Source organism: Mesorhizobium sp. WSM4814, from assembly GCF_055811595.1.
This window is the reverse complement of record NZ_JBVVQT010000012.1, coordinates 56816-112508: the sequence shown is the minus strand read 5'-3', so window position 1 is coordinate 112508 and position 55693 is coordinate 56816. Positions and strand designations below refer to the sequence as shown.

The 55693-nt window shown below is 63.3% G+C and carries 55 protein-coding genes and 1 pseudogene (2 of these 56 cut by a window edge); 30 read left to right on the top strand and 26 right to left on the bottom strand.

Annotated elements, in window-relative coordinates; translation table 11 throughout:
- The 3 genes in view from AC0L2V_RS19105 to AC0L2V_RS19095 are tightly spaced (at most 24 nt apart) and all read left to right on the top strand, a layout consistent with a single transcriptional unit that may run on beyond the window.
- Positions 1-156, top strand: partial view of a LysE family translocator gene (locus tag AC0L2V_RS19105; protein ID WP_473520909.1) — the 3' end only. The gene continues 477 nt to the left of window position 1, outside the view; 156 of the gene's 633 nt are visible here — the last part of the coding sequence; its start codon lies off the left edge, out of view; the stop codon is at positions 154-156.
- A 12-nt stretch (positions 157-168) separates the two neighbouring features.
- Positions 169-1086 carry a dihydrodipicolinate synthase family protein gene (locus AC0L2V_RS19100; RefSeq protein WP_473520908.1) on the top strand — a complete coding sequence of 306 codons (918 nt, stop codon included), beginning with the start codon at positions 169-171 and terminating at the stop codon, positions 1084-1086.
- 24 nt (positions 1087-1110) lie between these two features.
- Complete coding sequence (locus AC0L2V_RS19095) at positions 1111-1752, top strand: LysE family translocator (protein ID WP_473520907.1); 642 nt, start codon at positions 1111-1113, stop codon at positions 1750-1752.
- Positions 1753-2118: 366 nt separating this feature from the next.
- Here AC0L2V_RS19095 and AC0L2V_RS19090 read toward each other — a convergent pair whose 3' ends face one another.
- From AC0L2V_RS19090 to AC0L2V_RS19075, 4 genes are all read right to left on the bottom strand, one after another.
- Positions 2119-3168: a methyltransferase gene (locus AC0L2V_RS19090; RefSeq protein WP_473520906.1), complete on the bottom strand. Its 1050-nt coding sequence runs from the start codon at positions 3166-3168 to the stop codon at positions 2119-2121.
- 215 nt (positions 3169-3383) lie between these two features.
- A complete protein-coding gene (locus AC0L2V_RS19085) occupies positions 3384-4061 on the bottom strand; it encodes a DUF6064 family protein (RefSeq protein ID WP_473490726.1) in 678 nt (225 codons plus the stop codon).
- A gap of 87 nt (positions 4062-4148) precedes the next feature.
- Positions 4149-4964, bottom strand: a complete 816-nt coding sequence (locus AC0L2V_RS19080) for an aldo/keto reductase (RefSeq protein ID WP_473520933.1) — start codon at positions 4962-4964, stop codon at positions 4149-4151.
- A gap of 325 nt (positions 4965-5289) precedes the next feature.
- Positions 5290-5790, bottom strand: a complete 501-nt coding sequence (locus AC0L2V_RS19075; RefSeq protein ID WP_473520905.1) for a hypothetical protein — start codon at positions 5788-5790, stop codon at positions 5290-5292.
- A 238-nt stretch (positions 5791-6028) separates the two neighbouring features.
- Between AC0L2V_RS19075 and AC0L2V_RS19070 the strand changes: the two genes are divergently transcribed.
- From AC0L2V_RS19070 to AC0L2V_RS19050, 5 genes are all read left to right on the top strand, one after another.
- Positions 6029-6874, top strand: coding sequence for an alpha/beta hydrolase family protein (locus AC0L2V_RS19070; protein WP_473520904.1), 846 nt, complete (start codon positions 6029-6031; stop codon positions 6872-6874).
- Between the two features lie 28 nt (positions 6875-6902).
- On the top strand, positions 6903-8489 hold the full coding sequence (locus tag AC0L2V_RS19065) for an ABC transporter substrate-binding protein (protein ID WP_473520903.1): 1587 nt from the start codon (positions 6903-6905) through the stop codon (positions 8487-8489).
- A 473-nt stretch (positions 8490-8962) separates the two neighbouring features.
- Positions 8963-9304, top strand: a complete 342-nt coding sequence (locus tag AC0L2V_RS19060) for a hypothetical protein (protein WP_473520902.1) — start codon at positions 8963-8965, stop codon at positions 9302-9304.
- Between the two features lie 168 nt (positions 9305-9472).
- Entirely contained in the window at positions 9473-11404 is a 1932-nt protein-coding gene (locus AC0L2V_RS19055) for an adenylate/guanylate cyclase domain-containing protein (protein WP_473520901.1), read from the top strand.
- Positions 11405-11432: 28 nt separating this feature from the next.
- On the top strand, positions 11433-11669 hold the full coding sequence (locus tag AC0L2V_RS19050) for a hypothetical protein (RefSeq protein WP_128166583.1): 237 nt from the start codon (positions 11433-11435) through the stop codon (positions 11667-11669).
- Between the two features lie 224 nt (positions 11670-11893).
- Here the strand turns inward: AC0L2V_RS19050 and AC0L2V_RS19045 are convergent, their stop codons facing one another.
- The 6 genes from AC0L2V_RS19045 to AC0L2V_RS19020 all read right to left on the bottom strand — a co-directional run bounded on the left by AC0L2V_RS19045 (position 11894) and on the right by AC0L2V_RS19020 (position 19602).
- Entirely contained in the window at positions 11894-13780 is a 1887-nt protein-coding gene (locus tag AC0L2V_RS19045) for an adenylate/guanylate cyclase domain-containing protein (protein ID WP_473520900.1), read from the bottom strand.
- 452 nt (positions 13781-14232) lie between these two features.
- Positions 14233-15000 (bottom strand): MOSC domain-containing protein, encoded by a 768-nt coding sequence (locus tag AC0L2V_RS19040; RefSeq protein WP_473520899.1) that lies wholly within the window; start codon positions 14998-15000, stop codon positions 14233-14235.
- Positions 14984-16645, bottom strand: coding sequence for an ABC transporter ATP-binding protein (locus tag AC0L2V_RS19035; RefSeq protein ID WP_473520898.1), 1662 nt, complete (start codon positions 16643-16645; stop codon positions 14984-14986). The genes AC0L2V_RS19040 and AC0L2V_RS19035 overlap by 17 nt, the downstream gene beginning before the upstream one ends.
- Positions 16646-16655: 10 nt before the next feature.
- Complete coding sequence (locus tag AC0L2V_RS19030) at positions 16656-17483, bottom strand: ABC transporter permease (RefSeq protein ID WP_473520897.1); 828 nt, start codon at positions 17481-17483, stop codon at positions 16656-16658.
- Positions 17480-18421, bottom strand: a complete 942-nt coding sequence (locus AC0L2V_RS19025; protein WP_473520896.1) for an ABC transporter permease — start codon at positions 18419-18421, stop codon at positions 17480-17482. The genes AC0L2V_RS19030 and AC0L2V_RS19025 overlap by 4 nt, the downstream gene beginning before the upstream one ends.
- A complete protein-coding gene (locus AC0L2V_RS19020) occupies positions 18403-19602 on the bottom strand; it encodes a C45 family autoproteolytic acyltransferase/hydolase (protein WP_473520895.1) in 1200 nt (399 codons plus the stop codon). Before AC0L2V_RS19020 ends, AC0L2V_RS19025 begins: the two co-directional genes overlap by 19 nt.
- 140 nt (positions 19603-19742) lie before the next feature.
- Between AC0L2V_RS19020 and AC0L2V_RS19015 the strand changes: the two genes are divergently transcribed.
- Positions 19743-20675 (top strand): GntR family transcriptional regulator, encoded by a 933-nt coding sequence (locus tag AC0L2V_RS19015; RefSeq protein WP_473520894.1) that lies wholly within the window; start codon positions 19743-19745, stop codon positions 20673-20675.
- A 183-nt stretch (positions 20676-20858) separates the two neighbouring features.
- On the opposite strand, the gene AC0L2V_RS19010 is transcribed toward AC0L2V_RS19015, so the two are convergent.
- On the bottom strand, positions 20859-21038 hold the full coding sequence (locus tag AC0L2V_RS19010; protein ID WP_077374092.1) for a hypothetical protein: 180 nt from the start codon (positions 21036-21038) through the stop codon (positions 20859-20861).
- A 297-nt stretch (positions 21039-21335) separates the two neighbouring features.
- On the opposite strand from AC0L2V_RS19010, the gene AC0L2V_RS19005 reads away from it, so the two are divergent.
- Positions 21336-21770, top strand: coding sequence for a hypothetical protein (locus AC0L2V_RS19005; RefSeq protein ID WP_292428312.1), 435 nt, complete (start codon positions 21336-21338; stop codon positions 21768-21770).
- 369 nt (positions 21771-22139) lie between these two features.
- On the opposite strand, the gene AC0L2V_RS19000 is transcribed toward AC0L2V_RS19005, so the two are convergent.
- On the bottom strand, positions 22140-22424 hold the full coding sequence (locus tag AC0L2V_RS19000) for an acylphosphatase (protein ID WP_292481421.1): 285 nt from the start codon (positions 22422-22424) through the stop codon (positions 22140-22142).
- A gap of 163 nt (positions 22425-22587) precedes the next feature.
- Here AC0L2V_RS19000 and AC0L2V_RS18995 point away from each other — a divergent pair, with 163 nt between their 5' ends.
- A complete protein-coding gene (locus AC0L2V_RS18995; protein WP_473520893.1) occupies positions 22588-23400 on the top strand; it encodes a nucleotidyltransferase family protein in 813 nt (270 codons plus the stop codon).
- Complete coding sequence (locus AC0L2V_RS18990; RefSeq protein WP_023797831.1) at positions 23393-24145, top strand: metallophosphoesterase family protein; 753 nt, start codon at positions 23393-23395, stop codon at positions 24143-24145. The genes AC0L2V_RS18995 and AC0L2V_RS18990 overlap by 8 nt, the downstream gene beginning before the upstream one ends.
- Before the next feature lie 16 nt (positions 24146-24161).
- Here the strand turns inward: AC0L2V_RS18990 and AC0L2V_RS18985 are convergent, their stop codons facing one another.
- Together AC0L2V_RS18985 and AC0L2V_RS18980 are read right to left on the bottom strand one after the other, a co-directional pair.
- Positions 24162-25352, bottom strand: a complete 1191-nt coding sequence (locus tag AC0L2V_RS18985) for an NADH-quinone oxidoreductase subunit D (protein WP_473520892.1) — start codon at positions 25350-25352, stop codon at positions 24162-24164.
- A 116-nt stretch (positions 25353-25468) separates the two neighbouring features.
- Positions 25469-25906 (bottom strand): hypothetical protein, encoded by a 438-nt coding sequence (locus tag AC0L2V_RS18980; protein WP_027151427.1) that lies wholly within the window; start codon positions 25904-25906, stop codon positions 25469-25471.
- A 205-nt stretch (positions 25907-26111) separates the two neighbouring features.
- Between AC0L2V_RS18980 and AC0L2V_RS18975 the strand changes: the two genes are divergently transcribed.
- Positions 26112-26549: a CBS domain-containing protein gene (locus tag AC0L2V_RS18975; RefSeq protein ID WP_473520891.1), complete on the top strand. Its 438-nt coding sequence runs from the start codon at positions 26112-26114 to the stop codon at positions 26547-26549.
- A gap of 167 nt (positions 26550-26716) precedes the next feature.
- On the opposite strand, the gene AC0L2V_RS18970 is transcribed toward AC0L2V_RS18975, so the two are convergent.
- The 4 genes from AC0L2V_RS18970 to AC0L2V_RS18955 all read right to left on the bottom strand — a co-directional run bounded on the left by AC0L2V_RS18970 (position 26717) and on the right by AC0L2V_RS18955 (position 28789).
- Positions 26717-27091, bottom strand: coding sequence for a YybH family protein (locus AC0L2V_RS18970; RefSeq protein ID WP_473520890.1), 375 nt, complete (start codon positions 27089-27091; stop codon positions 26717-26719).
- A 114-nt stretch (positions 27092-27205) separates the two neighbouring features.
- The gene (locus AC0L2V_RS18965; protein WP_473510416.1) at positions 27206-27424 is read right to left on the bottom strand and encodes a hypothetical protein; all 219 of its coding nucleotides are present in this window, start codon (positions 27422-27424) and stop codon (positions 27206-27208) included.
- Between the two features lie 115 nt (positions 27425-27539).
- Entirely contained in the window at positions 27540-28661 is a 1122-nt protein-coding gene (locus tag AC0L2V_RS18960; protein WP_473520889.1) for an NAD(P)/FAD-dependent oxidoreductase, read from the bottom strand.
- A gap of 2 nt (positions 28662-28663) precedes the next feature.
- Complete coding sequence (locus AC0L2V_RS18955) at positions 28664-28789, bottom strand: hypothetical protein (protein ID WP_023797838.1); 126 nt, start codon at positions 28787-28789, stop codon at positions 28664-28666.
- A 144-nt stretch (positions 28790-28933) separates the two neighbouring features.
- Here AC0L2V_RS18955 and AC0L2V_RS18950 point away from each other — a divergent pair, with 144 nt between their 5' ends.
- Positions 28934-30304, top strand: a complete 1371-nt coding sequence (locus AC0L2V_RS18950) for an aspartate aminotransferase family protein (RefSeq protein ID WP_473520888.1) — start codon at positions 28934-28936, stop codon at positions 30302-30304.
- A gap of 304 nt (positions 30305-30608) precedes the next feature.
- Here the strand turns inward: AC0L2V_RS18950 and AC0L2V_RS18945 are convergent, their stop codons facing one another.
- The 4 genes from AC0L2V_RS18945 to AC0L2V_RS18930 all read right to left on the bottom strand — a co-directional run bounded on the left by AC0L2V_RS18945 (position 30609) and on the right by AC0L2V_RS18930 (position 35598).
- Complete coding sequence (locus tag AC0L2V_RS18945; RefSeq protein WP_473520887.1) at positions 30609-31712, bottom strand: alcohol dehydrogenase family protein; 1104 nt, start codon at positions 31710-31712, stop codon at positions 30609-30611.
- Between the two features lie 166 nt (positions 31713-31878).
- A complete protein-coding gene (locus AC0L2V_RS18940) occupies positions 31879-33258 on the bottom strand; it encodes an aminotransferase (protein WP_473520886.1) in 1380 nt (459 codons plus the stop codon).
- Between the two features lie 34 nt (positions 33259-33292).
- Positions 33293-34786, bottom strand: coding sequence for an NAD-dependent succinate-semialdehyde dehydrogenase (locus AC0L2V_RS18935; protein ID WP_473520885.1), 1494 nt, complete (start codon positions 34784-34786; stop codon positions 33293-33295).
- Positions 34787-35115: 329 nt separating this feature from the next.
- Entirely contained in the window at positions 35116-35598 is a 483-nt protein-coding gene (locus AC0L2V_RS18930) for an Lrp/AsnC family transcriptional regulator (RefSeq protein WP_027155677.1), read from the bottom strand.
- A gap of 90 nt (positions 35599-35688) precedes the next feature.
- Here AC0L2V_RS18930 and ehuR point away from each other — a divergent pair, with 90 nt between their 5' ends.
- The 10 genes from ehuR to doeB all read left to right on the top strand — a co-directional run bounded on the left by ehuR (position 35689) and on the right by doeB (position 45472).
- Entirely contained in the window at positions 35689-37074 is a 1386-nt protein-coding gene (gene ehuR, locus AC0L2V_RS18925) for a MocR-like ectoine utilization transcription factor EhuR (RefSeq protein WP_023797845.1), read from the top strand.
- Positions 37075-37197: 123 nt separating this feature from the next.
- Complete coding sequence (gene ehuA, locus AC0L2V_RS18920) at positions 37198-37983, top strand: ectoine/hydroxyectoine ABC transporter ATP-binding protein EhuA (RefSeq protein ID WP_023797847.1); 786 nt, start codon at positions 37198-37200, stop codon at positions 37981-37983.
- Between the two features lie 94 nt (positions 37984-38077).
- A complete protein-coding gene (gene ehuB / locus AC0L2V_RS18915) occupies positions 38078-38929 on the top strand; it encodes an ectoine/hydroxyectoine ABC transporter substrate-binding protein EhuB (RefSeq protein ID WP_023797848.1) in 852 nt (283 codons plus the stop codon).
- A 172-nt stretch (positions 38930-39101) separates the two neighbouring features.
- Positions 39102-39761 (top strand): ectoine/hydroxyectoine ABC transporter permease subunit EhuC, encoded by a 660-nt coding sequence (ehuC, locus tag AC0L2V_RS18910; RefSeq protein ID WP_287174034.1) that lies wholly within the window; start codon positions 39102-39104, stop codon positions 39759-39761.
- 16 nt (positions 39762-39777) lie between these two features.
- Positions 39778-40437 (top strand): ectoine/hydroxyectoine ABC transporter permease subunit EhuD, encoded by a 660-nt coding sequence (ehuD, locus tag AC0L2V_RS18905; RefSeq protein WP_091600368.1) that lies wholly within the window; start codon positions 39778-39780, stop codon positions 40435-40437.
- Between the two features lie 37 nt (positions 40438-40474).
- Entirely contained in the window at positions 40475-41251 is a 777-nt protein-coding gene (gene eutA, locus AC0L2V_RS18900; RefSeq protein ID WP_473520884.1) for an ectoine utilization protein EutA, read from the top strand.
- Between the two features lie 4 nt (positions 41252-41255).
- Positions 41256-42248, top strand: a complete 993-nt coding sequence (gene eutB, locus AC0L2V_RS18895) for a hydroxyectoine utilization dehydratase EutB (protein ID WP_473520883.1) — start codon at positions 41256-41258, stop codon at positions 42246-42248.
- Positions 42245-43237, top strand: a complete 993-nt coding sequence (eutC, locus tag AC0L2V_RS18890; protein WP_473520882.1) for an ectoine utilization protein EutC — start codon at positions 42245-42247, stop codon at positions 43235-43237. The genes eutB and eutC overlap by 4 nt, the downstream gene beginning before the upstream one ends.
- A 37-nt stretch (positions 43238-43274) precedes the next feature.
- Entirely contained in the window at positions 43275-44465 is a 1191-nt protein-coding gene (doeA, locus tag AC0L2V_RS18885) for an ectoine hydrolase DoeA (RefSeq protein WP_473490700.1), read from the top strand.
- Positions 44466-44470: 5 nt separating this feature from the next.
- A complete protein-coding gene (gene doeB / locus AC0L2V_RS18880) occupies positions 44471-45472 on the top strand; it encodes a N(2)-acetyl-L-2,4-diaminobutanoate deacetylase DoeB (RefSeq protein ID WP_473520881.1) in 1002 nt (333 codons plus the stop codon).
- Positions 45473-45507: 35 nt separating this feature from the next.
- On the opposite strand, the pseudogene AC0L2V_RS18875 reads toward doeB, so the two are convergent.
- Positions 45508-46173, bottom strand: a pseudogene (locus AC0L2V_RS18875) (phytochelatin synthase family protein); the annotation flags it as partial.
- 896 nt (positions 46174-47069) lie between these two features.
- Between AC0L2V_RS18875 and AC0L2V_RS18870 the strand changes: the two are divergent.
- From AC0L2V_RS18870 to AC0L2V_RS18860, 3 genes are read left to right on the top strand one after another with little or no spacing between them, the layout of a single operon-like run.
- Complete coding sequence (locus tag AC0L2V_RS18870) at positions 47070-48137, top strand: type III polyketide synthase (protein WP_473520880.1); 1068 nt, start codon at positions 47070-47072, stop codon at positions 48135-48137.
- Positions 48134-48847: a methyltransferase domain-containing protein gene (locus tag AC0L2V_RS18865; RefSeq protein ID WP_473520879.1), complete on the top strand. Its 714-nt coding sequence runs from the start codon at positions 48134-48136 to the stop codon at positions 48845-48847. The genes AC0L2V_RS18870 and AC0L2V_RS18865 overlap by 4 nt, the downstream gene beginning before the upstream one ends.
- On the top strand, positions 48844-50151 hold the full coding sequence (locus AC0L2V_RS18860; RefSeq protein ID WP_473520878.1) for an NAD(P)/FAD-dependent oxidoreductase: 1308 nt from the start codon (positions 48844-48846) through the stop codon (positions 50149-50151). Before AC0L2V_RS18865 ends, AC0L2V_RS18860 begins: the two co-directional genes overlap by 4 nt.
- A 59-nt stretch (positions 50152-50210) precedes the next feature.
- Here AC0L2V_RS18860 and AC0L2V_RS18855 read toward each other — a convergent pair whose 3' ends face one another.
- Both AC0L2V_RS18855 and AC0L2V_RS18850 read right to left on the bottom strand, forming a co-directional pair.
- The gene (locus tag AC0L2V_RS18855) at positions 50211-50507 is read right to left on the bottom strand and encodes a hypothetical protein (RefSeq protein WP_473520877.1); all 297 of its coding nucleotides are present in this window, start codon (positions 50505-50507) and stop codon (positions 50211-50213) included.
- Between the two features lie 279 nt (positions 50508-50786).
- Positions 50787-51050 carry a hypothetical protein gene (locus AC0L2V_RS18850; RefSeq protein ID WP_236377249.1) on the bottom strand — a complete coding sequence of 88 codons (264 nt, stop codon included), beginning with the start codon at positions 51048-51050 and terminating at the stop codon, positions 50787-50789.
- Between the two features lie 272 nt (positions 51051-51322).
- Here AC0L2V_RS18850 and AC0L2V_RS18845 point away from each other — a divergent pair, with 272 nt between their 5' ends.
- Complete coding sequence (locus AC0L2V_RS18845) at positions 51323-52762, top strand: FAD-binding oxidoreductase (protein WP_473520876.1); 1440 nt, start codon at positions 51323-51325, stop codon at positions 52760-52762.
- Positions 52763-52915: 153 nt separating this feature from the next.
- Here the strand turns inward: AC0L2V_RS18845 and AC0L2V_RS18840 are convergent, their stop codons facing one another.
- A complete protein-coding gene (locus tag AC0L2V_RS18840) occupies positions 52916-53338 on the bottom strand; it encodes a cupin domain-containing protein (RefSeq protein ID WP_287054532.1) in 423 nt (140 codons plus the stop codon).
- A gap of 501 nt (positions 53339-53839) precedes the next feature.
- On the opposite strand from AC0L2V_RS18840, the gene AC0L2V_RS18835 reads away from it, so the two are divergent.
- Positions 53840-55369, top strand: coding sequence for a DUF2778 domain-containing protein (locus AC0L2V_RS18835; protein WP_473520875.1), 1530 nt, complete (start codon positions 53840-53842; stop codon positions 55367-55369).
- Positions 55370-55565: 196 nt separating this feature from the next.
- On the top strand, positions 55566-55693 hold the 5' end (the start) of the coding sequence (locus tag AC0L2V_RS18830) for a ThuA domain-containing protein (protein ID WP_473520874.1). It continues 658 nt past the right edge of the window; 128 of the gene's 786 nt are visible here — the first part of the coding sequence; its start codon is at positions 55566-55568; the stop codon falls past the right edge of the window.

Below are 55693 nucleotides of genomic sequence, written 5' to 3'. Positions count from 1 at the left end.
GCGGTGCTGAGCGTCACCATCTTCTGCGGCTACGCGATCGTCTTTTCGACCGCTCCCATGATCGTCCTGTATCGGCGGGCGCGGCGCTGGATCGAAGGCACGCTGGCGGTATTCTTCGGATTTGCCGGGCTAAAGCTTCTCCTGACCCGCATCTGAAAAGGTTCCTTCATGTCACTCTTCCAAGGCCTTTCAGCATTCCCGATCACCCCGGCGGACGCTTCCGGCAGGCTCGACACCGCCGCCCTCGCGCGCCTTCTGAGGAACATCGAGGAGGCGAGAGCGGACTCCATCGGACTGCTCGGCAGTACCGGCGCCTATGCTTTCCTCACGCGACAAGAGCGTCGACGGGCGGTAGAAACGGCAATGGACACGGTCGGCGGCAAAATCCCGGTTATTGTCGGCGTCGGAGCGATCCGGACCAGCGATGCCGTGGACCTTGCCCGTGACGCGAAGGCTGCGGGCGTCGACGGCCTGCTTCTCGCTCCGGTTTCCTATACGCCGCTTGTCGACGACGAGGTCTTCGAACACTTCACCGCAGTCGCCGACGCGGGGCAACTCCCGCTTTGCATCTACAACAATCCCGGCACGACCAGGTTCACCTTCAGCCTGGACCTCATTTCCCGCTTGTCGAAGGTGGTCAACATCGAAGCCGTGAAGATGCCTTTGCCGTCCGGTGGTGACTTCGCGTCCGAACTTGCCTCCCTCCGGTCTGCGACCGGGTCGGCATTCAGGATCGGCTACAGCGGCGACTGGGGCGGCGCGCCTGCGCTGCTCGCCGGGAGCGACGCCTGGTATTCCGTCGTCGCAGGACTTCTGCCGTCACCGGCCCTGGCCCTGACGCGAGCGGCGCAAGCCGGGGACGCTGCGGCCGTCGAGCGACTTGACGCCGCCTTCGGACCGCTTTGGGCGCTGTTCAAGGAATTCGGCAGTTTCAGGGTGATGTATGTCGTCGCCAGTCTTCTGAACCTCTGCGACGTCGATCCGCCACGCCCCGTCCTCCCTCTGAAGGACCAGGCACGGCAGCGCGTCGCCGCCGCTCTCGACCATCTCGATGCGGTTTTCTCCGCTTATGTGCAAGCTCGATAGACAGTCTTTCATCAGGATATTGCCATGCTGGAATCCAACGCCTTCACCATCTACCTGTTCACGGCATTCCTGCTGGCGATTACTCCGGGTCCGGGGATTTTTTATGTCGCCGCCCGAACCCTTTCCGGCGGTCGCTCGGAAGGAATCGCTTCGAGCCTTGGCAATGGTCTCGGCGGGCTGTTTCATGTCGTGGCCGGCAGCCTTGGCGTCTCGGCGATCGTGCTGGCAAGCGCCGAATTGTTCACGGCACTCAAGGTGGTCGGCGCGCTCTATCTGGTCTGGATGGGATACCAAACCGTTCGCCATGCCAGGCTCGACTACAAGTCGCTGGGTCATTCGGAGCCGCCCGTCGGCACGATGCGGGCCTTCAGGGATGGCGTTCTTGTCGAAGTGATGAACCCGAAGACGGCCGCATTCTTCCTCGCCTTCATTCCCCAGTTTGTCGATACATCGTCGGATCACGTCGTTCTGCAGTTCCTGATCCTCGGCGCCATCTCGGTTGCCCTCAACACGCTCGCCGATATTGTCGTGGCGTTTGCAGCCGGAAGGCTTCGCGACGGCGCGGCGTCGCGTGCGAATCTCGTTCGCCGTCTTCGTGAAGGCTCGGGCGGTGCCATGATCATGCTTGGATGTGGGCTGCTGCTGGCAAAGCGCCCGGTTGCCTGAGCTTGTGAGAAGGAGCAAAAATGCATGACGGCCGCTGGCCTTGTACCTGCTATGACGGCCGAATTCGCTTACCTCATCGATATCAAGTTCGTGACCAGACCTGCCTTGACCTCAAGCACCGGCGCGGGCGCCTCGGCATGACCGATGTCCCGCAACCGATCGGGCGTCAAACCAGCGATTGCCCGACGTCTTGAGACGGTCCGTTGCCAGGTCTTGAGAGCCGCGATTGCGGTTGCTGTGGTTTTCAGCACAAGTCCAAGCAGACGGTGAAGATCGACGCGAGTTTGCGTGTGAGCCATTTCGGCCTCCATCATCATTGTCGGCAGGATTGAACTGCGGGGCGCCTGTTACACTGCGCTTTGCGCCTTACGGCTTGCGGCCGATCACGGCGCCGTTCGCGCCGGGTGCCTCGAACCAGACCGTCTCGATGTGCCGGAATCCGGCTTCCTCGAGCCACGCCGAATATTCGGCCTGCGTGTAGTTTCGTCCTTCCGTCTCGATCAGCATGTTGAGGCTCATCAGCGCCGCCGGCGCCGGTCCGGTCTTTTCGTCATTGACGAGAAGCTCGCTGATGACGACTGCGCCGCCGCTCGGCAAAGCCCCGAACGACCGGCGCAGCAGGGCGCGGTTCTTCGCCTCGTCCCAATCGTGCAGGATCATCGACAGGAGATGCAAATCGTGATCCCCGGGAAGCTGCTCGAAGAAGTTGCCGCCTGCGGTCTCGATGCGGTCGGTCAAGCCGGCCTCGGCAATCTTTCCCGCGGCGATCGCGGCGACATGCGGCAAGTCGAACACGGTCGAACGCAGCGCCCCATACTGTTTGCAAAGCTCGATGTCGTACGCCCCCGATCCGCCGCCGATGTCGAGGAGGCGGCGGAAATGTCCGAAATCCAGGGCTTCGCCGAGCTTGCGCGCGGTCATCGTGGAGACCGAATGCATCGCCTCCCAGAACAGCGCCAGCATCATCGGATCTTCGCCGTCGAACGCCGAGGATCGCACCGCCGGATCCCACGTGGTCGGCCGGTTCGTGCGCAGCGCCTCAGTCAATCTGCCCCAACCGGGATAGAGCCGCTTGTCGAGCATCTGCACAAAGCCGCCGAAGTAATACGGTTTTCCGCGCACGAGATAGGTTTCGCTTAACGGCGTGTTGCGATAGCGGCCGCCGGTTTTCTCCAGCAGCCCGAGTGCAGCGCAGCCGGTCAACAGCATCTCGGCCGGGCGTTGATGCAGGCTGAGCGCTTCCGCCAGCTCGGCAACCGTGGTGCCGGCGCCGCCGGCAAGGCGGCTGAACAGGTCCAGCTCATGCGCAGCCGCCAAGGTCTTGAAGGCCCAGAAACCGGTCGACAGCGCCATCAGCGGGACGGCGGAAGGAAGTTCCGGCGTGGCGGCTATTGGTTGGACGGTTGGATTGACCATGATTACCTCTCTTTCAGAGCAAGTCACATCCGCAACCGGCTGGCGCAACCGGCTGGCTTGTGACAATCCACGCGGCGAGCGTGTGGCTGCGGTCTGCTGAAGTGCGAACCTGGCGGTACGGCGTTACGCGACGATTTCAGAAGGAGAAAATTCGGTTACATCTGAAACTTGTATTATCTGGCCGGAGCCGGCTGATTTTCTCGATCGTGCCGGCATCACGGGGCGATGCGGCGCAGGGTCAAGGCAGCTAAAATGGTGGCCGCTGCCAGAAGCGGCAGCCAGGCTTGCGGATCGCCCATGGCATGCAGCGTCAGGCCGCTGAGCAGCAGCCACAGCAGCGGGATCGCCAACAGCAGCGGCACAAGCCCGCCGCTCGCGGCAAGCAGGACGCCGAGCGCTGCGATCGCCGTCGGGTCCGGCGCGATGCCGAAGACCTCGGCGCTCGCCGATGGCCGCCCGAAGAGCGGCGGCAGCAGGGGATAGACGACGAGGCCAGCGACCGCGATCAGCAGCCCGAGCCGCTCTGCGAGGTCCCGCCGGTCAAAGGCGAGGCCGCCGCGCGCACCGCCGATCACCAGCAACAGCGCCTGCAGGCCGAAGGCCGGCGCGACATAGGCGATCGCCCAGTTGATCGCGGCATAGCGGCTCCACAGCAAGGACCAGCCGACGAAGGCAAAGAGCGCGGCGAGGACGAGCGTTATCCACAGACCATGGCGACGCGGCCGCTTAAGCACGAGCAGGACAATGGCGAGGCCGGCGGCGAGCGTCAGGAGATGCAGCGGCCAGAACGCGGCATTGGCCAATTCGAACATGCGCCAATAGACGCGCGGCGAGAAGAGCAGGAAATCCTCCAGCCGGTAGGTCCACCATTCCGACATCCAAGCAGGTTCCACAAAAGCCTCCCACGGTTTTGCGACAAGAACCTGCGACAAACAACAGAATCCAGGCAGGCTTTCGTGGGCCAGCCGACGAATGCCTGCCTAGAGGTCCCGGACGTAGGCCGCCATCCGCTCGCGCATGGCCGCGTCGGGGAGGGGTCCGGCCGCTGCCAACAGGTTCTCGCGCACGTGGTCGACGCGGGTGGTGGCGGGGATGGCGACGGTGACGGCGGGATGCGAAACGATGAATTTCAGTATGAACTGCGCCCAGGTCGCGGCACCGATCCCGGCCGCCCAGTCCGGCAGCGTCTCGCCCTGGAGCTGGCGCGTCAGCGTTCCTTGCCGAAACGGCCGGTTGACGATGACAGCCATGCCGCGCTCGGCCGCCAGCGGCAGCAGCCGTTGCTCCGCTTGTCGGTCGACGACGTTATAGGTGAGCTGCACGAAGTCGAGCGGATGCGCGCGCATGATCTCTTCGAACAAATCGTGCCGCCGTCCTTCGGACGTCGTGATGCCGACATAGCGGATCCGCCCGTCCGCCTTCATGGCGAACAGGGTTTCGAGATGCGTCTCCCAGGCGACGAGGTTGTGGACCTGCACGAGGTCGAAGCGCGGCACACCCCAGAAGCGGCGCGACTGCTCGATCTGCGCGGGTCCGTCGGCGGAGGAAGTCCAGACCTTTTCGGCGGAAAACAGCGCTTCGGGCCGACCGAGCTTTTCGAGGCCATAGCCGATCACGGGCTGCGAGGAGCCGTACATGGGCGAGGAATCGATCATGCGGCCGCCCGCCGCGAAGAAGGCCGCCATCACCTCGGCGCACTCGTCGCGCAGCACCGGATCGTCGCCGACATTGAAGGTGATCCAGGTGCCCAGGCCGACTGCGGGAAGCATCTCTCCCGAGGAGGGGACAGCGCGCATCGCCGGCGCAGGCGGCGCGCCGGGCGCGGCTGCCGGCAACACCAGAGCCGCTCCGGAAGCGGCGGCAGCCTTAACGAATGTCCTGCGGGTGATGATCATCGTCTGCCATCCCTGTCCTTTCGACCTCTTGTACTCCCGACCCCAAGAATGGTTCCGGCCGACCGGCTTTCCGCAAGGCGGATCGGCGGGGAGCCGGCGGTCGTCTCTGGCGACGGTTCGGATATGGAACGTCTGCCTGAAACAGGAACGAATGCTGCAGGGCCTGGGTTGCGCCAGCCAGCCCGATTACCTGGAACCCGATTAGCTGGCCGGGTTACCTGGCCAGCTACCTGGGGCTGGCTCCTGTCCTGACTTGATGGCGCTGGCGGGCATAGGCCACGCAGCCGTCTACCGTGCTGACGCAGAGCGCATCGCGGTGGTTCGGCGTGTTGTTGTCGCCGGCGTAGGCAACCTCGGCAACACGGCCATCGACCATTCGGATTTGCGTGTTGCAATAGCCGCCGGGATCGACATTGAGCGATCCTCCGACCGTCGGGATCGCGCCCACGGCCAAAGTTGGGATCACCACGTTGAGATTGCCGCGTTGAACGGTACGCTGATAGGTCCAGATCTGGCTTCCCCCCGCATCAGCGGTGGCAGTCGGAAAGCCGGCGCACATTCGAACGTCCGCCTCGCTGAGACCGACCATCTCTTTGCGGGCTGCCGACGTTGTGGCGTCTTCCTTCGGAAGGTTCGACGTGTCGTCAGGCGCGACGCAGGAGGACACGATCGAACTGCCGGCCAGGAGAACAAGAGGGACAAGCTTGCGGATGGGGGAAAATATCATGTGACCGCGAAGTTAGGCGAGCAGACAACCGAGTCAACCTGCACAACTTCACGATGTCGTTGGTCGTGCCGCTCGGCTGGACTTGACGCGCGACGGCCCGGATAGCTTCTCACGCTTGCCCGATGATGTCGGGCGTTACGCGATGTAAAATACGTACTTTCCTGACGATGTGAATAAACAAATGCTTTTCAGTCGCACAAAATGATGAAACAATGAAATTGAGATCGGGGAAAATTCGATGCGCAACGTCAGCGGACATGGCAAGCGCCTGTCCTATTACGATTTCGGGCACACGACGGTGTACGCTTCCCGCTTCGACCAGCGCTTCCCCTATTGCGCCTATGTCCCCGACGACTATGACGAGGACGGCGACAAGACCTATCCGCTGGCGGTGATCGTGCATGGCACCGAGCGAGGCATGCTCGCCTACCGGGACGCCTTCGCCGACTTCGCCGAACAGAACGGCGTGATCGTGCTCGCCCCGCTGTTCCCGGCGAATATCTGTTTTCCGGGCGATCTTTCCTCTTACAAGATGCTGCGCCAGGGCGACCTGCATTACGATTCCGTGCTGCTCGACATGGTCGAGGAGATGCGCGAGCGCTATCGCATCCGCGGCGACCGCGTGCTGATGTACGGCTTCTCCGGCGGCGGCCATTTCACCCATCGTTTCCTGTTCCTCCATCCCGAACGTCTTATGGCGGCATCGATCGGTGCGCCGGGCGTCGTGACCCTGCTCGATTTCGATCACGATTTCTGGGTCGGGGTGCGCGACTTCGAGAAAGTGTTCGGCAAGGCGATCGACCTCGACGCCATGCGCAAGGTTGCCGTGCAGATGGTGATCGGTGGTGACGATCTCCAAACCTGGGAGATCACCATCAAGCCGGAGGATGACTGGTGGATGCCCGGCGCCGATCTCGCCGGCGCGACCCGCAACGACCGGATCAGATCGTTGAAGGGCAGCCTGGAGAGACAGGGCGTCGAGGTGCAGTTGGATGTCGTGCCTGGCATCGCTCACAACGACGGCGCGCTCATCGTCAAGGTCAAGGAGTTCTTTGCGCGGACATTGAATGCGGCGCCCGCCTGAAAAACTGCAGTCAAACTGGAGATAAAAAATGGGAACAGGATTGATGATGGGAAGACGATTGCTCCAGCTGCTGGCGACAATCGCGGTGATGATTTGTGCACTGCCGGCGATGGCGCAGGAGCAGCCGAAAACCGGCGGCACGCTCAAGGTCCGCATCAACGCAGACATCCGCGCCACCGACGGTCTTAATCGCGACGCAAACACCGACACCGTGCTGCACCATATCTTTGAGACGCTGGTGGCTTATCGCGCCGATCTCACGGTGGGCCCGGCATTGGCCGAATCCTGGACGGTATCGGACGACGGCAAGATCTATGCCTTCACATTGCGCGACGGCGCGGTTTTCCACAATGGCGACGCCGTGACCTCATCCGACGTCAAATGGAACTGGGACCGCCGCATGGACCCGGCCAATCAGTGGTTCTGCATTCCGTTCTTCAACGGCAGCCAAGGCCTCAAGGTCGAGCAAGTGGCGACGCCTGATCCACGCACCGTGGTCTTCACGCTCAAGGCGCCGAATGCGCTCTTTCTGGCGCAACTCGCCAGTGTCCAATGCAATGGCTGGGTCGCCAGCCCGAAGAATGTCGGCGCCGACGGCAAGTGGCTCGCCGATTCCGCCATCGGCAGCGGCCCGTTCACGCTGAAGGAGTGGGTCAAGGGCCAGTATTTGGCGCTCGAGCGCTTTGCCGACTACAAGCCGGTGAAGGAGGCGCCGAGCGGCTTTGCCGGCAGCCGTGAGGCCTATGTTGACGAGGTGCGCTTCATGGTCGTCCCCGACACGGCGGCGGCGGAAACCGCGCTGTTTGCCGGCGAACTCGATGTCCTGCCCGATCTTGAATCATCGCGTGCCGAGGAAGCCAAGTCGCGCGGCATGACGGTGCTGTCGACGCAAGGCCTGTCGTGGACGGTGATCCTGCTGCAGACCAAGGACCCGTTGCTGTCGAACGTCAAAATACGCGAGGCGCTGGCGCATGCCGCCGACATCAACCAGATCGCTGCCGCCAGCACCAGCGGTGCCGCCACGGGAGGTCCCTCGGCCGTCGCCCAGGCGAGCTCGTTCTTCGACGACGACTTCCTCAAATGGCCGGAATACGACCCGGCCAAGGCCAAGGCCCTGCTGGACGAAGCCGGTTACAAGGGCGAGCCGATCAAGATCCAGACCAACACCCGCTACCAGGGCATGTACGAGAACGCCGTGCTGCTGCAGGCGATGCTGACGGCCGCAGGCTTCCACGCCCAGCTCGAAGTGCTGGATTGGGCGGCACAGCTCGACAACTACCTTGTCGGCAAATTCCAGATCCAGTCCTTTGGCTATTCGGCTCGTCTCGATCCGTCGTTGATGTATGGCGTCATCCTTGGCGACAAGGCGACCGACCCGACGGCGCAGTGGGACAGCAAGGAGGCCCTCGATCTCTACACGAAGTCGATGGCCACGACCGACGCCGGGCAACGCAAGGCACTGTTCAAGCAGCTCCATGCACTGATGGCAAAGGATGTGCCGATCCTTGGCCTCTATTACGAGCCGTCCCTCGATGCCGTGTCGCCGAAAGTAAAGGGCTATTCGGTATGGCCCGCGGCAAACCCCCATGTATGGGGTGTCTGGAAAAGCGAATAGGCCGGCGGTTCTCCTGTCGCCAAAAGATCGGAGGCGTGTTGCCCTCCGATCTTTCGCTTGAAGGTACCTGGTGGTGAAACCTGACGGTCGGTACCCGTCATGGAAGACCTCCCTGGGTAGGATTTTGCGTTCACGTTCGCAATTAGAACGAGCAACCAGCGCCAATTCCAGTCATTCGTAGCCCTCCTCCAAACCTGACGTTCGCGCTACGGCTGCCGGCGATCCTGAGCCGACTGTCGGACGGTATGGCTGCCCGGATCCGCCTGGTCAGATCATATGCATGAGGTAGGGTTTTTGCCATCTCTTCCTGCACATAGGTTATCCCTGTTCGGCCAGCGCCGCGTGAACGTTTGCGCCGTGGTTTTGAAGATGAGTTGGCCTTCGACGCAAACCTTGTGTTCGCGCGCCCTTCTCCGGAACCACAGTGCCTGCATATATGGCACGCTGCGCCTTAGGCCGACTTGCCGAGAGCTTTGCAGGATAAACCGAATCTGCTCACGCAGGGCCGCGTCGGTGTCTTCGCCGTGTTGGACGCAGTGCTCGATCAGAATCGGGTGGAAGAACGGCGTGAACGCGGTGTTGACCGCACAGGCCGCTTCTGCCGGTCCTCGACCTTGAGTTCGCCCGCCTCGGTCCCCTCGCGAATGATCGGCTCAAAGATCGTCACCATTTCGCTCGATATGCGACTTGATGATCGCCCGGTTCTCCTGCATGGCGGCGACGATCATGGCGTGCATGCGCCTTTCCGGGAGTTGACACTCTCGACACTGCGCGAGAAAGGGGCGCATCTTCCAGGCGCCCGCGTCCGCGACTGAGGCGGGCGCTCTTCCATGTTTACGAAAGGAACACCCCTATGAGGATCGGAATCATCGGCGCTGGAAACATCGGCGCCACATTGGTGCGAATGCTTCGGCGCGTCCTCTCCTTAAAGCCGTCACCGGGCTTGCAATGCGGTGGCGCATTATGACATTGGCTGCATGAGCATGTCCGCACAACCAGTGCGTCTGGTCCGCCCCGAAAAGAAGCGGCGTCGCATCCCCATTGCAGTCATCATGGCGATGAGTTTCGGCAGCCTCGTGCTCCTGTCGGTCGGCGGCGTGCTCGCATTGTCGGTCGGCGCCAACCTTCGCAACACTTTCGACCTGCTCGGCGCCCAGTCGACGCTCCTGATCGATGCGATGGAGGATTTGCTGCGCGCCGAGATGGGGCGCGCCGAGAGCGCCGTGGACGGCGTCGCGCAGCTCTACAAGCAGGGCGAGTTCCAGATCGACGACGAGGCGATGTCGGCGGCACTTGCCAGTGCGCTGGCGGCAGCGCCGGGGGTGAACGCAATGTTGATCTGCACACCCGACCTGATTTGCAGGGGGGCGGCGGTGACCGGGGACAACGACGCCAAATATCCTGCCGGAACGATCCGGAAACTCCCCGCCGAGACCGAGAAATCGCCGCAAGTGCGCGCCGTTCTTGAAGAGCGCCAGCAGGTCGACGGACGCCGGTGGGGCGCCTTCGTGGCCAACGAATATGGCTTGTTCGCCAACGTCTCGGCGCCGCTGTCACGCGATGGCGCCACGAAGGCCTGGGTGATCGCCGCGGTGGAACTGCAGAACTTGTCCAAAATCACGCAGGAACTGTCGTCGCGCTTCGGCACGCATGCCTTCATTTTGGATGGCGACGGATCCATCCTGGCGGACCAGCGGCTGGCTTCCCCGGATGCGCTGAAGAACGGCATCCTGCCGCTGACGCCGCTCGCCAATTTCGGCGATCCGGTTCTCGCCGGATATGAGGCGCGCAAACCGGAAGCGGAGTTCAGCACGCAGCGTACCCGCGATATCGAGGTTGCCGAAATCCAGGTTGACGACAAGGACGGTTCGACGTCATGGGACGGAGAGAACACTTACGTCGCTATTACCCGTGAGATCACCGGCTATGGCGACCGGCCCTGGACGCTCGGCGCATATTTCAAGACCAGTCAGATCGGTGACGAAATCGAGCGCGTCATGGGATCGGCCATGCTTGGACTTGGCGCGATGGCGGTGGCGGTCATCGTCGCGATTCTTCTCGGCAAGCGCCTGTCGCGCCCGATCCAGGCGATTGCCGGCCAGGCCACGCGCGTCGCCGATTTCGATCTCGACGGCGTGACCCCCCTGCCGCGCAGCAGTGTGCTGGAGTTGGACAACCAGGCTTCGGCCTTCAATGCCATGCTGATCGGTCTGCGTGCATTCTCGACGTATATTCCGCGCTCGCTGGTGGCCAAGCTGGTGCGCACCGGAGAGATCGGCATCGCCGAACCGCGCGAAGCGGTCGTCACCGTCATGTTCACCGACATCGCCGGCTTCACCACGCTGTCGGAACAGATGGACGCCGCCGCCGCGGCCAGGCTGCTGAACCACCACTTCGCGATCCTGTGCGGCGCGGTCGATGCACATGGCGGTACTGTCGACAAGTTCCTGGGCGACGGCATGCTGGCGTTCTTCGGCGCGCCGGATCGTTTGAAGGGCCATGCCGCCGCGGCCGTCCGCGCAGCCGCGGCCATCCGCGAGGAGCTGGACAAGGACAATCTGGAAGCGGCTGGCGAAGGCCGGCCTCCGCTTCATGTCCGCATCGGCATCCACACGGGCTCCGTCATCGTCGGCAATATCGGCGCATCCGACCGCGTCAACTATACGATCGTCGGCGACACCGTGAACGTCAGCCAGCGGCTGCAGGACCTCGGCAAGCAGCTCGAACCGGGCGCCACCGCCGCAATCGCCATTTCCGGCGAGACCGCGTCGCAGCTCGACGAAAGGTTCGAAAGGATCCCGGCGGGCAAGCACCGGCTGCGCGGCCGCGGCGAGGCGACGGAGGTCTTCCAGCTTGGCAAAGTCGCGACGTCAGCATCGCCCCCTATGGACGTTCACCGCGCCCAAGCGGGCTGAGTAACATGGCGACAAGGCGACCGACCCGATGGCGCAGTGGGACAGCAAGGAGGCCCTCGATCTCTACACGAAGTCGATGGCCACGACCGACGCCGGGCAACGCAAGGCACTGTTCAAGCAGCTCCATGCACTGATGGCAAAGGATGTGCCGATCCTTGGCCTCTATTACGAGCCGTCCCTCGATGCCGTGTCGCCGAAAGTAAAGGGCTATTCGGTATGGCCCGCGGCAAACCCCCATGTATGGGGTGTCTGGAAAAGCGAATAGGCCGGCGGTTCATCTGTCGCCGAAAGATCGGAGGCGTGTTGCTCTCCGATCGTTCGATTGAAGGTATCTTCGCAATTAGAACGAGCAACCAGCGCCAGAAGCGGCCAATCAGACACACTTCGGACATGACGGCAATGGGCCGGTTGCGGTGTTGAGCAGATACATCTGAAATTTACGCCACTGCGACACGAGCTATTTCGGTCGTCAGGGAAGCTGCTGAAGGGCTACTTCAGGCACTCTGGAAGACGTTTTGGAACAGTCATCTTAGCCAGTTGCTCGTCGGATGCACACAGCGGGAAACCGGTCAGGACCAAGGTTTCCAAGTAGCGCTCGCGCTCGGTGGGGCTGATCCCCGGCGCGTTGACCATACCTTCGACGGTCATGTCCGGGTAGTGCTTGAGCGCCTCCTTGACTGAGGCTTGCGCTTCTTCCATCCGGCCCGCGCCTGCGAGCGAACCGCTGCGCACCATCCATCTCCACTGGTTGTAGTTGTCAGGTGTCAGGCCTTCCATCATTTTCAGCGCATCGTCGTATCGCCCCACCATAAAGTAAGCGTTAGAGAAGAGGCCGGTGGCCCACATCGGGTAGTTAGGATCGAGCCGGATCACCCGATCGACCAATTCGGCACCTCGTTCTGGTTCACCGAAGGACGCGGCCCAGCCGGCATAGAAGGTCAGGATTTCAGCCGAACCGGGCGCGAGGCTCAGGGCTATTTGCAGCTCAGCTTTCGCGCGCGAAAGCTCGCCCCGCTCGCCTAAGCTCATGCCCAGCGCGGCGTGAGCTTCAGCGTCGCTCGGATCAAGTCGCACGGCGCGTTCGGCTGCATCGGCAGCCGCCTTTGCTTCTGTCTCGGGATTGACGCCGAAGTTCGCCAATAGCGAGTGAGAGTGGTAAAGTTCGACCCAGGCGCGGGCCAAGCCGGGATCCAGCTCGACGGCGCGGTTGAGCAGCACGATGGCCTGCTGAATATCGTCTTTGGTGATCCGCGCAAGCTTCTCGGTGCCAAGCAGATAAAGCTCGTATGCGCTAAGGTTCTCTGGCGGCTTGCGCTTGGCCGCAGCTCGGCCAGCTTTCTGGATCAGCCCCTCGCCGCCGCCTAGCCGGTTGGTGACTTGCTCAGATATCTCAGTCTGGACTGCGAACACATCTTCGGTGGGCCGGTCCCAGCGCTCCGACCACAGATGATTGCCGGATTGGGCATCGATCAGTTGCGCGGTGATCCGGACGCGGCCGCCCTGGTGCTGGATCGAGCCTTCGAGCACGTAGCCGACATGGAGCGCTTTAGCGACTTCGCGCACTTCCACCGGCTTGCCCTTGTAGACTTGCGTCGAATTGCGAGCCACCACCTCCAATTCCGGGAAGCGTGCAAGGTCAGTGATGATGTCCTCTGTGAGGCCGTCGGCCAGCCGTCCAGTAGCCTCGTCGCCGCCATAATTTTCAAACGGCAGCACCGCTACCGATGGCCTGGCACTCACCGGCGCCGCCGGCCAGAATTGCCAAGCCGCTGCGGCGGCAAGCAGAAGGGCCACGGCCACCGCCATCCCCTCTAGCGCCCACCGCGGAGGAGACCGTATTGAGCGATGGCGGATGCCCTGTTTTTCAAGCGTTATGCGGAAAACCTGCACGGGTTCGGTGACGTTCTTGACCTTCTTCTCGCCCAAAGGTTCGAAACCGAAGGCAAGCTTTTTCTCGACCTCCTTGGCCACCTTACCGGAGACACAGATGCCGCCGGATTCCGCCAATTGTTGGAGGCGGGCGGCAATATTGACCCCGTCGCCGTAACGGTCGTCACCGTCGATTATCACCTCGCCAAGATTTATTCCGATCCTGACCAAAATCTGCTCGGCCTCGGGAAGCGACGCATTGCGCTCGGTTAGGCCACGCTGCAGCGAGACTGCACATTCCACCGCATCGACCACGCTGGCAAACTCGGCCAGCAAGCCGTCGCCCATGAGCTTGAAAATGCGACCGTGGTGCCGCGCAATCTCTGGCTCGAAAAGCTCTGCGCGACCAGCTTTCAGCCGTGCAAAAGTCCCCGCTTCATCACGCTCCATTTGAGCGGAATAGCCGACCACATCAGCAGCCAGAATGGCAGCAAGCTTGCGGTCCATGTCTAAGACCCTGCCTTCAGCTGAATAGTAGACGGCTTCCGACTAAGCGTAAAGGCGCTCGAAATTGCGCAGGGAGGGGGCAGTTCGCTAGGCTGACGCTGGTCTCTGGTCCGAGCTCATCATGGCAATGCTCCGATGATGGTTAAGCTGATCTTCAAGGCGGTGATTTTGCCAAGGTCCACAATTGGGCACAACCGCGGCTGTCACTGTGGTCGCTGGGACGTCGGCTTCAGGAAGCGGCCAAACCGATCGCAGCGTCCGAGATCGGCGCGAGGCCGACATCTTTTATGGCATCACGACCGTCTGCTTCGGGTCACCGCTTCCCCTTCGGACTCTCCCGCGGAAGGTGAGAAAAGTGGTCGTGAGCTGTATTCGCCCCCGGCGCCAAGCGTTGGATGTTCACCTCTAGCGTCACGACGTGCCGCCGTCCGGCGTCGAAAGCTGGACAAAGGTCAGGCTTCGTTCAAGGTGACCTGGTCGCCCAGCCCGCTCTTGCCCGGTTCGATGATTTGGCAGAGCGCGCCGAAGCCGCCTTCGCCATGGCGCGCTATGGTTTGCAGCACTGCCGGCTCGAAGGCGAGATCGCCTTGCGCCAGCGCCGAGCGCGCGCACGGTTCCGAGCTCAGGATCCGCGCCTTCCCGATCGCCAGCACTTTCCCGATGATCTGCTGCTCGACGAAACCTTCCCGCGAGGCGTCGGTTTCGATCACGATGTTGGGCCGGAATCGCCTGGAATCCACTTGCGAAGGATCCTCAAGCAGGCCGGCAAGCCTGTTCATCGAGGCTGACGTGACGATGTGGATGTCGGCGCGCTGATAGCGTGGCGCGATATGATCCCGGGCTTCCGAGCCGAAGCGGACATGTGGGTGCAGCGCCGCCGGGAAATCGAGGAAGGCCGAAACCAGCTCGCCTGCGAGGCTGGAGCCGGCATCGATCCACGAGCCGTTCAAGCCGATTTCCGGCCGGTCACCCTTCAGCCTTGCAACAAGGTTGGGCAGCGGTCGCCAGTATTTTCCCTTCTCCGGCGCGGCAACAGCGCCGTCGCGCCGGTCGATGATGCCCCAGATCCGATCGCCCGGAATCCCGCCCTCCGCAAGCTCGGTCCCGTCCAGCCGTTCGCCGCGCATCGAACTGATGGGGTATCGCCAGATCTCCGTGATACGGCCAAACGCTGTCATGATGCGGCGACGAGCCATGCCGTCCTCATCGAGCCACTGCATTGCGTGCGCCCGCGCCATCGGCGAAATGGCGATCGATCAGCATCGCCGCATCGAGAAGGGCGCGTGTGTAGGCGTGGCCCGGTCGATCGAAGACGTCGTCGCGGTCGCCGATCTCGACAATCCTTCCGTCCTGCATGACGGCGACCCGATCGGCAACCTGCTCCACCGCACCCAGATCATGCGAGACGAACAGGCAGGCGAACCCGTAGCGTTCCTGCAACGACCGGATCAGAAGCAGGATCTGTTTCTGCACCGTCATGTCGAGCGCCGAGACCGGCTCGTCGGCGACGACGAAGGCCGGTCGCCTGACGATCGCCCGGGCGATCGCGACGCGCTGGCGCTGGCCACCCGAAAGCTGATGCGGGAAACGCTCGAGAAGGTCGCGCGTCAGCCCCACTTCCTCGATGACCTCATTCATGCGCGCGGTCCGCCGCTTGCGGTCCAATTCGGTGTCGAGCTTCAGCGGCTCGGTGATGATCTCGGCAATCGACTGGCGAGGGTCGAGCGACGAATAGGGGTCCTGGAAGACGATCTGCATGTCACGACGCTGCGCACGCGCGTCAGCGGATCGATCGTTTGCAATCGCGGTGCCAAGAAACGAGATCGTACCACTGGCCGGCCTGACGAGACCGACAATGGCGCGCCCGAGGGTCGTCTTGCCGGAGCCCGACGCGCCGACCAGCGCCAGGGTCTCGCCGCGCCGGATGGTCAGGTCGACGCCGTCGACGGCGCGCTTCGGCTGCGCGCGCCCAAACAGCCTGGGACGGCCCGGATAGTCGATGACGACATTGCTGATCTCGATCAGGGGCGGGCCGTCGACGGTTTTTCTCGATCCACCGGCGCTGCGCTTGGGAAGCGCATCCACCAACCGCTTCGTGTAATCGTGCTGCGGTGCGTGAAGCACCTGGGTGCTGCTTCCCTGTTCGACCGCCTTGCCTTCGCACATCACCGTCACGTTGTTCACATAGTGCGACACCATGCCGAGGTCGTGGCTGATCAGCAGGACGGCGGTTCCGTTCTCCCGCGTCAGCTCGACCATCAGGTCAAGCACGTCGCGCTGCACCAGCGTGTCGAGCGCGGTGGTCGGCTCGTCGGCGATCAGCAGGCGCGGCTTGAGCAGCATGACCGATGCGAGCATGATGCGTTGGCGCATGCCGCCGGAGAATTCGTGCGGATAGGCCGCAAGGCATTTGCCGGGATCCTTGATCTGGATCCTCTCCAGCATTGCCAGCGAGCGGTCCTTTATCTCGGCGCGCGGCATGGCGCTATGCAGGCGTAGACCCTCCGCCATCTGCTCGCCGATGGTGACGGCGGGATTGAGCGAGACCATCGGCTCCTGGAAAACCATGCCGATCCGCGCACCGCGTATCCGGCGCAGCGCCTTTGGAGCGAGGCGGGTGAGCTCTTGTCCTTCGAAGTGGATGCTGCTGTCCGGCGTCGTGACCAGCGGGGCAGGGAGCAAGCTCACGATCGAGCGGGCCGCCATCGTCTTGCCCGAACCGGATTCGCCGACCAGCGCCAGCATGTCACTGGGGGCGAGGTCGAAATTCAGCCCGTCAACGATCCGCTTTCCCGATGGCCCGACCGAGATCGACAGGTTGCGCACTGAAAGCATCGTGTTGTTGTCCGCGGTCGGCACGAGCATGTTCCAGGACCTACATTTTCGGGTCGAGCCAGTCGCGCACCGCGTCGCCCAGCATGTTGATGCCGAGCAGCGTGATCGAGATGCAGAGACCCGGCAGGATGATCAGATGCGGCGCCTGGCCGATATAGGGCCGAGCCGTCGACAGCATGTTGCCCCAGCTCGGCGCTGGAGGTGGGACGCCCAGTCCAAGAAAGCTCAGCGCGCTTTCCGACAGGATGATCCAGCCGAACATGGTGGTGGCGAGCACGATGATCGGGGCGACGCAGTTGGGCAGCACGTGCCGCGCCATGGTGATGATCTTGCTGTTGCCCATCACCCGCGAGGCCTCGACATATTCCCGCTCGCGAATGGACATCACCGAAGCCCGCACCACGCGCACCACGATCGGCATGTAGGCAAGGCCGAGCGCAACGATGATACCCTCGCGGCTGGCGCCGATCACCGCCATCAGGCCGAGCGCCAGAAGCAGGCCGGGGAAGGCGAGGAAGGCGTCGTTGACCATCATGACGACGCGATCGACCCAGCCGCGCAGGAAACCGGCGAGAACGCCGAACACGATGCCGAGGATCAAGGCGAAGGCGACTGTCGCAAAAGCGATCCAGGCGCTGGTCCGCGCGCCGCTGGCGAGGCGGCTGAGCACGTCGCGCCCGAACTCGTCGGCGCCGAGCAGGTGCTGGGGCGACGGCCCGCTGAGCCGCGACGGCAGATCGAGCTTAAGCGGATCGTAGGGCGCGATCCACGGGCCGAACACAGCCAGAAGGATCAATGCCCCGGTGACGGCGATCCCGAAGGTCGCATTGAATTTCAGGCCGGGCCGGCCGAGCGCACGGGCGATCATGCGGCGACCCTCGGATCGAGCAGCGGATAGACGAGGTCGACGAGAAGGTTGAGCACGACATAGATGAAGGCGACGAACAGCATCGTTCCCTGAATCACCGGATAGTCGCGGGCATAAATTGCGTCGACCAGCAGCCGGCCGAGGCCGGGAATGGTGAAGACGGTCTCGATGACGACGATGCTGGACAGCAGGCCGCCGAGCACCAGGCCGATCAGGGTCAAGGTGGGCGCGAAGGCGTTCTTGAAAGCATGGCGCCACATCACAGCGCTTTCGGAAAGTCCCTTTGCCCGCGCATGGGTGATGTATTCCAGCCGCGCCACCTCGATCGTGCTGGCCCTGGCCATGCGCGCGATCGGGCCGGACTCGACGAGCACCAGGGTGACCACGGGCAGGATCACATAGAGAGCGGCTTGCGCGAAGTCGCGGCTGAAGGGCACGTAGCCGACGATCGGCAGCCAGCCGAGATAGAGGCCGAAGATCAGCATCAGCATCAACCCCAGCCAGAAACTGGGGATCGAGAGCAGGATGGTCGAGGTGGCGACGACGGTGATGTCGCCAAGACTGTCCTGTCTCCAGGCGGCCAGCATGCCGGCCGGCACGGCGATGGCGGAGGCGACAAGCACGGCCAGGAGGACGATGATCGAGGAGACGGCAAAACGGTCGAGGATCAGCGGCAGCACCTCTTGCCCGCTGCCGATCGAGCGCCCGAAATCGCCAGTAAGGACGTTGCCGGCCCAGATCAGATATTGCACCACCACGGGCTGGTCGAGCCCCATCCGATGCCGCATGGCTTCGACCTGTCCGGGCTGTGCGAGGTCTCCCAGCATCAGCGTCGCAGGGTCACCCGGGATGAAGCGCATCATCACGAAGACCGCAACCGACACCAGGATCAGGGTCGGTATGGCGCTGGCGATGCGGGTCAGGACAAAGCGGACCATCGTTTCTCCTGTGCTGATATCGAAGGTCTCCCCCGTGCCGGCATCGCCTTCTCGGCGCGCTCGCGGACCTCGTCGTCGAGGGTGAGTTCGTAGCGGGTGAATTCGCGGTTCTCGGCCGGCAATGGTGCGATCTCCATGACGCCGGCGGCTGGTTCGAAGACGATCATCGCCACCGTCGCCGAGAGATTGCCGCCTTTCTTCCTGATCCGCGGACGACAGACGCTGAACGGCGAAGCGAAATCGTCGAACAGGGCTTCCTTCAAATCGTCGCCCGTGACGTCCCCATGCCGCGCCGACAGGCGACGGCGCACGCGGTGGTCCCGGTAGAGACTGTCCGGCACGTCGCGAAGCCCGGTTTCGCGCAGCTTCGACAACGCCACCGGGCTCTGCCAGTGATTGGCATGGACGATCATGTCGTCGTCCGGATAGATGGCGAAGGCCTCGTCCGGCGCGCATTCGAAATCGACCGTGAAGCCCTCGGCGGTGCTGAGCATCATGTTGTTGGAGCCGGATTTCGGTGTCGTCGCCACCACCTTGATGGCGTCGGCGAAATGCTGCGCTTCAAGCGCCCGGCGCCGGATGAAGGGCAGCGGAATTCCGATGTCGCGGTAGTCGCGGTCCGATTCGAGATAGTTCGCGGTGATGCCGATGCCGGCCGCGTTGAAGCCGCTGCGCGCCAGTCCGCCGGCTTCGGTGAAGGTCAGGAGGTCCGGCCCGTCCGTTCGCCGGATGCGCAGCACCACCGAGGTCTCGGCGCATTCGGCCTTCCAGTCCCAGTTCTGGCCATGGATGAGCCTGCCGTCGCGGGTTGCCTCCGGCAAAATCACAGCGCCCGTGCAGCCGTCGGGCTCGTCGTCTGAAATGCCTTTCTCGCGCCGGGCGAGCTGCAGGATTTCGGTGCGCGCGTTGACCAGGACGATCGAGGACAGGTCGAGATTGGCGCCTGACGCGATCCCTTGCATTTCCTCGACGAGATCGGGCGCCCATTGCCGCAAGCGAGCCAGGAAGATTTGGGAAAACCGCGCGACATCGTCCCGCCCGAAGCCGAACCGGTCGAGCTGGCCGGCGTAGAGCGCCACCGAAGCGCCGATGCGCCCGCGCGCCTGTTCGCCATAGGCCATGCCGCGGGCTCTCGGCGCTCCATCGATCTCGACAAGCGGAAAAGGTGCGATTGTTGTCATCAAGGGAAGCCTCAACTTGTTGAGTTCGGATACTAATGCATTTTGATTGAATGAAAAGCAGGAAAATTCGATAGATTGCCAGTTCGAACTGCGTGGCGCATATCTATAATGCGAAAATGCGAACGCCTGAGGAAGTGCTTATGAACGAAACGACCATCGACCGGCCGGTACGCGGCGAGGCGGCCAGTCCGCTGCAGATCGATCTGGCGCGGCGGATCCTGGAGCGGATCAGGGATTCGGGCTGGACGGTTGGAACCCGCGTCTCGGTGCCCGACCTTGCCCGCACCTTCGGCGTCTCGCGTTCTCCCATCAGCGCGGCGTTGGAGCTGCTGGTCGCCCAGGGCATCTTGAGTCCCTTCGAGACGAGGGGGCTGCAATTGGCGCGCGAGGTCGCCGATCTCGACCCTGAAGATATCCTGCCCAGTTCACCGCTCGAGGAGCTTTACCGCAGGATGATGCGCGAGCGCGCGCTCGGCCAGCTGCCGCAGGAGGTGTCCGAGGCGGAACTGATGCCGCGCTATCAGGTGTCGCGCGGCGTCGTGCGCAAGCTTTTGCTCCGCTTTGCCGCCGAAGGGCTGGTGCAGCGCCTGCCGGGGCATGGCTGGCGTTTCGCCGACACACTGGTCGGCGAGGACGCCTACCGGGAAAGCTATGAATTCCGGACGGCCGTCGAATGCGCGGCGCTGCGGTCGCCCATGTTCAATGCGGATCCTCAGCAGCTGGCGCCGGTCCGCCGCGCTCACCAGCGCATCCTGGCGATCGTGTCGACGGGCAAGACGCTGATCGGCGGCGACGAATGGTTCCGGATCAACGCATCCTTTCACGAAGGGCTTGCGGCCTGTTCCGGCAACCGGTTCCTGGCGGATGCGGTGCGCCAGCAGAACAATCTGCGCCGGTTGCAGGAGTCGGCGGGTTTCGAGGAACTGCCGGCGGAACGCATCGAGCAGTCCTGCCGGGAACATCTGGCCATCCTCGATGCCGTCGAGGCGGGCGAGATCGAATGGGCCGAGGCGCTGCTGCGCCAGCATCTAAGGCAGGCATCCGAGTTCGCTTCGCCGCAGCGCTCGATCTGATGCCTGCGATGTCCGCGACGGTGAGCATTTCCGTCGTCATTTTCCGCGCCGCCTGATCACCGCTGACAGCACCGAGACGACGGCGACCGCAGCCCGCATGCTGGCCGCTCAGTGAGCCAATGCGCTGACGCCATCCGGCATCCATGCGGGACTGGCCGATCTGGAACGAGCGTCTCCGCTCCGTCAAATGCCGGGATTTTTGGGGCCGATTTTCAGCGGCGCATCATTTTCATCCGGATTGGGGACAGGAGCTTCGTCGGGAAGTCTGTCCGGGTCCGGCTCACGCACCGGCTTCGGTTCAGGAAACGGCGGCGGTGTGGGCGCGGGAGTGGGCGTTGGTTCGGGAGTGGGAAGAATGGCCATTGTGTGATTTCCTTCCGCTCGCACTCTGCCTTGGCGGGTCGCCGACGTCGGCTGGGATTCTTGAAGCCACCCGTTTCGATCGGTTTTCGCTCGAGCTGACGCACGCAGAACGACCACGCATGCCTATGGTTCCGACGCGAGCCTGCGATGATCCCGCAGGCATCGGCATTCGTGGCCGGACGGGGTCGTCAGAAAAGTGATCGAAAGGTTCGCGCATGAAGGCCTTGCCGGCGTCGTGGAGCGCCATAATTTCCATTTCAGGGTGGGACGAACTCACCTGCTGAATAGGAGGCGGCCGTGAAGCACCAAACACTTGACCAACTGCATACCGTTGCCGACGTTCACGCTGAAGCAACAGACCTCGTAGCGACCCGAAGCCAGCGTCTCGAACGTTGGGCGAAACTGCTGGAGAAAAATCCCGATCGACGTCTCGAAGCGTTGACGGGCACCGAATACAAGTCCCCTGAGATACGCGAGAAAATGCGTTACAATGACTCGCCTCTCACGGTTGCCTTCGAGGACCCGATCTTTCGCGCGCAAGGCTTGAAAGATGACACCTACGGCGAAGCCAGGCGCTTCTTCGAGCTGACCGACTGGCAGCTGCACGAAATCGTCTGCCATTGCCATGTCGGCGCCACGATACGAGCGCGATGGGCTGCCTCTCGCGTTCGCGCGGCAATGTCCGAGAGGTTTGGTTTCTTCGCCTGGCTGCGAGGAATATTCATGCACTGACGCTACGGGCATTCACGCTGCCGGCACTTATGCCAGGCGCCGGCATGTTCGGGTGATGGGGGCGGCGAAGTAATTTCCACGCCTCGCATCAGTGGTCGTTGATGAGCGGATAGGCCGTTTCGGCGGCGATCCGCCATCGGCGAAGCTCGAACAATAGGCTCGATACCACAGGATGCGCGGATCTCAGTCGGCGGGCGCCGTGTCGCGGCGATGATCGAGACTACCGTCATTCTCGATGACAGCCGCTGCCTCCGCAAGCCTTGTCCTTGACCTGGTTGCGGAACCGCTGGCTGTCGATTGTTCCCCGCGCAAGGCAAGGTGGCTTGGCCTTCGGTCGAGCATCGGTTTTCCTCAAGCCGGTACACACTTCTAGCCGATGATCCTGAATCCGTTCGGCTCCAGGCCGGCATCGACGTCTTGGGATGTCACGCTGGCGACCGACGCTCCGGTCGGCCCTTTCCAGAACCGGTCCATCATGGTCGAAACCGCGCCTTCGGCTCCGACGATCAGTGCCGTTACGGATCCATCCTCCTCATTGCGAACCCACCCGGACAGACCGAGCCTCTCGGCCTCGGTCCGTGTCCACACGCGAAACGAGACGCCTTGCACCCTTCCCCTCAGTCTGACGCGTACCGCCTTGCGCCCGTCCTCCATCGTCAACTCCGTGCAGTTGGTTTGTTCACCTTCAACTCACCAGCGGCGAAAAAGGCTCCGCCATCACATTTGACGCATTATATCGGCAACGGAACCATGCGGCGGCGGCTTTGTTTAAAAGACGGACAGCTGCAGGTTGCTGGGGTCCCGGAGCCACGATTTCATGACCAACGATTCTCCAAAGGGAGGCCCCATCCCGGCATCCGTTCCGACGATCGACGCAAAAGCGGAGCCGACGCTTCGCTACGCCGAGGCCGAGGTCTTTTACACCGAGGCGATCCGCGAACTCAGCGCGACGGACATTCCCTTTCTTGTCGCCGGCACCTACGCGGTGAGCGCCTACACCGGCGTCACGCGCCAGACCAAGGATCTCGACATTTTCTGCAAGGCCGGCGATTACGCCCGCATCCTCGCCCATTTCAAGCAGGCCGGTTATGCGGTCGAGATATTGGATGACCGGTGGCTCGGCAAGGTCTTCAAGGGCACGCATTTCTTTGACGTCATATTCGCGTCGGCGAACGGAACCATGCCTGTCAGCGACGAGTGGCTGGAGCACGCAAGGCAAATCGATTTGCTAGGCAGCCGGGTGCGGATCGTCGGTCCGACGGAGCTTATCTGGTCCAAGTGCTTCATCCAGGACAGAGGCCGCCATGACGGCGCCGACATCGCTCATACCATCCTCAAGGCGCAGGATCAGATCGATTGGCACCGGCTGCTTTCCTACCTCGAAGTCCACTGGGAGGTGTTGTTGATGCAGCTTCTGAATTTTCGATGGATCTATCCAAGCGAGCGCGATCACATTCCCGCCTGGCTGCTCGACGAATTGCTTGACCGGCTCGCCAAGCAGCGGGAGTTGCCTACGCCCCGAATGAAAATCTGCCGCGGGCGCCTGCTTTCGCCGACCGACTACGAGATCGACGTCAAGGAGTGGGGTTTTGCCGGCGTCGGCGGAACAGGAGAATTTCGTGATGGCTGAGAGGAACGAGGCTGCTACGGCAAGGGTTGGGAACGGCGGCACCGTGAGGATTGCGGCTATCGGCGACCTGCATGTGCGGGAAGACGCCCAGGCCTCCTGCCGTGATCTCTTCGGCGAAGTTTCGCGCGAAGCGGACGTCCTCGTGCTCACTGGCGACCTCACCAATCTCGGCAAGCCGCGTGAGGCCGAAATCCTTGCGGAGGATTTGCGCGCCTGCGCAATCCCGGTCGTCGCCGTGCTCGGCAACCATGACTATGAATCCGGCGCGGTCGAGGACGTCGCCCACATCCTTCGGCAGGCGGGCGTCCATCTTCTTGACGGCCAGACCACGGAAATCAAGGATGTCGGCTTTGTCGGCGTGAAGGGGTTCATTGGCGGTTTTGGATCACGCATGCTCGGCTCCTTCGGCGAGCCGGCGATCAAGGCGATGGTCGCCGAAAGCGTCAGCGAATCGATGCGGCTCGAAAACGCAATGCGGCAGGTTCGCACCAATCGTACGCTTGTCGTCCTGCACTACGCTCCGGTGGTCGAGACGGTCGCTGGCGAGCCATTGGAGATTTTTCCGTTCCTGGGCTCGTCGCGGCTGGCGGAGACGATCGATCGGTTCAAGGTCAGCGCCGTGGTGCATGGCCACGCGCATCGCGGCATCTATGAAGGTCGCACGCCCGGCGGTGCCCCGGTCTACAACGTCGCCATGCACGTGGCGAAGCCGACCGGCCGTCCCTACGCCCTGCTCGAAATCTGAAACACCCCGCGCCTCGTCAGCGATCGATCTCGCCGAACACGATATCGAGCGATCCGATGATCGCGGCGACATCGGCGAGCATGTGCCCGCGCGACAGAAAATCCATCGCCTGCAGATGGGCAAAGGACGGCGCGCGGATCTTGCACCGATAGGGAGTATTGCCGCCGTTCGAAACCAGATAGACGCCGAACTCGCCCTTCGGCGCCTCCACCGCGGCGTAGACTTCTCCGGCGGGCACGCGAATACCCTCCGTGTAGAGTTTGAAATGGTGGATGGTCGCTTCCATCGAGCGTTTCATCGTCGCCCGCGGCGGCGGCGTGATCTTGTGGTTCGGAATTGCCACCGGCCCCTGGCCTTCCGGCGATCGCAATTTCTCCAGGCATTGCTTCATGATCCGCACCGACTGGCGCATTTCCTCCATGCGGACGAGGTAGCGGTCATAGCAGTCGCCGTTCTTGCCGATGGGAATGTCGAAATCCATCTCCGGGTAGCATTCATAGGGCTGTGCCTTGCGCAAATCCCACGGAGCGCCCGACCCGCGCACCATGGGGCCGGAGAAGCCCCAGGCCCAGGCGTCGTCGAGGCCGATCACGCCGACATCGACGTTGCGCTGCTTGAAGATACGGTTTTCGGTGAGCAGCTCGTCGAGATTGCCGCAGACCTTGAGGAACGGATCGCAGAAAGCCCAGATGTCGTCCAGCAGCTTCTCAGGCAGGTCCTGGTGCACGCCGCCGACCCTGAAATAATTCGCATGCATGCGGGCGCCGGAGGCGCGCTCGTAAAACACCATCAGCTTCTCGCGCTCGGCAAAACCCCAGAGCGGCGGCGTCAGCGCGCCGATATCCATGGCCTGTGTCGTGACGTTGAGGAGATGCGACAAGAGCCGGCCGATTTCGCAAAACAGAACACGGATGAGCTGTCCGCGCTTCGGGACCGAGATTTCCAACAACTTCTCGGCGGCGAGGCAGAACGCATGCTCCTGGTTCATCGGCGCGACATAGTCGAGCCGGTCGAAATAGGGCAGGGCCTGCAGATAGTTCTTGTACTCGATCAGTTTTTCGGTGCCGCGGTGGAGCAGGCCGATATGGGGATCGGCGCGATCGACGACCTCGCCGTCCAGTTCCAGCACCAGCCGCAGCACGCCGTGAGCAGAGGGATGCTGCGGTCCGAAGTTGAGGGTGAAGTTGCGAACTGCGGCTTCGACCATGACGCTGCTCCGCTGTACCGGGTTTCAGGGCCGAAGCCGAGTGCTCCGGCCCGCCACGCCCGGACCACCGATCAGGTGCCCGCCAATCACGTGCCCGCCAATCACGTGCCCGCCAATCACGTGGTTGTCTGGATGATCAGAGTCAGCATGCCGTCGCCGTCGATGTTGGCGGCAACAACCTGCGACGAATCCAGCCCGTTCGCGGCCAGCACCGATGCCGCCTGTGGCGAGGCATCGATCGAGCTCTGCAGAGTAAGCAGATCTTCAACGCTGGTCTGGGTGATCACGGCCTCGGCTTGCGTCTTGAGTTCCGGCGGCAAATCCTCGAGGGCGACAATGGCAATGCCAGTAAAATTCTGGTCGGTGAAACCTTGATCAGGCAGGGCTTGGTCAGGCAGGGCCTGGTCAGGCGTTTGGTTGGGCAAGCTTGGATCGGGCAGGGCTTCCGGAGCCGGAGGTGCGATCTGGGGAAGCTGCGGGTCGGTGGATTGCGCGTGAATCGGCTGCGCCAGGGCCAATCCCGAAAGGGCGGCAATTGTCGTCAACATGCGCATGATCGTTCCTTCCGTTTTTCGTTTGGCTCGAGGAGGATCACTTGGTGACCACTCAACCATCGTGCCGGATAATAGTTCCCGCCCGTCACGGATATGGCCCGCTGCGCGTGGTCGAACGATGGAACGATTCCGATAGGCGTTCATTCTCCCCTGATCACACCTTCATCACAGGATCGGCGGGGCGCTGCAGCTTGAGGAGAAAGCCATGAGAATCAGCGAGTGCATGACACGGAAAGTTCAGGTCGCCAGTCCGGACCAGTCCTTGCGGGATGCCGCACGAGTCATGGCCGATCTTGACGCCGGTGTTCTGCCCGTGGGTGAGAATGAGCGGCTGGTCGGCATGATCACGGACCGCGACATTGCCGTCCGTGGCATCGCGGAGGGCAGAGGTCCCGACACCAGGATCAGGGATGTGATGAGCGCGGAGGTACAGTGCTGCTATGACGACCAGGAAGTCGGCGATGTTCTTCAGAATATGCGCGAACTCAAAGTGCGGCGAATGCCGGTGATCAGCCGCGACCGGCGGCTGGTTGGCATTGTCTCGCTCGGCGACCTCGCCACGAATGGCGAACCCGCATGGGCCGGCGAAGCGCTGGGCGGCATCTCGCAGCCGGGCGGCGACCATTCGCAGACGGCGCATTGATGCATCATAAACAGATTTGAAGTTCCTGCTCGATCGACGGCATCGGCGTTCAGGAACTTCGAACCCACAACCGTACTGGGATCACCCCTTTGCGCTACAGGGCCGCACGCCCGGAGGCGCGAGCACTTGGTTTGGGCATGATTCCCAGCGAAAATCGATTTCCGGGGTCACCCGGGCCGACGCTGCGCAACGGAGAATCGATCGATGACCCACAGCCATGTCCCGTCGCCCTGGCGGCGGGCGACCTCGGTGGTTACGGTGCCATCGGGAAGACGGGTTGACGTCAGTGCCAGATCTCCGCTGACAACGGCCGGGGCCTGATTTCCGGCGGCAAATTTTTGGCCCGTTGCGGTGATGTCGGCGAAGAGTGCCCGGATCGCTTCGCGGCCACGCGTCAGTGGCCCGTCACCGCTGTCGACGACGGCATGCGGCTCAAAAAGCGCGGCCATGCCGTCGATGTCTCCCACCCACTGCCGGGAGATCAGCAGGCGCTCCAGATCCTGGGGATCACGCGCCGGCTCGCGGCTTGCTTCATCGGTCATGGCGAAACTCCTCCGACGCTCGGTAGCAAAGCGTTCGATCCTGCGCCAAGTTTCGTTGGAAGACGAGCCGTGGAAGCTCCGCCATGCTGATCGCAAGGTGGAGCAGCCTGGCGATCATCCTCCCCAGCCGAGATCGCGATCCGCAACGCGCCATTCGGCGGCGCCGGCGCGGCGCCGGTGGCTGTCGTTGAGGAAGTCGGCGATTCTTGCCGCCGATTTCGCCGAGGCGAAGGTGAGCAGCCGATCGTGATGGACGACAGGCTCGCCGGTCTCATTGTCCCAGATCTCGAACCGGCAGCTTGGGTTCGGTATGGCTTCGAAACGGATCTTCATATCGATGGCCCCGGTGATCGTCGGACCGAGGTTCTGCGACCCCGGCTTACGGATGGCTTACGGGCGTTTGGATTATGCTTTTGGCAGCGGGCGCGCTCGCGCGGGTCGCCCTCGACTAGCTGGCCTTCGGCGCGAGGCGCTGCGCGACATGGTCGGCGATCGCCAGGCTTGAGGTCAGGCCAGGGCTCTCGATGCCGAACAGATTGACCAGGCCTTCCACGCCATGCACCGCCGCGTCCTGAATGACGAAGTCGGCATTGGCTTCGCCGGGACCGGAGAGCTTCGGCCGTATGCCGCTATAGGCCGGCCGCAGGCTGCCATCGGCCAGGTCCGGCCAGTATTTGCGGATCTCGTCGTAGAAGCGCTCGCCACGTATTGGATCGACGCGATAGTCGAGTTGATCGGTCCATTCGACGTCAGGCCCGAAGCGGGCGACGCCGTCGAGGTCGAGCGTCAGATGGACGCCGAGCCCGCCGGGCTCGGGCACGGGATAGACCAGCCGCGAGAACGGCGCCCGGCCGGCGACCGAAAAATAATTGCCCTTGGCGTAGCGAAGTTCTGGCAGGAATTGCTGGTCGAACCCGTCAAGCGAGCCGGCAAGTGCCGTGGCGCCAAGCCCGGCGGCGTTGACGAAGCGCGCGGTGGCGATTTCAAAGCGCTCGCCGCTGGTGCTGTCGATCGTGTCGAGCACGATGCGTCCATTTTCAATGCGGCCCGAGGCGATGCGGGTGTTGAGGCTGAGCGCCGCCCCGTGCTCCTCGGCGTCGCCCAGCAGCGCAAGCATCAGCGCGTGGCTGTCGATGATGCCGGTGGCGGGAGACAAAAGCGCGGCCGTGCAGCGCAGCTTGGGCTCCAGCCTGCGCGCCTCTGCTGCGGTCAAGAGCGTCAAATCGCCCGCGCCGCAAGCAGCGGCGTTGGTCAGGATCGAAATGAGCATCGGCTCCTGTTCGGCATCCGTGGCGACGATGAGCTTGCCGCAGCGCGCATGCGGCACCGCCCGCTCCTGGCAATAACGGTAGAGCCTTTCGCGGCCTGCCACGCAGAGCCGGGCCTTCAGCGATCCGGCCGGATAGTAGATGCCGGCATGGATGACCTCGGAATTACGCGAACTCGTCCCGGTGCCGATGGCGTTCTCGGCCTCGAGGATCAGGGTGTCCATGCCGCGCTGCGCCATCTCTCGCGCGATCGCGAGGCCAATGACGCCGGCGCCGGCGACGATGCAGTCGACATGGTCCACGATCAGGCCACCTCAGCCTTGTTGTTGTGCCTGCTGGTGAGCCGTTCGGGGATCAAGTCTTGGCCATGCGCACAGCCGGCTTGGCGCAGGTTCCCGCGTTCAGCAGCCTCGAAGCTGAAATTCTGCATGTCTTTCGCCCATCCGCCGGCCCTTCCGAAAGGGCTTGACACCCTTACAAGAAACGGATGCAGCAAACAGCATTAATCCAGAGGCCGATGCGCGCGCCGAACGGCGGCAGGACGCACGTCCCGGCATGCAGCACAGGAGCCATCATGGACGCTCGACCGAATTCCCCCGAAGCCCGCGACATCAGCTACCACATGCACGGCTACACCAATGCCCGCAAGCATGAAGAGGCAGGGCCGCTGGTCATCGAGAAGGGCGACGGCATCTATGTCGAGGATCTCGCCGGCAACCGCTATATCGAGGCGATGGCCGGGCTTTGGAGTGTCGCGGTCGGCTTCTCCGAGAAGCGGCTGGTCGACGCTGCGGTGCGCCAGATGTCCAGGTTGCCTTACTATCACGACTTCGGTTCCAAATCGCATTCGCCGCTGATCGATCTCGCCGAGAAGCTGGTGCAGATGGCGCCGGTGCCGATGAGCAAGGCGTACTTCACCAATTCCGGCTCCGAGGCCAACGATACGGCCATGAAGATGATCTGGTACCGGTCGAATGCGCTCGGCCAGCCTGCGCGCAAGAAGATCATCAGCCGCATTCGCGGCTATCACGGCGTCACCATTGCCTCGGCGAGCCTGACCGGGCTGCCCAACAACCACACTTCCTTCGACCTGCCGATCGCCAATGTGCTGCACACCTCGACGCCGCATCACTGGCGCGAGGCGCTGCCAAATGAGAGCGAAGGAGAGTTTTCGAGCCGGCTTGCCGACGATCTGGAAAAGCTGATCCTGGCCGAAGGACCGGAAACCATCGCTGCCTTCTTCGGCGAGCCGATCATGGGCGCTGGCGGCGTCATCGTGCCGCCGGCCGGCTACTGGGAGAAGATCCAGGCGGTGCTGTCGAAATACGACATCCTGCTCGTCGCCGACGAGGTGATCTGCGGCTTTGGCCGAACCGGCGAAATGTTCGGCTCGCAGACCTTCGGCATCAGGCCCGACATCATGGTGCTGTCGAAGCAGATCTCTTCGTCCTACCTGCCGATCTCGGCCTTGCTGATCAACGAGAAGGTTTTCGAGCCGATTGCCGACGAAAGCAATCGCATCGGCACCTTCGGCCACGGCTTCACCGGTGGCGGCCATCCCGTTGCGGCGGCGGTCGCGCTGGAGAACCTGAAGCTGATCGAGGAGCGCGATCTCGTCGGCAATGCGCGCACGGTCGGCGCGCATATGCAGAAGCGGTTGCGCAAGCTCGCTTCGCACCCGCTTGTCGGCGAGGTGCGCGGCGTCGGCCTGATCGCGGCGGTCGAACTGGTCGGCGACAAGGCGAACAAGACGCCGTGGGAGACGTCCGGCGCGCTGGGCGGGCTCGTCAACGGTTTCATGCAGCAGAACGGCGTCATCTCGCGCAACATGGGCGATGCACTGGCCTTCTGCCCGCCGCTGATCATCACCGAGCCCCAGGTCGATCAGGTGATCGACGCGTTTGAAAGATCGCTTGAAGCCGCGGTCAAGCAGGTCGGATCATAGATCTGAATAGGTCGTCCGAAGGCAGAGGCTGAATGGGCGTTGGTGATTGGCGAAGGTCGTAGCGACGTCCAATCTCCCCCCTTGCGGGGGAGATGTCCGGCAGGACAGAGGGGGGTGGGAAGGATCGCAACTTCGACTTCAGCCTTGCCAACCCGAATCAGCTTGGGCGTGGCTGCGATCGATTGACAGGTCGGAGGGACAGCACCCCGGGACAGCACCCCCCTCTGCCCTGCCGGGCATCTCCCCCGCAAGGGGGGAGATTGGCAGCTTCGCTGGCGACGCCATGCCTTGTTAGCCTTGATTGTCAACGCGTTGCAGCGAGGTCCGCAACGGCATCCGGAACGACCACCAGTTTGCCGACAAAATCCTTGGCGATGAAATCCGCCTGGGCGCGGTGGAAATCGGAGAGCTTGTAGACACCGCCGACCAGCGGCCGGATTTTCTTCTCCTCGATGTAGCGGACGATACGGCGGAAGTCGTGTCGCGTGCCCTGGCTGGAGCCGTGCAGCTGCAATTGCTTGAGATACATGGTGCGCAGATCGAGCTGCACGACCGGGCCGGCAATCGCGCCGGCGGTGGTGTAGCGGCCTTCGGCCCGAAGGATGCGCAACAGGTCATTGAAGATGCCGCCGCCGACGAGGTCGGCAACCACGTCGATCGGCTGGCCGCCGGTCGCGTTATTCACGGCGGCGGGCAGATCGGCGACGCCACGGGTGATCACCGCCTCGGCGCCGATGTCGAGCACCGCCTGTTCCTTGCCCTTGCCGACGACGGCATAGGGAATGGCGCCGCGCGCCCGCGCCAACTGCACGATGCCGGAGCCGGCGCCGCCCGACGCGCCGGTGACCAGCACACGCTCGCCGGCCTTCAATGCGGCGCGTTCGAGCATCTGTTCGCCGGTAAGATAAGCGCAGCAGAAGGTGGCGAGTTCGACGTCGGTCAGGTCGGTGGCGACGACATGGGCATTCTCGGCCGGCACGGTCTGGTACTCGGCATAGCCGCCGTCGCGGCCATGGCCCATATAGTCGATGTCGGCGAGCGAATCATCGTCGCGGTTGTAGATCGAGAAATCGACCATCACCCGCTCACCGATGCGGGCCGAAGAAACACCCTCGCCGACGGCAACGATGTTGCCGACCGTGTCGGTGCCCTGGATACGCGGGAAGGTCAGCGTATTGCCCTGACGCCGCCAGGTCGACACGGCGGCAGCATCTTCCTCCGTGCCGTAGGCGCCCTGGCGCACCCAGACATCGGTGTTGTTCATGCCGCACGCGGTGACCTTGACCAGAACCTCGCCCGGGGCGGGCGAGGGCACTTTGACATCGGTGCGATAGACGAGCTTTTCCGGCCCGCCGTGACCGGTCAGAAGCACGGCGGCCATGGTGGCGGGGAGGGCTTTGGAGGTCATTGATGTTTGCTTCCAGATATTCCAGGTTGGCGCTGCCCCTCACCCTTACCCTCTCCCCGTGAAAAACGGGGAGGGGGTCGCCAGCGCTGGAGCTTGTCCCTTCTCCCCGTCGTTCACGGGGAGAAGGTGCCGGCAGGCGGATGAGGGGCGGCACCAAGGTCGATAATTAGATGCTGGCAAACACGCCATTCACCGCATCGGCCGTCTTCGACACGACGATGTCGGCCTCTTCGCGGGTGAGGCACAGCGGCGGCGCGAAGCCGAGGATGTCGCCCTGCGGCATGGCGCGGCCGATGACGCCAAGCTCGGCAAGCGCGGTCGCGACCTGAGGCCCGATTTTTTGCGCGGCGTCGAAGAACACGCGGTCGTCCCGGTCGGCGACGAATTCGATTGCCGCCAGCATGCCGTCGCCGCGCACCTCGCCGACATTCTTGTGGCCGCCGACGGCTTTCGCCAGTTCGGCGCGGAAATAGGCGCCGGTCTCACCGGCGTTGGTCACCAGATCCATCTCGTCGATCAGTTCCAGGTTGGCGACACCGGCGGCAACGCAGATCGGATGCGCCGAATAGGTCCAGCCATGGCCCAAGCTGCCGAGTTTGTCGGAGCCCTGCACCAGCACCTGCCAGACCTTATCCGAGACGATGACGCCCGACAGCGGCGCATAGGCCGAGGTCAGTCCCTTGGCGATGGTGATCAGGTCGGGCTTGATGCCGTAGTGGTCGGAGCCGAACATGGTGCCCAGCCGGCCGAAGCCGGTGACCACTTCGTCGGCGACCAGCAGCACATCATATTTGTTCAGAACCGCCTGGATCTTTTCCCAGTACAGAGCGGGCGGCGGCACGATGCCGCCGGTGCCGAGGATCGGCTCGCCGATGAAGGCGGCGACCGTGTCCGGGCCCTCGGCCAGGATCATCTCTTCGAGCTTGTCGGCGCAGTGTTGGGAAAACTGTTCCTCGCTCATCGAGCGGTCGGCGCGGCGGAAATAGTAGGGCGCCTCGGTGTGCAGGATCGGCGCACGCGGCAGGTCGAAGGCGTTGTGGAACAGGTCGAGCCCGGTCAGCGATCCGGTCATGACACCAGAGCCGTGATAGCCGCGCCAGCGCGAGATGATCTTCTTCTTCTCGGGACGGCCGAGCACGTTGTTGCAGTACCAGATCAGCTTGATGTTGGTTTCGTTGGCGTCGGAGCCGGAGAGGCCGAAATAGACCCTCGACATGCCTTGCGGGGCGCGGTCGATGATCATCTTGGAAAGCGTGATCGACGCCTCGGTGCCGTGGCCGACATAGGCGTGGTAATAGGCAAGGTTCCTGGCCTGGGCGGCGATGGCGTCTGATATCTTCTGGCGGCCATAGCCGACATTGACGCAATAGAGCCCGGCGAAGGCATCGATGCTCTTGCGGCCGTTATTGTCCCAGATGGTGACGCCTTCGCCGCCGGCGATGACGCGGGTCGGCGATTCACCCCGTGCATGCGTGCCCATATGGGTCGAGGGGTGGAAGAAGTGGTCGCGGTCCCAGGCGGCGAGTTCGTTGGACTGGTCGAGCATTTTTTTACTCCTAAGGAAATGTCTCCGGCGCGGCTTACGCTACGTCCAGGCAGAGATACTTAAGATCGGTAAAGGCTTCGAGCCCGTGGCGCGAGCCCTCGCGACCGATGCCGGACTGCTTGACGCCGCCGAACGGAATCGGCGCGCCGGTGATCTTGACGCGGTTGATGGCGACCATACCGTAGTCGAGTGCACGGCCCATGCGCAATTGGCGGCCGCCGTTCTCGGTGACGACATAGGCGACGAGCCCGTATTCGGTGGCGTTGGCGCGGGCGATGACCTCGTCCTCGCTGTCGAAGGGCGTCACCGCGGCGACCGGACCAAAAGTTTCCTCGCGCACGATCAGCGCATCGTCGGTGACATCGGCGAGCAGGGTCGGCCGGTAGAACAGCGGTCCGGCCGGATGTCTGCCGCCGCCGGTTAGGCAGCGCGCGCCATGGGCGAGCGCATCGGCGACCTGCTCCTCGACCTTCTTGACGCCGCGCTCGTGCATCAACGGCCCGATGTCGATGTCATCGGCCAGGCCATTGCCGGTCCGCAGTGCCTCGATGCGCCTGGCGAAGGCGGCGCAGAAACGATCATAAATCGGGCGCTGGACATAGATGCGGTTGGCGGCAAGGCAATCCTGGCCGGAAGTGGCGAATTTGGCGTCGACGGCGATGGTCACCGCCTTGTCGAGATCGGCGTCGGCAAAGACGATCAGCGGCGCGTGGCCGCCAAGCTCCATGACCAGCCGCTTCATCGTCGGCGCACTTTGCGCGGCGATAAGCCTGCCGATCTCGGTCGAGCCGGTGAAGCTCATGGCGCGGACGCGCGGATCTTCGCACATCCGCCCAACGATGGTCGAGGCCTTGCCGGTGAGAACGTTGAAGACGCCAGCCGGCAGGCCGGCGCGTTCGCCGAGCTCGGCCAGCGCCAGTGCCGACAGCGGCGTTTCCGACGAAGGATGCGCGACGATGGTGCAGCCGGCGGCAAGGGCGGCCGCCGCCTTGCGGGTCAGCATGGCTGCGGGAAAATTCCACGGCGTGACGACGCCGACGACGCCGAGCGGTTCGCGCCGCACCATCATCTCGGCGTTTGGCAAATGACTGGTGACGCTTTCGGCGTTGAGGCGCTTTGCCTCTTCGGCATACCACTCGACGAAGGAGGCGGCGTAGTCGATCTCGCCAAGCGATTCCTTGAGAGGCTTGCCCTGTTCGAGCGTCATCAACAGCGCCAGATCCTCTTTCGCGGCGATGATCAGATCGAACCATTTTCGCAGGATTCTTGCCCGCTCCTGTGGGAGAGCCGCGCGCCAGGCGGGAAAGGCGCGCGACGCCGCGTCGATCGCCTTGCTCGTCTGCCTGGCGTCGAGCGCGGCAACCCAGGCAACGGTGGCGCCTGTGGCAGGGTCGGTCACCCCAAAACTCTCGGCGGCTTCACTCGCCGTCCAGTGGCCATCGACATAGGCGAGTTGGCGCAGCAGCCGCCGGTCGGCGAGCCGGTCAAGCGCTTCGTGGCGTTGTGGGCGGGCAAAATGCGCGGACATGTTCGAGGTCTCCCGGTTTCGGAGTGATGCGGAGAGACTATGCGCGCGGCGCAGACAGAGAGTCTGTTTCGGAGCGCACGCGTAGAGAGATTGTCTCTATTGGGCTGCTCGGGCAGACAATCTGTTCAGCTTATAGGCTGGGCTATCTCATCGAGGAAGTGCCCCCTCACCCGGATTGCCAACCGAATTGCAAAGGGCAATTCGGGGCAATCCGACCTCTCCCCCGAGGGGAGAGGAGATCGCAGCGCTGGCACCTTTCTCTTCTCCCCGCCGGGGAGAAGGTGGCCGCGAAGCGGCCGATGAGGGGGCTCTTTGCGATTTGCCAGACCTCACGACGGCGCCGGCAGCAGGTCGGCCACCGGCAAGGCGACCTCCTCCTTCACCGTCTTGGTGACGATGTAGGTGAAATAACGGTCGATGCCGATCTCGCGTTCGAGCAGGGCGTCGACCAGCCGCTGGTAGGCGTCGATGTCGCGCGCCATCACTTTCAGCAGATAGTCGACGCCGCCGCCCACCGACCAGCAGGCGACGATTTCGGGGACGTCGCGGATGACGCGCTCAAAACGGTCGAAATCGGCCTGGCGGTGGCTGGCCAGCGTCACCTCCATCAGGACGGTGGCGACCGGCGCGACGGCGCGCATTGCAACCCTGGCGTGATAGCCGGAGACGATGCCGGCCTTTTCCAGCTTGCGCAACCGCATCCAGCACGGCGTCGGCGACAGGCCGACCTTGTCGGCGAGCGCCAGCTTGGTGATGCGCCCGTCGCGCTGAACCGCGTCGAGGATTTTCAGGTCGATCTGATCCAGTTTCAATGCGGCCATGAGCGTCCACTTTTTTCCGCGACACCATGACGGCGCATTATTTCGATTGTCAATTGCACTGATTTCGATCTCTAATATGTCATGACATTGTGGCGTCCAGATCCCGCGCTTATCCGGCGGCCGGCCTATCAATCGCTCGCCGACCAGTTCGCGCGCGCCATTCATGACGGACGGCTGGCCAACGGCGCGCGGCTGCCGACGCATCGCCGGCTGGCCGACGATTTGAAGCTTTCGGTGCAGACAGTCAGCCGCGCCTATGAGGAACTGATCCGCCGGGGCCTGGTCTCCGGCGAGATCGGCCGCGGCAGCTTCGTGCAGACGCAGCGCCGCGAGCCGGAACCGCCCTATCTGCCGGAGCGCCTTGGCGAGGTCATCGACCTGTCGATCCTGAAGCCGGTCTGCGAGCCGATGCATCTGGAGCGGCTGAAGCAGGCGCTGGGCTGGCTCGCCGAGAACCTGCCGTCGACCTCGGCGCTGTCGTTCCGGCCGAACATGGTGTTTCCGCGCCACCGTGCAGTGGCGGTCGAATGGCTGCGGCTGTGCGGTCTCGACGTGTCGGCGCAGAATGTCAGCCTGACCAACGGCGCCACGGCCGGCATGACGGTGGCGCTGATGAGCGTGGCGCCGCCGGGTTCGACCGTCGCCACCGAGGCGATCGGCCATCACACGCTGATCCCGCTGGCGCGCTATCTCGGCTTCAACCTCGAGGGCCTGCCGATCGACGACAACGGCCTGATCCCGGAGGCGCTCGACGAGGCGTGCCGGCTTTCCGACATCCGCGCCGTATTCGTGCAGCCCTCGGTGATCAATCCGACTGCAACATTGATGAATGCCGCGCGGCGCGAGCAGATCGCTGCGGTGGCGCGCAGGCACGACATCGCCATCATCGAGAACGACGTGCTCGGGCCGCTGGTCGAGGGCCGTCCGCCGCCGGTCGCCGCCTTCGCGCCCGAGCGCACGCTCTACGTCACCTCCTTCACCAAGATCGTGCTGCCAGGCCTGCGCATCGGTTATCTCGCGGCGCCCGACCGCTATGTCGCTGCCGTCGCCAACCGGCATCTCGTCTCCAACTGGATGGCGACGCCGATGGTGGCAGAGATCGCGACAAAATGGGTGACCGACGGCACGGCGATGGAACTCGTCCGCTGGCAACGGTCGGCGCTGCGGCGGCGGCAGGAGATTGCCGCCCAGGTGCTTGCGGGGGTCGACTACCGCGTTCATCGAGACGGGCTGCATCTGTGGCTGGAACTGCCCGGCGACCGCGCCGAGGAGGGCTTCGTCTCACAGGCCCGCCTGCAGGGCGTGGCGATCGCACCGGGCACATCGTTCCGCATCTCGGCGGCGCCCTGGCAACCGGCAGTGCGCATCTCGCTGGGCTCGACAACCGAGGGGGAACTGCGCGCCGGCCTCAGTGTTGTCACCAAGCTTCTGCTCGGCGACCCGGAGCATCTGCTGCTGGCGATCTAGGCAAGCATTGCCGCGAAATTCTGCGGAGTCAGAAACATTGTCATGAGTTTATTTTCCTGATTGACATGATTTGGCGCGTTCCGCATCGTTAAGGCACAGCTTCTCCAGCACGGGGGAAATTCTTTGTCCGCGCCCATCATCAAGATCGACGCCATTTCGAAAAGCTTCGGCACCTTCAAGGTGCTGGACGGACTGTCGATGCAGGTCATGCCGCGCGAGAAGCTGGCGCTGATCGGCCCATCCGGCTCCGGCAAGACGACGATCCTGCGCATCCTGATGACGCTGGAGAGGATCGACAGCGGCCACATCCAGATCGACGGCGAGCAGCTTTACCACATGGAGCGCAACGGCCAGTTGCTGCCGGCCGACGAACGGCATCTGGCAAGAATGCGCCAGAAGATCGGCATGGTCTTCCAACTGTTCAACTTGTTTCCGCACAAGAGCGTCATCGACAACGTCACGCTGGCGCCGATCCTGACCAAGGGCATGCCGCGCGCCGCCGCCGAAAAACGGGCGATGGAACTGCTCGACATGGTCGGCATGGCCGACAAGGCGAAAGCGATGCCGGCGCAGCTTTCCGGCGGCCAGAAGCAGCGCGTTGCCATCGCTCGCGCCTTGGCGCTGCAGCCCAGGATCATGCTGTTCGACGAGGTGACATCGGCGCTCGATCCGGAACTGGTCGAGGAGGTGCTGAACGTGTTGTGGCGGCTCTGCTCGGAGACCGACATGACCATGCTGCTGGTCACACACGAAATGGGTTTTGCCCATGATTTCGCCGACCGGGTTCTGTTCTTCGACCGCGGCAAGATCGTCGAGGAAGGCAAGCCGGACGAGATTTTCCGCAACCCCAAGCAGGAGCGTACGCAAGCTTTCCTGAAGAAGATCATCGCGGCCGGACATCGCGTCTGACTGCCATGCCCCGGGCGGCAGCGCCGTCCTCCCAGGGCGGCGAATCCGTCCCGTGGAACGACCAAACCAAAAGAGAAACAAGGAGTTGGGAACAATGAAGAAACTTGGCATTCTGGCCGGCGTCGCCGGTGTTGCGCTGACCGCAATCCTGGCCGCTTCGACCGCGGGATCGGCCGACGACAGCAAGCTCGAAGAGCTCAAGGCACAGGGCTTCGCCCGTGTCGCCATCGCCAACGAGCCGCCCTATACGGCGGTTGCTGCCGACGGCAAGGTCTCGGGTGCGGCGCCCGATGTGGCCCGTGAAATCTTCAAGCGTCTTGGTGTCAACGACATCGTCGCCTCGATCTCGGAATATGGCGCGATGATCCCCGGCCTGCAGGCCGGCCGTTTCGACGTCGTCACCGCCGGCCTGTTCATGAAACCGGAGCGCTGCGCGGCGGTCGCTTATTCGGAGCCGGTGCTGTGCGACGCCGAGGCAATGCTGGTCAAGAAGGGCAACCCGAAGGGCTTCAAGAGCTATGAGGATGTCGCCAAGGATGCCACCGCAACGATCGGGGCGCCGGGCGGCGGCACCGAGGAGAAGCTGGCGCTCACTGCCGGCGTGCCGCGTGACCGCGTCATCGTCGTGCCGGATGGCCAGAGCGGCCTGAAGATGCTGCAGGACGGCCGCATCGACGCCTATTCGCTGCCGGTGCTGTCGATCAACGACCTGGTCAAGAAGGCCAACGATCCGAACCTCGAAGTCGTCGCCCCGGTGGTCGGCGCGCCGGTCTATTGCGACGGCGCGGCGTTCAAGAAGGGCGATGAGGCACTGCGCGACGCCTATGACGTCGAATTGGCCAAGCTGAAGGAGTCCGGCGAATTCGCCAAGATCATTGAGCCCTACGGTTTTTCGGCCGCGGCGGCGATGTCGACGAGCCGCGACAAGCTCTGCTCGGCAAAATAGGCGCCTTTTTCCTTCTCCCCGTTCACGGGGAGAAGGGTGTCACGAAGTGACGGATGAGGGGCAGCGCCAGTTCTGCCAAATTGGCTCTGCCCCTCATCTGCCTGCCGGCATCCCCGTGAACGGGGAGAAGATGCCAAGACTATAACCGCAAAACGCTGGAAATTCGAACTTCATGACCCAATGGTCCGGCTATTTCGGCCTGATATTGCAGGGAGCGCTTGTTACCATCGAGCTGACGCTGATGGGGTCGGTGCTTGCCCTGATCATGGCCTTTCTCGCCGGGCTGGGGCGGCTGTCGCGTTTTTTCGCTATTCGGGCGCTGGCCACCGCCTATATCGAATTCTTCCGCGGCACCTCGATCTTCGTGCAGCTGTTCTGGGCCTATTTCGTGCTGCCGTTCATCGGCATTTCGCTGACGCCGCTGCAGGCCGGCGTGCTGGCGCTTGGCCTCAATGTCGGCGCCTACGGCGCGGAGGTGGTGCGCGGCGCCATCCAGTCGATCGGCCGCGAACAGTACGAGGCCTGCACCGCGGTCAATCTCGGCCGCTGGCAAGCCATGCGCCATGTCATCCTGCCGCAGGCGCTGCTGGTGATGCTGCCGACCTTCGGCAACAACGCCATCGAATTGCTCAAGGCCACCGCCGTGGTTTCGCTGATCTCGCTCACCGACCTGACCTTCCAGGCGCAGGTGGTGCGCTCGCAGACCGGCAACACGCTGGTGCCGTTCACCACCATTCTCGTCATCTATTTCGCCCTTGCGCTGATCATTTCGTGGGGTGTGCGTTCGCTGGAACGCCGCATGGCGCGCGGCCTCGACGGGGTGCGCGTCTGATGGATCGGGCCTCGTAATGGAATGGGATTGGAATTTCGTCTGGGAGATCATGCCGACCCTGATCGAGGGCGTGAAGATCACCATCCTGGCGACGCTGCTCGGCTCGGTTCTGGCAGCGATCGTCGGCTTGGCTATCGCGCTGGCGCGGCGCTCGCCGAACAAGGGTTTGTCGCGCAGCGTCGGCTTCCTCGCCGAGTTCATTCGCGGCACGCCGCTCTTGGTGCAGCTCTACTTCATCTTCTATGTGCTGCCGGATATCGGTATCCTGCTGCCGCCGCTGGTGGCGGGCGTCATCGGCCTCGGGCTGCATTACGGCACCTACACGGCCGAGGTCTATCGCGCCGGCATCGACAATGTGCCGCGCGGCCAGTGGGAAGCCGCCAAGGCCTGCAATCTCAACGCTAGGCAGACCTGGACCCACATCATCATGCCGCAGGCTATCCCGCCGATGATCCCGGCGCTTGCCAACTATTTTATCGCCATGTTCAAGGAGACGCCGCTGCTTTCGGCGATCACCGTGCTGGAACTGATGAACCAGGCCAAGAGCGTCGCCAACACCTATTACCGCTATGTCGAGCCGATGACCTTGGTCGGCGCCTTCTTCCTCGTCATCAGCCTGTTCTCGGTCGTGCTGCTGCGCTGGCTGGAACGCCGCTACGGGCGCATTGAAAAATGACAGTTCCTTCGACCAAACCGTTGGCAAGGAGCGCATGGTGACCGCGGCAGTCGACATCCGCCTGCACTCGACACGGCCGGCGCTCGACGCGCGTCCGCTGGAAAAGCGCGTCGGCCTGATCATCCTTGCCACCGACCATACGACCGAACCGGATTTTCGCCGCATGGTGGCAGGCGACCGGATCGGCGTCTATGTCGCGCGCATCCCCTATGCCAATCCGACGACGCCGGACAATTTGCGCAAGATGCAGCCGTCGCTGACGGCGGGCGCCGCGCTCATCCTGCCCGATGAGCCGCTCGACGCGGTCTGCTATTCCTGCACCTCGGCCTCGGTGGTCATCGGCGATGCCGAGATCGAGGCGGCGGTGCAGGCGGCCAAGCCCGGCGTACCCGTGGTTACGCCGCCGATGGCAGGGGTGCGCGGCTTGAAAGCGCTGGGCGCCAGGACGATCAGTATTCTCACTCCCTACACGGTCGAGACCAGCCGGCCGATGGCCGCCTATTTCGCGGCGCACGGGTTCGAGATCGCCAGCTTCACCTGTCTCGGCTTCGACGACGACCGCGAGATGGCGCGGATTGCACCGGCCACACTGGTCGATCTGGCAGCCAAGACGACCGACGCGCAAGCGGACGCACTGTTCGTCTCCTGCACGGCGCTGCGGGCCGCACTTGCCGTCGTCGGCATGGAGGAGGCGATCGGCCGCCCGGTCGTCACCAGCAATCAGGCAACGGCTTGGAACTGCCTGCGGCTTTGCGGCGACGACGAGCCGCGCGCCGAATTCGGCCGTCTGATGACGCTGCCTTTGGGACAATGAGGCCATGACACCTGCGCCCATCACCCTCGCCGATATCCAGTCAGCCCGCGATCGCATCGCCGGCAAGGTCGAGCGCACGCCGACCGTGCTTTCCCCGAGTCTTTCCGGGCACTTGGGCGCGCCTGTTTATCTCAAGCTCGAACATCGGCAGACGACCGGCAGCTTCAAGCTGCGCGGCGCCTCGAACGCCATCGCTTCGCTGAACGCCGAGGAGAAGGCGCGCGGCGTGGTCGCCGCCTCGACCGGCAATCACGGCCGGGCGCTGGCTCATGCGGCAAAGCTTGAAGGCATGCGCGCGACGATCTGCATGTCGCGACTGGTGCCGCAGAATAAGCTCGACGAAATCCGCCGGCTCGGCGCCGAGATCCGCATCGTCGGCAACAGCCAGGACGATGCGCAGCAAGAGGTCGACCGGCTGGTCGCGGAAGACGGCCTGATCATGCTGCCGCCCTTCGACCATCCCGATATCATCGCCGGGCAAGGCACGCTCGGGCTGGAAATCATCGAGCAGGTTGCGGACGCCGCCCTGGTGCTGGTGCCGCTTTCCGGCGGCGGGCTGGCGGCGGGTGTCGCCGCTGCTGTGAAGGGCGTCAGCCCCGGCACGAAGGTCATCGGCGTTTCGATGGCGCGGGGCGCGGCGATGAAGGCAAGCCTCGATGCCGGACATCCGGTTCTGGTCGAGGAACTGCCGACGCTGGCGGATTCGCTCGGCGGCGGAGTCGGCCTCGACAACCGGCTGACCTTCTCGATGTGCCGCGACCTGCTCGACGATGTTATCCTGCTCAGCGAGGACGAGATCGCCGCCGGCATCCGCCACGCCTATGAACAGGAGCGCGAGATCGTCGAAGGCGCCGGCGCGGTTTGCATCGCCGCCGTGCTTGCCGGCAAGGTCAGGGCGAGCGGCCCCACTGTGCTCATTCTGTCGGGCCGCAATATCGACATGACGCTGCACAGGAAAGTCGTTTGTGGCGAAGCAATTGAGGAGAGCGCCGCATGAGCCGGATGACGATACTGACCGAAGCCGAATTGCGCGCGATCGTGAAGCTCGATCTCGATGCCGTCGCCTGCGTCGAAAATGCGTTCCGAGCGCTTGCCACCTTGCCGGTGTCGATGCCGCCGATCCTGCGGCTCGACATTCCCGAGCATCGCGGCGAGGTCGACGTCAAGACCGCCTATGTGCCAGGGATCGACGGTTTTGCCATCAAGATCAGTCCCGGCTTCTTCGACAATCCGAAGCTCGGCCTGCCCAGCGTCAACGGCATGATGGTGCTGCTGTCGTCAAAAACCGGGCTGGTCGAGGCTCTGCTGCTCGACAATGGCTATTTGACCGACATCCGCACGGCGGCGGCCGGAGCGGTCGCGGCGAAACATCTTTCGCGAGCCGACGCTTCGATCGCCGCGATCTTCGGCGCCGGCGTCCAGGCGGGGCTGCAGCTCGAAGCGCTTTTGCTGGTGCGGCCGATCGCTCAAGCGCGCATCTGGGCGAGGGATGCCGCCAAGGCCGAAGCCGCAGCGGATGCATTGCGCGAAAAACTGGGCATCGTCGTGCACGCTGAACCCGACGCGGCAAAGGCGGCGGCCGGCGCCGACATCATCGTCACCACGACGCCGTCGACCGAACCGCTGATCAAGGCCGGCTTCGTCTCCGCCGGTCAGCACATCACCGCGATGGGCTCGGACGCCGAGCACAAGAACGAGATCGCGCCGGCGATCCTGCGCATGGCCGATCTCTACGTCGCCGACAGTGCGAAACAGACGCGGCTGCTGGGCGAACTGCATCATGCCATCGCGACGGGGGTGATGGCGGCCGATGCCGAGATCACAGAGATCGGCCAGATCATCGCCGGCGATAGACATGGCCGCCGTTCGGACAGCGACATCACCATCGCCGACCTCACCGGCACCGGCGTGCAGGACACCGCGATCGCCACGCTCGCCCGCGACCGTGCGCGGGCGGCCAACACCGGGACGATTTTCGAAAGCTGATGCCGGCCGCAAGGCCCAACAAACGAGGACCAGAACAATGCAGCCCAATTTGAAATTCTCGCGCGGCGAATATGCGGATCGCCTCGCCAAGACTCGCAAGGCCATGGCAGCCAAGGGCGTCGATCTGCTTGTTGTCAGCGATCCGTCCAATATGGCCTGGCTGACCGGCTATGATGGCTGGTCGTTCTATGTGCACCAGGCCGTCATCGTGCCGCCGTCGGGCGAACCGGTGTGGTACGGGCGCGGCCAGGACGCCAACGGCGCCAAGCGCACCGCCTATCTCGCGCACGACAACATCGTCGGCTATGCCGACCATTATGTGCAGTCGACCGAACGCCACCCGATGGATTTTCTGTCGCAGGTGCTAGCCGATCGTGGCTGGGGCAAGCTCAGCATCGGTGTCGAGATGGACAATTACTGGTTCTCGGCCGCTGCCTTCGCTTCGCTGCAGAAACACCTGCCCAATGCCCGCTTCGTCGACGCTACGGCACTCGTCAACTGGCAGCGCGCGGTGAAGAGCCCGACCGAGATCGATTACATGCGCAAGGCCGCCCGCATCGTCGAAGCGATGCACCAGCGCATCGTCGACAAGATCGAAGTCGGCATGCGCAAATGCGATCTGGTCGCCGAGATCTATGATGCCGGCACGCGCGGCGTCGACGGGCCAGAGGGAAAGATTGGCGGCGACTACCCGGCGATCGTGCCGCTGCTGCCGTCTGGCGCCGATGCGTCGGCGCCGCATCTGACCTGGGACGACCGGCCGATGAAGTCGGGCGAGGGCACCTTCTTCGAGATCGCCGGCTGCTACAACCGCTACCATTGTCCGCTTTCGCGGACTGTGTTCCTCGGTAAACCGACGCAGGAATTCCTCGATGCCGAAAAGGCGACACTGGAGGGAATGGAGGCGGGGCTGGCCGCGGCAAAGCCCGGCAATACATGCGAGGACATCGCCAACGCCTTCTTCGCGGTGCTGAAGAGATACGGCATCGTCAAGGACAACCGCACCGGCTATCCGATCGGGCTTTCCTATCCGCCGGACTGGGGCGAGCGCACGATGAGCCTGCGCCCCGGCGACCGCACCGAGCTGAAGCCCGGCATGACGTTCCATTTCATGACCGGCCTGTGGCTGGAGACGATGGGGCTCGAGATCACCGAATCCATCCTGATCACCGAGACCGGGGTCGAGTGCCTGGCCAATGTGCCGCGCAAACTGGTCGTGAAGAATTGAGCCCGATGTCCAGCCTTCGCCCATCGCCAATCACGCCGACCGTCGATTTCGATCGCGACGGCGTGCAGCACGGCTTCCTGCGCCTGCCGTACAGCCGTGACGATTCCGCCTGGGGATCGGTGATGATCCCGATCTGCGTGATCCGCAACGGCAGCGGGCCAAGCGCATTGCTCACCGGCGGCAATCATGGCGACGAATATGAGGGGCCGCTGGCCCTCTACGATCTCGCCCGCACGCTCGATCCCAAGCAAGTCAGCGGCACGGTGATCAACGTGCCGGCAATGAACTATCCGGCGTTCCGCGCCGGCACCCGCACCTCGCCGATCGACAAGGGCAATCTGAACCGCAGCTTTCCCGGCCGGCCCGACGGCACGGTGACCGAGAAGATCGCGGACTATTTTCAACGAGAGTTGCTCCCCCGCGCAGACATCGCGCTCGACTTCCACTCCGGCGGCAAGACGCTCGACTTCGTGCCGTTCTGCGCCGCCCATATCCGGCCCGATAAGGTGCTGGAGGCGAAGGGGTTCGCCGCCGTTGAAGCGTTCTCGGCGCCGTGGTCGATGAAGATGCTGGAGATTGATGCGGTCGGCATGTTCGACACTGCCGCCGAAGAGATGGGCAAGCTGTTCATCACCACTGAACTTGGCGGTGGTGGGACTTCGCGCGCGGAAACGGTGCGGATCGCCCGTCGCGGCGTGCTCAATGTGCTGCGCCATGCCGGCATCGTCGCCGGTGCGGTCGAGATGCAGCCGACCCGCTGGCTCGACATGCCGTCGGGCGATTGCTTCTCGTTTGCCGAGGACGACGGGATGATCGAAACGATGATCGATCTCGGCGAGCCTGTCGAGGAGGGCCAGGTCCTGGCGCGCATCCACTCCATTGGCCGCACCGGTGCCGCACCTCAGGAGATCAGGGCAAGGATGTCGGGTCTACTGGCTGCCCGCCATTTCCCCGGACTGGTCAAGGCGGGCGACTGCACCGCCGTGGTTGCCGTGCTGGTCGATTGAAGGCGAGGCAATCGACACTGCTTGCGACCATGATACTCGATCAGCAGCAGGCCGCGTTTCTTGTCGCCGTCGCTATCGATTGTGTCCATGGCTGAGAACAGGCGCTCTCGCTCGACCAGCCAGGGCTTGTAGTCCTCGTTTACATCGAGGACGAAAACCACGTCCTCGGCCTCCAGATATCCTCCGACCGGGGAAAAATGGCCAGCGCCGGCGCCGAAAATCTTCTCACGGGTAAAGTTGACGATGTAACGGCGGCCGGGATCGTTGGCGCGCTTCATGTGCTCGCGAAATGCATCGGCGCTCAGATCCCGAAGCACGGAGACCTTCCGCTTGGTGTTCGTTCGAGCGACCTCGGCAAGCTCGTCCAGCGTGAGCCCGATGACGCAAAAACCGGTCCAGCATTTTCCGGTTCCCGCGAGGACTTCGGCTTCGGTTGTCTCCTCCTCGCCGATGGAGCGGAAGGTGTTTGCGACACTTGCCGGGCCGCACCTTGATCCGTTTGATTGCCATGTGACGTCGGCATTGAAGGTGGCAGCCACGGGCAGCTTCCAGGCGCTTTCGATCAATTCAGGAGTGCGGGTAACCGACGACTGGATTGCGTCTTGCGAAACTCTGGACTGGCCGGCAATCAAAAGTGCGGCGCCGCCCAGCACGCCGACGACGGCGATCACAATCACACCGAAAGCGAGACTGCGCTTCATTGCTGAATCTCGGAGCAGGCAGCAACAGGAGAATGAAGAAAAGGCACAGCAACGTCAATCGGCGCCGCACCCGGCCAGTCGCAATCTGGTCCTGCAGCAACTGAAGCCGGCCGCTTGCCAAGCCGGCTGCCGCCGCTCATCGCCGTGAGCGCTGGGTCTGGGAGAGTATGGATCGGGCAGGGAACTTCGCCGGTGAAAGAGCGGGGTCGTTTCGTTAGCGCCAATAGCTGCTGCGCCTGCAAACCTCAGGCTTCCAGAGACGACCCAAATTACGACTTGCTCGGCGTAGGCGTCGCTATAGGCGAACCTAACGAAGCCCAAGGAAGCTGAGTATCGCAATTACGATAACGACGGCCCCGACCAGCCAGATGATATTGTTCATGACAGCTCTCCTTCTCTTTGCCGCGAGCCTTGTGGCAGCTCGCGATAATTATGGCGAACGCCCTCACGGCATTCTCGTTCCAAAACTGAGCCTTAAGCCGCCAATTACTCTTTGGACTGGAGGCCCGCGCCTCTGGAGGAGCGCGGGCCGACCGGGGGCCCGATCAAGCAGCCAATATCCGGGAGATACTCGCTGTCATCCTACAATCGTTAGTATTCGCTAATGTTCCATCGATCGGCAAAAAGACAGTGCCCGGAGAGGGTCGGACGCAACGGCGCCTCGGCCCGAAGCGCGGGCACTTCGGTGGACGCCTCGGTGATGGAGCCTATGTTCCTAGTGGCCGGCGAACCGCAGCGTCGCCTGGCAACACACAGGCTGAACCTCGGGATGAAATCAGTTCTCAGAAACGTTCATCAACAACACTCAATGCCTGCTGCCCGACACCTGGTGCCGATGACCAAACAACCTCCGGCGGTGGTTTTGGAAAATACCGTGCGCGACGTGGAGACCGAATATGCCGGCCAAAGCGTATATTAACCGGATCGCGACAGCAGTGCCGGAGCACGAGGTTCATCAATTCTATCTGCGTTTCGCCGCCTCCATGCTTGCGGCCGATGGGCGAAGAATTTTCGAACGCATGGTTGACGTTGCCGGCATCGAGCACCGCTATTCATGCTTTGCACCTGCCGTCGACCCCGAAGGACCATCAGCAGATCTGGCCGGGAGGTTCATCCGGGGTGCCTTTCCTGGAACGGCCGAGAGAATGGCGATGTTCTGTCATGCCGCACCTGTTCTGGCGCAAAAAGCCGTCGACGGATTGGAGCTTGGTGGCGGCGCTTCCCGCATCACCCATCTCATCGTCACCACCTGCACCGGTTTTTCAGCGCCGGGCATCGACCTGGAGCTGGTTGCGCGATGCGGCCTGCCGGGCTGGGTCGAACGCACGATGATCGGTTTCATGGGCTGCTACGCGGCGATCAACGGCCTCAAGCTTGCCCGCCACATCGTCCGCTCCGATCCGCAGGCCAGGGTCCTGCTGGTCAATATCGAACTCTGCACGATGCATCTGCGGGAAACCAGCGAACTGGAAAAGCTGCTGTCGTTCTGCCTCTGGGGCGATGGCTGTGCGGCTGCGCTCGTCACCGCCGAACCGCACGGCATCGAGCTCGAAAGCTTCTACGGCATCGTGGCGGACGAGCGGCGGGATCTGATGAGCTGGAGCATTAGTGACCACGGTTTCGAAATGGTTCTTTCCGGCCAGGTCCCGGCAGCAATCCATGACGCGTTGCGGAGCAATCGCGACGCCATCCTCGGTGGTCGGCCGACCGAGGCGATCGACCTCTGGGCCGTGCACCCGGGGGGACGTTCGGTGCTCGACGCCGTCGAACGGGCCCTGGAACTCGCGCCCACCGCGCTGGAGCCATCGCGCGAGGTGTTGCGCCGATGTGGAAACATGTCGTCGGCGACCGTCATGTTCGTGATGAAAGAGATGTTGAAGGCGCCACCAGGAATGCTCGGCTGCGGCATGTCGTTCGGACCCGGGCTGGCGGCCGAAACCATGCTTTTCCGAACGGCGTCATGAGCAGCCTGGAGCACCGCCAGCTTGCGCCGGAAATCCTCGACGGGCTTGCGGGCGACGATCCGCGAGCGCTTGCTGCGCGGCGCGACCTCCGTCGCATCAACGCGCTGATGTTTCAGGCCAGGATCATGGCGTCGCTGCTGCAGAAATTTGTGCCAGGGCCGCCGCGCCGGATTCTGGAGATCGGCGCTGGCGATGGCTCCTTCATGCTGGCGTTGGCGCGGCGCATGGCCGGGCATTGGCCTGGGGTCGAACTGGTAATGCTCGACCGCGTCGACCTCATCACCGCGCAATTGCGTGGCGATTTCGCCAGGCTGGGATGGACGGTCGAAGGCGTCACCGCCGATGTCTTCGACTGGGCGAGAAAGAACGAGGGTACGCGGTTCGACGCGATCACCGTCAATCTGTTTCTGCATCACTTCGACGATGGCAAGATCGTGCGTCTGTTTTCGCTGATGGCGCCCAAGGCCCCGCTGCTGTTGGCGACAGAGCCGTTGCGGACCAGACTGGCATTGGCCGCGACCCGCCTTCTCCCGGCGATCGGCGCCAATGACGTCACACGAAACGACGCGGCTCAAAGCGTGCGTGCCGGCTTTCGCGGCAACGAGCTTTCCGGTCTCTGGCTCGCGGCAAACGGCAAACCGGTCGAGGAACGGCGCGCCGGCCTTTTTTCCCACATTTTCGTCGGCACCAGCGCCGGTCATGACCTATGACTCGATTGTCGACCCATGACGCGATCGTCATAGGCGCCGGCCCGGCGGGCACGTCCGTCGCGCTGACGCTGGCCCGGCGCGGATGGGCCGTGGCTATCGTGGAAAAGAGCGTGTTCCCGCGCCGCAAGGTCTGCGGCGAATATATATCGGCAAGCAATCTTGCGCTTCTGGACCAGCTGGAGATCGGCGAAGCGTGGCGTGCCAATGCCGGCCCCGAAATCCGCCGCGTCGGCTTGTTTTCCGGCGAGACCTGCGCCGAGGCGGCAATGCCTCCTGCAAAAGATGGGCCTCCCGCAAAAGATGGGCCTCCCGCAAAAGATGGGCCTCCCGCAAAAGATGGGCCTCCCGCAAAAGATGGGCCTCCTGCAAAAGATAGGTCCCGCGAGAAAAAAGATGGTTTCGGCCGGGCGCTTGGCCGGGATGTTTTCGACTGTCTGCTTTTGCAGGCGGCGCGATCGGCGGGCGTCGAAACCTTTCAGCCTTGCCGCGCCGTCGCCATCGACCCAGATGGCGAGGCGCAATTGGTGCGAATTCAAGCCGGAAACGAAACGACGATGCTGCGCGCGCCGGTGATTGTCGCCGCACACGGCTCCTGGGAGCCAGGACCGCTGCCCAGCCAGCTCGGAAAGACCAACCGCCCTTCGGACATGTTCGGCTTCAAGGCGCATTTCACCGGGTCGTCCCTGGCGCCTGATTTGATGCCCCTGCTGGTGTTTCCTGGCGGTTATGGCGGCATGGTTTCGGCGGATCATGGCCGGCTGTCGATCTCCTGCTGCATTCGGCGCGATATGCTCGCACAGTTGCGCAAACACCCCAGACACCAGAGACATTTGTCGGCCGCCCAGGCGGTCTCCCGTCATCTGATGGAATCATGTCGGGGCGTGAGGGATGCGCTAGAGTCAGCTGACGCCGACGGGCCTTGGCTTGCCGCAGGTCCGATCCGGCCAGGAGTTCGCTCCTGCTACGAACGCGACATCTTTCGCGTCGGCAATGCAGCCGGAGAGTCTCATCCTGTCATCGCCGAGGGCATCTCGATGGCGCTTCAGTCCGGCTGGCTGCTGGCTTGCGAACTCTCATGCGCGCCACGCGGCCGCGCAGGGCGCGAGACGGCCGGCAGACGCTACGAGGCGGCCTGGAAAAGTCTGTTTTCAACTCGGGTCTACGCCGCCGCCGCACTTGCCGGGATTGCCGTTAGTCCAAGCAGCGCCACCTTGATGGCGGCAATTATCCGGAATTTCCCGCAAGCGCTAACGTTGGGTGCGCAACTGAGCGGCAAGACAAAGCCGGTTCCCGGCTTTGTCTGACTGGTGGCGCGGCGCATTCGTGCGCTCCCACGGGAAGTAGCGACCTCAACAGCGCTAGCTCACTTGGGGCAGTTCTCCATGTCCGAAGTTGCAGTGCCACTGGCGGAGTTTGTATTCGCATCGGCGCCTGCGGTTTCCTTGCACCGATCGCCCATGCCGTCGGCGCCGTCGGTGGTTGAACCGGTTACGTTCGGATCGGCAGGAGTTGCATTATCGGTGCCGGGAGCCATGGTGCCAGTGTCTGTCCCGGTGGCCGCTCCCGGATTGTTGGTGCCGGATCCAGTACCGTCTGATTGCGCCACCGCCGAAGTGGCGAGGGCGATGCTGAGTGCGGCTGCGGAGAGAATTTTTTTCATCACGGTCGGTCTCCATTAGAGTTGCATCGCTGGTTGCGATGATTATCCAACGAGCGTTTTTTGGAGTTGTTCCATCGGACAGAAATCGTGATTAATAGAGTGGAGCCGATGGCAATCCAGCAGCAATGCTGGCGAAGCAGCGAACGAGCGCCTTGGCCAATCTCCCCCCTTGTGGGGGAGATGTCCGGCAGAACAGAGGGGGCTGTCCTGGGCGCTGTCCCGCCGCCATCAAAGGTTCTGCACCTTCGTGACGCTACGGTCGCTCCAGATCAGCCCCGCTCACGGCTCGTCGATGTCCTGCTTCGAGGGGTTGCGCGAGAGGGCGCGTTCCTCTTCGTCGTCCGGCAGCGCCTCGTCGCTCTCCTGGTACGGATTGTCGTCGTCTTCCTCGGGCAGTTCAGCCTCCTTCTCGAGGTCGTAACGGATGTCGCCGTTTCCCGGCACGCTGTCTGGCAGAATCTTACTGCCTTTGATCGCGTCCCAATCCTGCTGTTCGATGGTCGGGCCTTCGGATGGATCGTCGGGTTTTCTGCGCGGTGCCATCAGAGCTCTCCTCTGCACTGGTTGCTCATATGCCTAACTCCGCGGACCGCTGCGTAGTTCCTCCGATCGAACCGACGAGATCGTCTGCAGCGATCCAGCACTCATCTCGGTTCGGCCTGCCGGCGGCTTTTTACCTCAATGAGAGCTGACCGTTGTGCGGGTTGCGCAATGCCGGCCAGCGAGCGATCAGGAACTTGCGCGACTTCTAATATAGAGGCAGACTTGGAAACGGGTGGAGGGAAAACGGCTCAAAAACAAACGGGAGGAAAGCCATGGATAGCATGAGCCTCACCACGCTTGATCGCGGCAAGACGACGGTCGATGCCGCGGCCCTGGAGGCGCTTTCGGCACAATTGCGCGGCACCGTGCTGAGGGAAGGCGACGCCGCTTATGACGAGGCACGCAGCATCTGGAACGCCATGATCGATCGGCGGCCCGGGCTGATCGTGCGCTGCGCCGGTGCCGCCGACGTTATCGCCGCCGTCAATTTTGCCAGGGAAAACAGGCTGCTTGTCGCGGTTCGCGGCGGCGGCCACAACATCGCCGGCAGCGCCGTCTGCGACGGCGGCCTGATGATCGATCTGTCGCCGATGAAGTCGGTGCGGGTCGATCCGGCGACGCGGCGGGCATGGGTGGAACCTGGCGCGACGCTCGCCGATGTCGACGCGGAGACACAGGCCTTCAGACTGGCGGTGCCGACCGGCATCAACTCGACCACCGGCATTTCGGGCCTGACGCTGGGCGGCGGCTTCGGTTGGATCACGCGGAAATTCGGCCTGACCATCGACAATCTTCTCTGCGCCGATGTGGTTACCGCCGACGGCAAGCTGCTGCGCGCCAGCCAGACCGAAAATCCGGACCTGTTCTGGGCGCTGCGCGGTGGCGGCGGCAATTTCGGCATCGTCACGGCTTTCGAGTTCAAGCTCCACCAAGTCGGTCCGCAGGTGCTGTCGGGGCTTGTCGTTCATCCCTTCGCCGATGCCGAAAACGTGTTGCGGGAATACCGAGCGGCGCTCGAAGCAGCGCCCAATGAGCTGACCTGCTGGGCGGTCATGCGGCAGGCGCCGCCGCTGCCGTTCCTGCCGGCCGAATGGCATGGCAAGGAGGTGCTGGTCCTGGCCATGTGCTATTGCGGCGACCTTCAGGAGGGTGAGAAGGCGACACAGAGGCTTCGCGCCATCGGCACACCGATTGCAGACGTGGTCGGTCCCAACCCGTTCACCGGCTGGCAGCAGGCATTCGATCCGTTGCTGACGCCTGGCGCCCGCAACTATTGGAAGAGCCATGACTTCACCGAGCTTTCCGACAGCGCGGTGGAGGTCGTCACGGCGGCGATACCCAGGCTTCCCGGCCCCGAATGCGAGATTTTCATCGGCCATGTCGGCGGTGCGGCGGGCCGGGTGACAGCGGATGCAACGGCGTTTCCGCAACGCAGCGCGCATTACGTCATGAATGTCCACGCCCGCTGGCGCGAACCCGAAATGGACCAGGCCTGCATCGACTGGGCGCGGGGTCTCTATGAAGCAGCCAAGCCCTATGCCGCCGGCACGGCCTATGTGAACTTCATGCCCGGGGACGAGGTCGACAGGGTCGAAGCAGCCTATGGCGGCAACTATCGGCGGTTGTTGGAAATCAAGCAGCGATATGATCCGCTGAACCTGTTCCGCATGAACCAGAATTTGCGGCCGATGGAAGCGCAGCGCGCCGCATAGGCTGCGCAGGCATGACAAGGCCCGCGCCTCCGACGGAGGACGCGGGCCTCATTTTCGGGTCATGCGCTAGAGCGGTTCGCTGAACCGCTCTAGCTATTTGTTTTTTGCGCAATTCCGGGCGGAAAACCGTTGCACACTTTTCCTGGAATTGTTCTAGGCAGGTATCAAGATCGCAATGCGATGTACGCCGACCACGGCACTTGTGTTGGTGGAACCGTCGGTCTTGCCCTTGGCGCAAGTGTACATGTCGCCTTCTCTAAGTTTGAATTCCTTGTCCGCTTTCTTGATCGTGAATTCGCCGGCAGCGATCGTGCAGACCATGTCGTTGTCCATGACCTCTTCAGGAGCCACTGCTCCGGGCTGAAAGACAATGTCGACAATTGAGATGCTCTTGTAAGCGGGAATGTCGGAGGTCCCAGTGCCGACCTCCACCAGTCTGACGCCGGGCGCAATCTCCTTGCCTTCATTCGGGCCGTACTCCTTGGCCGTTGCGGATCTCGCCAAAGCGAATAGAGGCGCTACCGCGGCGGCAGTGACGCCGAGCGCTATTGCAGACCTGCGATTCATGGTTTCCATCGCATCCTCCCTTTTGTTGGTCGCGCACAAATGTGCATGACTAAGGTATATTAGCACAAACGAATTTACCTGTAAGGCAGCGCCGGCAACGCAGCCTGCGCGCAGACGATCACGGGTGATGCGACGCTTTCGAACTCGAAACAGCCTTTAACTGAGGCCCGCCCAGGCACGGCCTAGTCCTTTCGGTTTCTTGACTCGGCCGGCAAAAACGGGCAGCAAAGCCTGATACAGAGGGCATTTCCGCTATTTTCATAGTTTTGGAGGGAGCCTTTTTTGACATAGACCTTCGCCTGATCGGCGATCGGTAGAGGGATTGGTTAACCAAGTTTGTCCATCTTTTGATTCAATCGGCAACAGACGTGAAGCGTGCCGGGGGGCACCAGGCGACTGTGATTGTGACGGCTGCGAGCCCGCATGCCGCAAGGCCGATTGAGGTTTGGTTGTATGGCGTTGATGCGTTTGAATAACCGGGGTGACAATTCTGATAGTGGATTGCCCTCGATGAGGCCCGGACTGCGCTGGGTCGCGATTCCCGTTGTTGGCGCTGCGATCGCGCTGTGGTCGGCTGCGACCGTGGCCGGCCTCCATTCGGTGGGAACTTCGCTCACCGCCGCCTCCAGCAGTCTTCCGCAAAACCTGCTCGCGCCGCGCTCAATGGCGCTCGCCGATCCCCGACACACACTTGCCAATTCACGGGCCAATTCGTGGGCGCCGTCAGTGGCAAGCCGGCAGCGTGAGGCGTCGCTGCTCGGCCGATGCAATGCCGGCTGCGCGCAGGCCGCCGCGAGCTTCGAGCATGAAGGCAAGGTAGGGCGTCTCAAGCCGTCAGCGCGGCCGGACGCTGTGCAGCTTGTCGCCGAAATCTCACCGCAATCGCGCTTCGACAGCGTGGTGGCGAAAGCGGCGCTGTCGCCGCAAAAGATTGCTGCTGCCTTTGCCCGCGCCTCCGGCGGGGCCGCGCCGTTTGCGGTCGTCAGTCTGCCGACGGACCAGCGCTTTGCGGAGCCGGTGCGCCTGACCGATCAGCATGGTCCCGCATCCGTGCGCTTCGGGCCCGAGATTGCGGAAATCGACCGATCCTCCCGGCTGGCGCTGGCGCTTGCGAATGCATTGCCGGAAGCGATGATCGACGTGCTGCCGCAGGCGACGACGGCCGATCCTGCTGCCACGCGAGAGGGCGAGGTGCAGATGGCGTCGCTGCCGCCGCAGGACGCAATGCCCGGCAGCGTTCCCTTGCCGACTTGGCGTCCGCAGGCGGAAATCGATCAGTCAGACGAGGCGCCCGAGGTCAAGGCACCCGAGGTTAGGGCACCCGAGGTTAGGGCACCCAAGGCCAATGCGCCCAAGGTCCAGGCATCGAAGGCCGCCAAAGCCCAGTCTCAGCCATCCAAAGTCAACAGGATGGAGACCGCCGCCGCGCCGCAGGTCGAGATGCCCCGGGCGCCAGCCTTGTCGCCGAGGAGTTCGTCACCGGCGGCGAAACCAAGCATGCAAGAGGACATGCAGGGCAGCCCGGGCATGCAGGGCAGCCGGGGCATGCAAAGCAGCCAGGGCAAGCCGGCCAAGCGGTCGAAGGCCGCAGACACGCTGGCCTATGCCAAACCCGACAGCCCGGCGGGCGGCGGCGGGGTCTTCGGCAACCTGTTCACCAAGCCCAGCAGCGGCGTCGCCGTCTACGACATTTCGGCGAAAACCGTCTATATGCCGGACGGCTCGCGGCTCGAGGCGCATTCGGGACTGGGCTCGATGGCCGACCAGCCTCGCTACGCCAACCGGAAGAATGCCGGCCCGACGCCGCCCCACACCTACGATCTGAGGCTGCGTGAATCGCGCTTCCATGGGGTGGAGGCGCTGCGTCTCACTCCTATCGACGGCAAGAACAAATTTGGCCGCGACGGCTTTCTTGCGCACACCTACCTGCTGCGCGGCCGCCGCGGGGAATCGAGCGGCTGCGTCGTCTTCAAGGACTACGCCAGCTTCCTCGCCGCGTTCAAGAAGGGCAAGATCAAACGCCTCGTCGTGCGCGGCTAGCCCGAGCCGGCGTGACATCCAATCTCCCCCCAAGTGGGGGAGATGTCCGGCAGGACAGATGGGGGCGCTATCCCGCCGACATCTCCGGAATTCCCCCCAATTGTCAGCAGCCAGCCTCGAAACCGTTTTCATTCCCGGCCGAGGATACTATGACTGACCTGACCGGGGCGGCGGCTTCAACCGCAAGAGGAATGTCATGACGATACGCGCTGTCGTTTGGGGCGAGAATATCCATGAGCGGACCAATGAGGTGGTGGCGGGGATCTACCCCGAGGGCATGCATGCAACGATCGCCGACGCGCTGAAGCTCGACCCCGAAATTTC

Excerpts from the sequence above, each read along its gene's own strand:
- AC0L2V_RS18990 (WP_023797831.1), top strand. The coding sequence starts at position 23,393 with ATGGCTGAGAGGAACGAGGCTGCTACGGCAAGGGTTGGGAACGGCGGC.
- AC0L2V_RS18955 (WP_023797838.1), bottom strand. The coding sequence starts at position 28,789 with ATGCAGAATTTCAGCTTCGAGGCTGCTGAACGCGGGAACCTGCGCCAA.
- AC0L2V_RS18870 (WP_473520880.1), top strand. The coding sequence starts at position 47,070 with ATGCCGGCCAAAGCGTATATTAACCGGATCGCGACAGCAGTGCCGGAG.
- doeB (WP_473520881.1), top strand. The coding sequence starts at position 44,471 with ATGTCCAGCCTTCGCCCATCGCCAATCACGCCGACCGTCGATTTCGAT.
- AC0L2V_RS19090 (WP_473520906.1), bottom strand. The coding sequence starts at position 3,168 with ATGGTCAATCCAACCGTCCAACCAATAGCCGCCACGCCGGAACTTCCT.
- AC0L2V_RS18935 (WP_473520885.1), bottom strand. The coding sequence starts at position 34,786 with ATGTCCGCGCATTTTGCCCGCCCACAACGCCACGAAGCGCTTGACCGG.
- AC0L2V_RS19055 (WP_473520901.1), top strand. The coding sequence starts at position 9,473 with ATGTCCGCACAACCAGTGCGTCTGGTCCGCCCCGAAAAGAAGCGGCGT.
- AC0L2V_RS18940 (WP_473520886.1), bottom strand. The coding sequence starts at position 33,258 with ATGCTCGACCAGTCCAACGAACTCGCCGCCTGGGACCGCGACCACTTC.
- AC0L2V_RS18985 (WP_473520892.1), bottom strand. The coding sequence starts at position 25,352 with ATGGTCGAAGCCGCAGTTCGCAACTTCACCCTCAACTTCGGACCGCAG.
- AC0L2V_RS18840 (WP_287054532.1), bottom strand. The coding sequence starts at position 53,338 with ATGGAAACCATGAATCGCAGGTCTGCAATAGCGCTCGGCGTCACTGCC.
- ehuB (WP_023797848.1), top strand. The coding sequence starts at position 38,078 with ATGAAGAAACTTGGCATTCTGGCCGGCGTCGCCGGTGTTGCGCTGACC.
- AC0L2V_RS19075 (WP_473520905.1), bottom strand. The coding sequence starts at position 5,790 with ATGATATTTTCCCCCATCCGCAAGCTTGTCCCTCTTGTTCTCCTGGCC.
- AC0L2V_RS18970 (WP_473520890.1), bottom strand. The coding sequence starts at position 27,091 with ATGACCGATGAAGCAAGCCGCGAGCCGGCGCGTGATCCCCAGGATCTG.
- AC0L2V_RS19000 (WP_292481421.1), bottom strand. The coding sequence starts at position 22,424 with ATGGAGGACGGGCGCAAGGCGGTACGCGTCAGACTGAGGGGAAGGGTG.
- ehuC (WP_287174034.1), top strand. The coding sequence starts at position 39,102 with ATGACCCAATGGTCCGGCTATTTCGGCCTGATATTGCAGGGAGCGCTT.
- AC0L2V_RS19030 (WP_473520897.1), bottom strand. The coding sequence starts at position 17,483 with ATGATCGCCCGTGCGCTCGGCCGGCCCGGCCTGAAATTCAATGCGACC.
- AC0L2V_RS18945 (WP_473520887.1), bottom strand. The coding sequence starts at position 31,712 with ATGACCTCCAAAGCCCTCCCCGCCACCATGGCCGCCGTGCTTCTGACC.
- AC0L2V_RS19040 (WP_473520899.1), bottom strand. The coding sequence starts at position 15,000 with ATGCAGTGGCTCGATGAGGACGGCATGGCTCGTCGCCGCATCATGACA.
- AC0L2V_RS19045 (WP_473520900.1), bottom strand. The coding sequence starts at position 13,780 with ATGGACCGCAAGCTTGCTGCCATTCTGGCTGCTGATGTGGTCGGCTAT.
- AC0L2V_RS19015 (WP_473520894.1), top strand. The coding sequence starts at position 19,743 with ATGAACGAAACGACCATCGACCGGCCGGTACGCGGCGAGGCGGCCAGT.
- doeA (WP_473490700.1), top strand. The coding sequence starts at position 43,275 with ATGCAGCCCAATTTGAAATTCTCGCGCGGCGAATATGCGGATCGCCTC.
- AC0L2V_RS19035 (WP_473520898.1), bottom strand. The coding sequence starts at position 16,645 with ATGCTCGTGCCGACCGCGGACAACAACACGATGCTTTCAGTGCGCAAC.
- AC0L2V_RS19025 (WP_473520896.1), bottom strand. The coding sequence starts at position 18,421 with ATGGTCCGCTTTGTCCTGACCCGCATCGCCAGCGCCATACCGACCCTG.
- AC0L2V_RS19095 (WP_473520907.1), top strand. The coding sequence starts at position 1,111 with ATGCTGGAATCCAACGCCTTCACCATCTACCTGTTCACGGCATTCCTG.
- AC0L2V_RS18950 (WP_473520888.1), top strand. The coding sequence starts at position 28,934 with ATGGACGCTCGACCGAATTCCCCCGAAGCCCGCGACATCAGCTACCAC.
- AC0L2V_RS18995 (WP_473520893.1), top strand. The coding sequence starts at position 22,588 with ATGACCAACGATTCTCCAAAGGGAGGCCCCATCCCGGCATCCGTTCCG.
- AC0L2V_RS18850 (WP_236377249.1), bottom strand. The coding sequence starts at position 51,050 with ATGGCACCGCGCAGAAAACCCGACGATCCATCCGAAGGCCCGACCATC.
- AC0L2V_RS18835 (WP_473520875.1), top strand. The coding sequence starts at position 53,840 with ATGAGGCCCGGACTGCGCTGGGTCGCGATTCCCGTTGTTGGCGCTGCG.
- AC0L2V_RS18845 (WP_473520876.1), top strand. The coding sequence starts at position 51,323 with ATGGATAGCATGAGCCTCACCACGCTTGATCGCGGCAAGACGACGGTC.
- AC0L2V_RS18980 (WP_027151427.1), bottom strand. The coding sequence starts at position 25,906 with ATGCGCATGTTGACGACAATTGCCGCCCTTTCGGGATTGGCCCTGGCG.
- eutB (WP_473520883.1), top strand. The coding sequence starts at position 41,256 with ATGACACCTGCGCCCATCACCCTCGCCGATATCCAGTCAGCCCGCGAT.
- AC0L2V_RS18865 (WP_473520879.1), top strand. The coding sequence starts at position 48,134 with ATGAGCAGCCTGGAGCACCGCCAGCTTGCGCCGGAAATCCTCGACGGG.
- ehuD (WP_091600368.1), top strand. The coding sequence starts at position 39,778 with ATGGAATGGGATTGGAATTTCGTCTGGGAGATCATGCCGACCCTGATC.
- AC0L2V_RS19010 (WP_077374092.1), bottom strand. The coding sequence starts at position 21,038 with ATGGCCATTCTTCCCACTCCCGAACCAACGCCCACTCCCGCGCCCACA.
- AC0L2V_RS19080 (WP_473520933.1), bottom strand. The coding sequence starts at position 4,964 with ATGCGCGCTGTCCCCTCCTCGGGAGAGATGCTTCCCGCAGTCGGCCTG.
- eutC (WP_473520882.1), top strand. The coding sequence starts at position 42,245 with ATGAGCCGGATGACGATACTGACCGAAGCCGAATTGCGCGCGATCGTG.
- AC0L2V_RS19065 (WP_473520903.1), top strand. The coding sequence starts at position 6,903 with ATGGGAACAGGATTGATGATGGGAAGACGATTGCTCCAGCTGCTGGCG.
- AC0L2V_RS19100 (WP_473520908.1), top strand. The coding sequence starts at position 169 with ATGTCACTCTTCCAAGGCCTTTCAGCATTCCCGATCACCCCGGCGGAC.
- AC0L2V_RS19020 (WP_473520895.1), bottom strand. The coding sequence starts at position 19,602 with ATGACAACAATCGCACCTTTTCCGCTTGTCGAGATCGATGGAGCGCCG.
- AC0L2V_RS19050 (WP_128166583.1), top strand. The coding sequence starts at position 11,433 with ATGGCGCAGTGGGACAGCAAGGAGGCCCTCGATCTCTACACGAAGTCG.
- AC0L2V_RS19070 (WP_473520904.1), top strand. The coding sequence starts at position 6,029 with ATGCGCAACGTCAGCGGACATGGCAAGCGCCTGTCCTATTACGATTTC.
- AC0L2V_RS18855 (WP_473520877.1), bottom strand. The coding sequence starts at position 50,507 with ATGAAAAAAATTCTCTCCGCAGCCGCACTCAGCATCGCCCTCGCCACT.
- AC0L2V_RS18860 (WP_473520878.1), top strand. The coding sequence starts at position 48,844 with ATGACTCGATTGTCGACCCATGACGCGATCGTCATAGGCGCCGGCCCG.
- ehuR (WP_023797845.1), top strand. The coding sequence starts at position 35,689 with ATGACATTGTGGCGTCCAGATCCCGCGCTTATCCGGCGGCCGGCCTAT.
- AC0L2V_RS18975 (WP_473520891.1), top strand. The coding sequence starts at position 26,112 with ATGAGAATCAGCGAGTGCATGACACGGAAAGTTCAGGTCGCCAGTCCG.
- AC0L2V_RS18965 (WP_473510416.1), bottom strand. The coding sequence starts at position 27,424 with ATGAAGATCCGTTTCGAAGCCATACCGAACCCAAGCTGCCGGTTCGAG.